This is a genomic window from Frigidibacter sp. (genome assembly GCF_030695035.1).
Classification (GTDB): domain Bacteria; phylum Pseudomonadota; class Alphaproteobacteria; order Rhodobacterales; family Rhodobacteraceae; genus Frigidibacter.
Genome location: NZ_JAUYTT010000008.1, coordinates 110,622 through 163,409, shown reverse-complemented (window position 1 = coordinate 163,409; position 52,788 = coordinate 110,622). Strand labels below are relative to the sequence as shown.

Genomic DNA, 52,788 nt, shown 5'->3' with positions numbered 1-52,788 from the left:
GCCCAGCACCGCCGTGCAGCCAGCCAGAAAGATCCGCCCCTGCGTGTGGTTCAAGGGCTCGCTCAGCCCCCGCAGCTCGGTGGTAAAGGCCCCGCCCGCCCGGGTCAGCTCGCCCAGGCTTCCACGGAACTGCAACAGCCGCGCCTCCGGCTCCGCCCAGTTCACCAGCCAGGCCCGCACATCGGCCCCATCAAAGCGCCCGGCCAGAATATCCGCCTCGGCAATCGCATCGCTGCGCAGCGCGCCGTAAGCCTCGCTGTTATCCACCGACAGCCCCGTGGTCTGCGCCAGCGCCCGCGCGGTGATGCCGCTATCGGCGCGGAACACGATCCCCTCGAAGCTCAGGTCGCGGTCATGGTCGGTGAAGCCCAGCACCGTCCCATCCTTCCGCACGACGGCCCAGCACCGGCACACCGTGCTCGCCCCACTTGCCAGATGCGCAAAAAGCCCTTCAGCACTCATATCCGCACCTCGACCACCGGCACCTGCGGCACGTCGCCGGCCTGAAAACTCGCCACCGACACCTGAATGCGGTCGGTATCGAACCGCACCGGCACATCGAACTCGAACCCGGCCGAAATGCGCTCGCCCGGCGCCGGCGGCACCACGAAGGTCACAACGCCCGTCACCGTATCCACCGCGTAATGCAGCCCCTCGACCAGCGCCTCGCCCTGCAGCCCCATCCGCACGGAACCCGCCACCGGCTTGGCAATGCCGCGCAGATAGGTGCTGCCACCGGACTCGTAGCTCTTCACCAGCCCGAACGCCGCCGTCTCGCCGTTCCCCAGCGCGATGAACTGGTCATCGAAGGCCACCTCGCGCGAGGCGGGGCAGGATTTGTAATCCGCCCAGTCCTTCCAGCGGAACCCGTGCAGTTGCCCGGCCCGCGCCTCAAAGAACGCGATCAGCCGTTCGACATCGTCGAGGCTCCGCAGCCCCAGCCCCGCATCATAGCGCCGGCGCGATTGCGACCAGGGCGTGTTGCGCTCCTCGAACCCGTTGGCCAGCGTCACGATCTCCGTGCGCCGTTCGGGCCCCCCAACCGAGCCAAAGCTCAGGTTCGCGGGAAACCTCACCTCATGAAATGCCATGGTCTTGCTCCCTCTGCCGCCTCAGCGGTTGCGCTCGCCGCGCGACAGCGCCCGGCCCAGCTGTGCCGCGATCTGGCTCTGGCTGCGCGCGAACCCCGCCGCATCCGGCGTCGTCACGTTCATCACCACATTGACCGCCCGGCCCCCGCCCTGCGCCTGCACGCCAAGCCGCCCATCAGCGCCGCGTGTCAGCGGCAGGATCGCCTCGGGCCCCGCCTCGCCCATCAGCCCGCGGCCATTCCGCATCGGGAAGGTCACGGGCGAAGACACCACCCCGCCCTTGGCAAACGGCATCACTCGCCCTTGGGAAAAGCTGCCGCCCTTCTCGAAGGGAAACAGCCCGCTCATCAGGCTGTTCATGCCATTGGCAATGGCGCCCGCCGTCGCCGTCTGCACCGGTTTCATCGCAATCGCATAGACGCTGTCCGCCATCGACTGCGCCACGGTCCGCAGCGCATCCGACAGCTTCAGCCCGTCAAAAATCAGCCCGTCAAAGGCACTGCGCAGCCCGCGCCCGATGCCGGTGGTCAGCAGCGACACCTCGCGGCTGGTGAAGGTCATGCTCTCCTGCATCCGCAGAAGCTCTTCGCCAAAGGCCGCGGTCATCGCCTCGGCCCCGATCAGCGCCCGCTCCAGATCCGCCGCCTGCCGCGCCAGATCGTCCATGCCGTCCACATCATCCATCGCCGCCCCCATCCTTGCTCTCTGCCGCCTTCAGCAGGTCCGGCCCCCCTGCCCGCGCCGCGGGCAAATCCGGCCACCTTCGTGCCAGGTCTTCCAACCGAGCCCGCGTCAGCGGCCCCGCCCCGGCCTCGGCGCCCAGCATGATCGCCAGCTCTGCCGGGGTCAGCCGCCAGAACTGCTCCGGCATCAGCCCCAGCCCCCGCAGCCCCGCCCGCATCAATCCCGGCCAATCCATGTCTTCACCCAGGCGGCAGCGCGAAGGCCCGCGCCAGCAGCTCTGCCGCCACCCGCGCCGCCTCGACCGGCCCGCCGCCGATCTCCACCGTGCGCAGATCCCCCGCGCTCCCCTCCCAGCCGCCGCCGCGCAGCCCCGCCACCAGCAGCGCCAGCACGTCGCGGCTGGAAAACCGCCCCCCCTCGAACCGCTCCACCAGCGCGATCAGGCTGTCCTCGGCCAGCGCCGCCTCCAGCTCGGCCAGCGCGCCCAGCGTCAGCTTGGCCAGATGCCGCTGCCCATCCAGCCAGACCGCGACCTCGCCCGCCCAAGGATTGGCCATCACAGCGCCACGAAGCTGAGAACGCCCGCCGAGGCCAGCGACAGCTCATAGCTCGCCTCGCCATTATGGCTGCCGGCATATTCGATCGCGGTGATCTGGAACGGCCCCTGCACGATGCCGAAATCGGGGATGATCACCTGGAACTGCGGCACCTCGCCGTCAAAGAAGATCTGCCGCGCCCGCTCATCCGTCGCCTGGTCCTTGAAGATGCCAGAGCCGGAGATCGAGGCCGACTTCACCCCCGCCCCCGCCAGCAGCTCGCGCCAACCGCCGGTGCTCTCGAGGCTGGTCACATCGACCGTCTCGGCGTTGAAGCTGATGCGCGTGGCGCGCAGGCCCGCGATGGTCTCGAATTGCAAGCCCCCGGTGAGGTCGAGCTTGATGAGCAGGTCTTTGCCGTTCTGCGCAGCCATTTGGGTCACTCCGGATATGTGGCCGGCGGCCGGGGGCGCTGCCCCCGGACCCCCGGGATATTTTCGCCAAAACGAAGATGAAAAGGTCAGTCCTCGATGCGGGCGCGAAAGCTGAGGTCGATGCGGCGCATCTCGCCGGTCTGCACCCGCCTTGCGCGGGCCTTGAGGAACCAGAGCCCGACCAGATGGCCGCGGACCAAGGTCAGCGGCGCGTCGGTGAGGGCGTCCGACACCGCGGTCGCCACCGCCTTGGCCTGCTGAAAGCCAGAGGCATCGGTCACGATGCTGATGGTGAACTCATGCAGCGCGCCGCCGCCCGTGACGTCGGAGGCATCGCGCACATCTTCCGGGCCGAGGCTGACATAGGTGCCCGTCACCGTGCCGGGCGGCACCGCGTCAAAAATGGCCGGGCCGATCAGCGCCGCCAGCGCGGCATCCGCGCTCAGCCTCTGGAACACCGCCGCCTGCAGGGCGGCGCCGCTTGCATAGCTCATGACGGCACCTCCTCGCGGGCAAAACAGGTCAGGTAGGCGGCGCGGGCATCCGCCTCGGTCACCGCCAGAATGCGGAACAGCCGGGCACCGTCGCGCAGACGCTGGTCGGGGCGGGGGCGCGAGGCCGCGCCCATCGGCGCGCCGCGCACCGTGATGCGGTAGGGCACGGTGGAGAGGGTCACGAACTCCCCCGCCCGCTCTGCCCCGGTCCCCGCCACCACGCTGGCCCAGAGCGTGCCAAGCACGCTCCAAGCTGTGGTGAAGCCCCCCGCACCATCCGGCACACGCTGCATCTCTTCCAGCACCAGCCGCCGGTTCAGGACCGGAACCGTCATGGCCGCGCCCCCGACGGGCGGCCGCCCAACACCCGCACCGTGCGCCAGCGCTCGATCAGCGCCATCACCCCAAACGGCATCGCGCTGGCAACCCCCGCCTCATGCCGCCGCTCATGATACTGCGCCGCCAGCAGCAGCACTGCCTGCCGCAGATCGACCGGCACATCGGCCCAGGCGGGCCCGAAGCCGGCGGTGAAGGCGATCTCGGCCGTCCCGCCCAGCGGGATCCCCGCCAGCATCGCCCCCGTCGCCACGATCCGCGGCCGGTGCGCATCCCGCACCAGCCGCCAGCGGCCCGGGTCGATGACGCTCGCCGCGCCCTCCCGGTCCCGCATGGTGACCGAGGCCACGGCAATCACTGGCGCCACCGGCAGTGCTTGCTCATCCAGCTCGCGCCAGCCCTCCAGCTGCCACAGGAACTCCCGCGCCAGCAGGATCTTCGCCGTCCGCCCCTCGATCGCGGCCAGCGCCGCCCGTAGGTGGCTTTCCAGGATCGCATCCTGCGCGGCATCATCGGCAAAGCCGGTGCCAAGGCGCAGATGCTCACGCATCTCGGCCAGCGGCAGGGCCTGCACCGGCACCACGGTCTGCTCGGTCAACATCATCGGCTCTGTCCTCACAAAAACTGCCGCCCCCAAGGAGCGGACGCGAACCCTTCACCCCCCCGCTCGGACGGAGGGAGCAGCTAGACGGAAGGGTGGGCTCCGGCCCGCGCCCGCTACGGCCCGGGAGTTTCCCGGGCCGATCTGGTCACCCGCTTACGACAGCGCGAACTTCAGCAGCTTGATCGCCGCGAAATCCGACACGTCGCCGCCGACGCGCTTGGAGGCGTAGAACAGCACATGCGGCTTGGCCGAGAACGGGTCGCGCAGGATGCGCAGGTCCGGGCGCTCGGCAATGGTGTAGCCGTTCTTGAAATCGCCGAAGGCGATGGCATAGGCATTGGCGGCGATATCGGGCATGTCCTCGGCGATCAGCACCGGATAGCCCATCAGCCGCGCCGGCTCGCCCGCCTGCAGCCCGTCCGACCACAGGAAGCGGCCATCGGCATCCTTCATCTTGCGCACCGCGCCGGCGGTCTTCGAATTCATCACGAAGGTTGCATTGGCGCGGTATTCCGCCTCCAGCGCATAGACCAGATCGACGATGGCATCGCTGGCGTTCAGCGAGGCGAAATCACCCGCGGCGCCCGTCGCCACATAGCCAAGGCTGCCCCAGGCCCAGGAGGCATCGGCCACCTTGGTATGGGTCAGGAAGCCCTTGGGCTTGTCGGCGCCATCGCCCGAAACGAAAGCCGCAGCCTCGGCACGGGCGAACTTGTCGGCAATGCGGTTAGCCAGCCAGCTTTCGATGTCAAACGCGCTGTCATCCAGCAGACGCTGGCTGGCCTTCGGCATCGCCGACAGCTCGTGCAGCGGAATGCTGATGCGGTCGATCTGCGGCGTGGTGGTCTCGGTCAGCGTGGCGGTCTCGCTGGCCCAGCCAGAGCCCATGTCGGTGTGATCGACCAGCACATCGAAGCTCGTCGCTTCGACATTGACGACACTCGCCACCTGGCGCAGCGACGAGGTCGCCTTCAGCACGCCGCGGATGGTTTCGGACGTGACCGGATCGACCAGATAGCCGCCCTCGGCCGCAACCTGGCTGTTCAGCGCCTTGCCTTCCAGCTGCAGATTGCGCAGCCCGTCATCATCGCCGCAGCGCAGGTAGGCGGCGAATGCCTTGGCGTGCGGCACCTCGTCCTGTACCGCGGCCGACAGCGCCGGGCGCGAGGGGGACAGGGGGGAGTAGTTCTTGCGATCCAGCATGGTCAGTCGCTCTTCCTGTTGTTGAAGCCTGCATTTCATCTCGGTCCGAAAGCCCCGAAGTTCGCTCAGGAACCCGGTCAGCGCCGCCGTCGCCTCAGTGACGGGCTCAGCGGGCATGGCTCCGCCGGCCCCAGACATCGTCTCGGTCTTGGTCATCGTTTCACCCTTGGATTTATCGGTCCCGCCGCCGGCAGTCCCCTCACTCGTCCGGTCCGCACCGCCCGCGCGGACCGTCCCGGCATCCCGCCCAGGCGCCGCCCGTCAGCGCTGCGCCAGTTCTGCCCGCGCCCGGTCCAGCGCATCGGTCAGCGCGCGCCACTCATCCCCGGTGCTCTTGGCTTCCGCCACCCGCGCCTCCGGCAGCATCGGGAAGGTCACCAGCGACACCTCCCACAGCTCCAGCACCTTCAGCCGCCGCCGCCCGCCCGCATCCTTGGCGGCGGTGACAGTGCGATAGCCGATCGACAGCCCGTCAATCGCTCCCGCCGCGATCAGTGCCGCCGCCTCGCGCCCCTGCGCCACGTCGGTCAGCAGCCGCCCGCTGACCCACAGCCCGCGCCCATCCTCGCGCACCTCGTCCCACACGCCGATGGGCGCGGCCGGATCATGCTGCCACAGCATCTTCACCCGCCCGCCAGAGGCCGCGAGCCGCGCCAGACTCGCGCCATAAGCCCCCGGCTCCACCACATCGCCGCCCTGATCCACCGCCCCGAAGACCGAGGCATAGCCGGCGATGACAGTCCCGTCCGTCACGCTCACATCCCCGCCCAGCCGGCACAGCTTGGTTTCCAGCCCGAATTGCGTTCGCATCCTTGGTTTCCTCACTTCGGGCTGTAATCCAGCACCGATTGCACCGCCTGGGTCAGGATCACCCCGACCACGCCATAGACCGTCATCCACAGCCGCCGCTCGAGCCCTTCGATCATCGCCTCGATCCGCTCCAGCCGCTTCTCGACGCCGGCAAACTGCAGCGCCATGATCCGCTCGGTCGCCTCGAACCGCTGCTCATGCACCTCGAACGGCGCCTTCAGATAGCGCGAGCCCTCGCCGTCCATCACGCGCCATCCAGCGCCAGCGGCGGCAGCCCCAGCAGGCTGCGCTTTTCCGCATCGCTCAGGAACAGCGCCTCGCCGACCCGCTGCCACAGCTGGTCGCGCTCGGCCGCCAGCGCCGGGATCTGGTCGGGGTCCGGCCGCAGTTCCACCGCTGCCCCGGCAAAGCCTGACAGCCAATGGCTGATCGCCGCCGTCACCCGCGTCGCCAGCGGCAGCACCGTCAGCCGATAGAACGCCCGGTGCGCCTCCTGGTAATTCGCGTAGGTCGCATCCCCCGGTATCCCCAGCAGCATCGGCGGCACCCCGAAGGCCAGCGCGATCTCGCGCGCCGCCGCCTCCTTGGTCTTCTGGAACTCCATGTCGGACGGCGAGAACCCCATCGGCTTCCAGTCCAGCCCCCCTTCCAGCAGCATCGGCCGCCCGGCATTGCGCGCGCCCTGATGGTGCATCTCCATCTCGCTCACCAGCCGGTCATACTGGTCCGCCGACAGCTGCCCCTGCCCATCCGCGCCCTTGTAGACGATGGCGCCCGAGGGGCGCGCCGCATTGTCCAGCAGCGCCTTCGACCAGGCGCTGGCGCTGTTATGCACATCCACCGCCACCGCCGCCGCCTGCATGGGGCTCAGCCCGTAATGGTCATCCTGCGGATGGAAGCTGCGGATATGGCAGATCGGGTCCGGCTCGCCGGTCATGTCGAACCGGTGCTTGCGCGCCCCGACGGTGTAATCATAGGCCACCGGCCAGCCATCCGCCCCCGGCACGATGCTCATCCGGTCCGACCGCAGCACATGCAGCTCGCCCGGCAACAGCGCCTCGCCGCCGCCCACCGCCTCCAGATACCCGTTCCCCGACAGCAGCATCTGGCCATAAAGCGCCTCGAGCAATTCCGCCCGGCCCTGCAGCGGGTTCGGGCGCCGGATCAGCTCCAGCATCGGATGCGCCTCATAGCGGCAATCGGCATCCTGGCACAGCAGCGGCACCGCCGCCGCCGCCTCGGCCACCAGCTTCACGCAGCGAAAGCCCACCGGGTTGCCGGTAAACCCGATCCGCGTCAGCGTCGCGGTATCCCGCGCGCTCCAGGCCACGCGGCCCGATCCCGCCACACCCCAGGCCACCACCCGCCCGGTGGCCGAGGCCTTCGCCTCTGGCACCGCAGGCAAAGCTCCGCCAGTCCCGGAACGCCGGAAAAAGTCAAACACCATGTCGATCTCCTGAAACTGGTTGCCGCCCGGCCTACAAAGGCTAAAGCCCCCGCACCTGCGGCCGCCGGTATTGCGCCGCCGGCGCGATCATCAGCTCGTGCAGCGCCCAGACCAGCGCATCCACCCGGTCGGGGCTGCCGCGCCCCTCATAGCCGCGCAGGCTCATGCGGCACATCTGGTCCTCCAGCGTACCCAGCCCGCGCAGGTGATGCACCCGCCCCTGCTCGTACAGCGCGGCGATGGGCTCGGCCCGCGCCGCCTTGCCGCGGCTCGCGCGCACCATCTTCAGGGGCACCAGCGGGTCGATCTGCCGGATCACCTCGGCCACCAGATCACCGCCCTGATTGACCTCGGCTACCAGCCGGTCGGCCCCGTGCCGCGCCATCGCCGCCAGCGCCACCTCGGCCCATTGCCCAGGGGCGGCGGCGCGCAGGCTGCAATCCTCCAGCACCCAGGCGCGCCAGTCCTTCGGCGCCCCCGCCTGCTCGATCCCCACCACCACGATGCCGCATTCGTCCGACCCGGCATGCCCCGTCACCGGCGGGTCCACCGCCACCACCACCCGGTCCAGCTTCGGCGCCCCGTCCCGCCGCGCCGCCTCGATGCCAGCGGTCGTCCACAGCGCGCCCTCCACATCCTCCAGCAGCACCCCGTCCAGCTCCTGCCGCCCGGTCCGCGTCCCGGCATAGCGGCTGCGCACCTCTTCAAGGAACGACGCGGCCAGATAGGCCCGGTTCGCCTCGGTCGGCGCATGGGTCATCACCGTCGAGGGGTTCTTCAGGATCGCCTTCAGCACCGACACGTTCTTCGGCGTCGTCGTCACCACCTGCTGCGGATGCGAGCCAAGGCGCAGCGCAAACTGCAGCATGTCCCAGACCTCGCCGCCCTTCTTCCACTTCGCCAGCTCATCAACCCAGGCCGCATCGAATTGCGGCCCGCGCAGGCTGTCCGGCTCCTGCGCCGAATAGACCGTCGCCACCGCGCCATTCGGCCAGACCAGCCGCCGCCGCGTCGCCTCCCATTCGGGGCGCCGGTCGGGGGGCGAGCACGCCAGAATCCCGCTATCCCCGAACACCATCACGTCGCGCACCTGATCGAAGGTCTCGCCCACCAGCGCCACCCGCTTGGCGCGCCCGGCATCCAGCGGCCGCGGCCCCTCCACCTGCATCCGCACCCATTCGGCCCCGGCCCGGGTCTTGCCCGCGCCGCGCCCGCCCATGATCACCCAGGTCTTCCAGGCCCCCTCGGGCGGCAACTGATGCGGCAGCGCCCAGAACTCGAACAGCCAGGGCAGCGCCATCAAGGCCCCGTCCCCCAGCCCGTTCAGAAATTCGTCAATCTGTTCCGGCCTCGCGCAGGCGAGCCAGGCGGCGCCCGATTTCAGCGCGTGCAGCGTCGAAGTCGAGCGCATAGTCGTGAACGATCCCTGCGGTCTGGCGTCCAAGCTTTTCAACGCGCGTCCTTTCTTCCATCGCCATCTGGAAGGCCGATCTCAGGTCACGGACCGAAACCGCCGCCTCCTTGGCCTTCTGGTAATTGCCAATCTTGATCTCGCGGATCACCCAGCCCAGGCTGCGCGCCGCATCGTCAAAATGCTCCAAGGTCTCCTCAAGCAGATGCTTCGGAGCCGTATCCCCTGCGGGAAAGATCAGTGTCATGTGGTCGGTGCGCCCCTCTCATGCCGTCCGCACGAGAGAAATGAAAAAGCGGCGCCGGGTTGCCCCCTCGCCGCTCGCCCACTTCTTCTAGCATGTCACAAGTGATGCCACAGACCGGGCGCCGAGTCAAGTTTTCTCGTTTGCGATCAAGGGCTTGGCCGAACGGTCCGTTAACGGATCTTCATGTGATACATTAAAAACCCCGCGCAGACCGTTGATCTGGCGGGGTTTTCCGTTTTCGCAATAGTTAACGCCAATACGTTCGTCAGTCTGCGGGCGGAGCCTCCGCCGGCTGCACCGTCTGCGGCACCGCCTGCTCGCCCTGCTGCCGCTCGATCTCGCGCCAGCGCGCCACGTTCTGGTTATGCTCGTCCAGCGTGCGCCCGAACGCATGGCCCCCAGTGCCATCGGCCACGAAATAGAGGTAATCCGACTCCTCCGGGTCCAGCGCCGCCGCAATCGACTCGCGCCCCGGATTGGCAATCGGCGAAGGCGGCAGCGCATCGATCACATAGGTGTTGAACGGCGTCTCGCGGCGCAGCTCGCTCTGCCGCAGCCCGCGGCCCAAGGCCCCTTGGCCATTGGTAATTCCATAGATCACCGCCGGGTCCGTCTGCAGCCGCATCCCCTGCCGCAGCCGGTTTACGAACACGCTCGCCACCCGCCGCCGCTCCGACGCAACCCCGGTTTCCTTCTCGATCAAGGATGCCATGATCAACGCCTCTTCCGGCGTCTCATAAGGCAGCCCCTCAACCCGGCTCGCCCACAACTCCTCCAGCGCCGCCGCCTGCCGCCGCGCCATCTCATCGAGCACGGTCTGCCGCGCGGTGCCCCGCGTCACCTCATAGCTGTCCGGCGCCAGCGAGCCCTCGGGCGGCACATCGCCCAGCTCGCCTTGCAGGAACTCCGCCCGCTTCAGCGCCTCGACCACCTGCCAGCTCGTCGCGCCCTCCGCCAGCGTCACGCGGAACCGCACATCGGTACTTTCCGCAATGTTCACATAGGCTTCCGGGGCCGCCGTCACCGCCGGATCGAACTTCGCCACTTCCACATAACGGTTGGTCTCGGGGTCCAGCTCGCGCACCAGCACCTCGGCCACCAGCACCCCGATCCGGTAGTTGATCTCGGTCCCGCAGGTCGATTGCCCGCCCTTGGTGATCGCATCCACGATCTCGGTCATCGAGGCATTCGGGGTGATGAGGTAGGAGCCGAACTTCAGCTGGTCCGCCCGCTCGGTGTAATCCGCGCCGACGCGAAACACATAGCCCGAGGTGATCGCGCCCTGCGCTTCAAGGTTGTCCGAAACCCTGCGCAGGCTCGACCCTTGCTCCACCCGCAGACACACCGCTTGGCTCAGCGGCCCCGGCTGCGTGAACTGCCGCTGCCCCCAGGCGACAACGCCGCCCGCCGCGATCAGCAGCACAATGGCCAGCGTCAGGAAATTCGATGCAATGGAACGCCACATCAGCCTGCCACCTTGCCCAGCACCAGGCTGGCATTGGTGCCGCCAAAGCCGAAGCTGTTGGACAGCGCCACATCGATCTTGCGCGGCACCGCCTTGTTGGGTGCCAGATCCAGCTTGGGCTCCACCGCCGGATTATCAAGGTTGATCGTCGGCGGCGCGATCTGATCGCGCAGCGCCAGCACGCAGAAGATCGCCTCCACCGCGCCCGCAGCGCCCAGCAGGTGCCCGATGCTCGACTTGGTCGAAGACATCGTGGTCGCCGCCGCCGTGTTGCCCATCAGCCGTTCCACCGCCGCCAGCTCGATCGTGTCGGCCATGGTCGAGGTGCCATGCGCGTTGATGTAATCCACATCCGCCGGTGTCAGCCCCGCCCGCTTCAGCGCCGCCGACATGCTGCGGAACGCGCCATCGCCATTCTCGGCCGGCGCGGTGATGTGATAGGCATCGCCCGACATGCCATAGCCCAGAACCTCGGCATAGATCTTGGCGCCGCGGGCCTTGGCGTGCTCGTATTCCTCCAGCACCACCACGCCCGCGCCCTCGCCGATCACGAACCCGTCGCGGTCGGCATCATAGGGGCGGCTGGCCTTGGTCGGCTCGTCCGCGCGCTTGGTCGACAGCGCCTTGCAGGCGTTGAAGCCGGCCACGCCGATCTCGGAGATCGGGCTTTCGGTGCCGCCCGCGATCATCACATCGGCGTCGCCCCACTGGATCAGCCGGCTGGCATCACCAATGGCATGGGCGCCGGTCGAACAGGCCGTCACCACCGCATGGTTCGGCCCCTTGAAGCCATAGCGGATGGAGACCTGCCCCGAGACGAGGTTGATCAGCGCGCCCGGGATGAAGAAGGGCGACACCCGCCGCGGACCCTTGTCGCGGATCAGAAGCGCGGTTTCGGCGATGGAGTTCAGCCCGCCGATGCCCGATCCGATCATCACGCCGGTGCGCTCGCGCCCCTCGTCATCTTGCGGAAGCCAGCCGCTATCCTCGACCGCCATCTGCGCGGCGGCCATCCCGTAGAGGATGAAGTCATCCACCTTGCGGCGGTCCTTCGGCTCCATCCAGTCATCGGGGTTGAAGGTGCCGTCGCTGCCATCGCCATACGGCACTTCGCAGGCATATTTCGTCAGCACATTGGTTGCATCGAACCGGGTGATCGGGCCCGCGCCCGACTGCCCGTCCAGAAGCCGCGACCAGGTCGCCTCCACTCCGCAAGCCAGCGGCGTGACCATACCCAGCCCAGTGATAACCACCCGACGCATCGGCTTCTCCCGTATCCAGTTCCTGCCTTCGTGGCACCTGATACTAGGCTTGGCCCTGACGCGCAACAATCCCAAGGACCGCCGCCAGCAGCTGCGCGGCAACCAGCGCCCCCTGCCCGTCGATATCCCGCTCGGGCATGAACTCCACCATGTCGAAGGCGACGATGCGCCCCTTCGCCGCCGCCCCGGCAATGAGTTCGACGGTGTCCCAATAGCTTAGCCCGCCCGCCGTGCGCCCGATGACGCCCGGCATGATGGCGGGGTCCAGCGCGTCGCAATCGAGGCAGATGATGATCTCGGCCCCCTCCGGGATCGCGGCCAGCGCGCGGGCGAGCCCCTCCCGCGCCACCTCGCGCGCCGGAACGAAGGTCACGCCCCAGTCGGTGGCATCCGCCACGTCGCTGACCCGGGCAGAGCCGATGCCGCGCTGGCCGACCTGCACGATGCGCTCCACATGGCTCATCTCGGACGCGCGGCGCATGGTGGAGGACAGGCCAAGCGGCTCGCCCTCCACCTCCTGCCGCCAGTCCACATGTGCGTCGATCTGCAAGATGGTGACCTGCCGCCCGGCAAAGGCCTCGATCATCGGGATCGGCACGGAATCATCGCCCCCCAGCAGCAGCGGGACGCCGCCCCTGGCGAGCACCTGCGCCACCGCCTCGCGGATGCGGTCGCGGTTCCCCGGCCCATCGCCATCCACCTGCGGCAGATCGCCGAGGTCGACCGCAACCGCACCCTCCGGCAGCACCGGGCCGCCAAGGTCGAAGTTCATGTGGCTGAGATTCGCCGCATATTGCGCCCCGCCCGCCCGGATCGCCGCCGGCCCGCCCGCGCAATAGGCGCCGACACTGGGATAGGAGGTGCAGGCCCCGGCCCCGAGGATCGCGGCGCCGCCGGTGAAGCTGGCGAGGTCACCCTTGGGCAGGCCCATGAAGGTGTCGGTCTCGCCTGCGCCGAACATCTTGCCGAGTGTTGCCATCTGCCGTGTCTCCCCTTGGTTTGGAGGGAGCCTTGCCGAGGGGGCGCGGGATGTCCAGAGGGGCCGCCCGTGGCTGGCGCCGGGGGGCCGTCTGCCCCCCGGACCCCCCGAGGATATTTGGACCAAAACGAAGGGGAAAAGGGCGCAGAACGGAAAAGCGGCGCCCGTTTTGGGGCGCCGCTTTGAATGCAATTCCTTGGCTGTGTCCGGCGGGCCGGACGGGCCGATCAGGAGGCTTCGGTGATGAACTTGACCGCGTCGCCGAAGGTCTGGATGGTCTCGGCCGCGTCATCCGGGATCTCGATCCCAAACTCTTCCTCGAAGGCCATCACCAGCTCGACCGTGTCGAGGCTGTCCGCGCCCAGATCGTCGATGAACGAGGCGTTCTCGGTCACCTTGTCCTCTTCGACGCCGAGATGCTCGACGACGATCTTCTTCACGCGATCAGCGATGTCGCTCATGTCTTGTCCTCACTATGCGGGCATTCCGCCCTGTCCGTCCGTTGCTCGCCTCCGAGCGGTTTCCACCCCGTCGCAGGGGCGCCCCGCAGCGTGCCAAAAGGCACCCTCCGGTCCGTCTGCGCCGCCTATAGCACAGTGTCGTATGAAGGCAACCGCTTTCGCAAGTGCGAAAAGTGGTGCCTTCCGGCAGGTCAGATCATCGCCATTCCGCCATTCACATGCAAGGTCGCGCCAGTGACATATCCGGCCTCGGAGCTGGCCAGATAGAGCACGGCGGCGGCAATCTCGTCCGGGCTGCCCATGCGGCCCGCGGGGATCTGGGTCAGGATCTTGCCCTTCTGGTCGTCATTCAGCTTGTCGGTCATCGCCGTGGCGATGAAGCCCGGGGCCACGCAGTTCACAGTAATGCCCCGGCTGGCAACCTCATAGGCGAGGCTTTTGGACATGCCGACGAGCCCGGCCTTGGCGGCGGCGTAATTGCCCTGCCCGGGGTTGCCGGTGGTGCCGACGATCGAGGTGATGTTGACGATACGGCCCCAGCGGGCCTTCATCATGCCGCGCAAGACGCCGCGGCAGAGGCGGAAGCTGGAGGTGAGGTTCACGTCCAGCACCGATTGCCATTCGTCATCCGACATCCGCATGAAGAGGTTGTCGCGTGTGATCCCGGCATTGTTGACGAGGATGTCGACCGCGCCCATGGCCGCAATGGCCTGCTTGGGCAGCGCCTCGACGGCCCCGGGGTCGGAGAGGTTGGCGGCCAGTACATGGGCGCGCTCGCCAAGTTCCGCGGCCAACTCTTCCAGCGGCGCGGTGCGGGTGCCCGACAGCGCGACCGCGGCGCCGGCCTTGTGCAGGGCACGCGCGATATCGGCGCCGATGCCGCCCGAAGCGCCAGTGACCAGCGCCGATTTTCCCGTCAGATCGAACATGCGTTCCTCCATGTCTGTTGGTTTGGCCATAACAGCGCGCGGGGCGGCGCGCTACCCACCCGCGCGCGGAGGCACTAAGCGCTGAAGCGTCAGCGCTTCGCGGCCAGCACATCCTCGGGCGTGCCGACGGCGCGGGTGGTGGTGCCGGGCGCGATGCGGCGGATCATGCCGGAGAGGGCCTTGCCCGCCCCGATCTCCCAGAACTCGGTCACGCCCTGCGCCGCCATCCAGGCCACGCTCTCGCGCCAGCGGACCGAGCCGGTGACCTGCGCGACCAGCAGCGCGCGGATGTCACCCGGGTCCGTGACCGCCTCGGCGCGGACATTGGCCACCAGCGGCACTTGCGGCACGCGGATGGTGACGCCCGCCAGCGCCGCCGCCATCGCCTCGGCGGCGGGCTGCATCAGCGCGCAGTGGAAGGGGGCGGAGACGGGCAGCAAGATTGCGCGCTTGGCGCCCTTGGCCTTGGCGATGTCCAGCGCGCGTTCCACCGCGGCCTTGTGGCCCGAGATCACCACCTGCGCCGGGTCATTGTCATTGGCGGCCTGGCAGACCTCGCCGCCCGGGCCTGCCGCGACCGCCTCGCGCGCCACGGCATCGGCGGCGGCGAAGTCGAGCCCCAGCAGGGCGGCCATCGCACCGACGCCGACCGGCACGGCCTGCTGCATGGCGCGGCCGCGCAGTTGCAGAAGGCGGGCAGTGTCGGTCAGCGTCAGGCTGCCGGCGGCGCAGAGGGCGGAGTATTCGCCAAGGCTGTGGCCGGCGACATAGGCGGCGGAGGTGACCTCAATGCCTTCGGCCTCCAGCGCGCGCAGGGCGGCGAGGGAGGTGGCCATCAGCGCCGGCTGCGCATTCTCGGTCAGGGTCAGCGCCTCGATATCGCCCTCCCAGATCAGTGCGGACAGGTTCTGGCCAAGCGCCGCATCCACCTCGTCGAAGACCGCGCGGGCGGCAGGATAGGCCATCGAAAGCGCCCGGCCCATGCCGATGGTCTGGGCGCCCTGCCCGGGGAATACGAATGCGCGGGTCATCGGGGTCTCCTCCAAAGTGGCCGTTCGGGCCTTTGGGCGCGGTTTACAGCGGCGCGGGGCAGCGCACAACAGGGGGAGAGTTGTGGGTTGGGCCATCATCTCTGGCCCCCCCCCGTTCTGCGGCTCTGTTTCCGGCGCGACCGCGCCGGTTGCCCGGAGGCGCAAGCCGCAGGGCAAGGGGTCATCAACTCGCGCAAGCGGTGCCAAATTCTGCAAGGCAACTGTTGCGACGGAATGCATGTGTCATCTCTGAGGAGAGACACCCCCGAATGCCGCAGCGCCGCACAGTCGTGGTGCGCCGGTCGGGATGGGCGCGCGGCACCTTAAGGAGTATCTCTCCCCAAGCCACGCTTCAGCCCCCCGGAGACCCCATGATCGCCAATACCCCCACCAGCTATGGCAGCCTTGCCCGCGCCCTGCATTGGCTGACCGCCCTCCTGATCCTCACCGCGATTGGCCTCGGCCTCTACGCCGGCACCCTGCCCGACGGATCGCAAGCCGAGGTCTCGCGGCTGATCACCGTCTATTCGCTGCACAAGACCATCGGCGTCGCCGCCTTCTTCACCGCCATGGTGCGGATCCTTTGGGCGCTGGTCCAGCCGCGCCCTGCCCCGTTGCATCCGGACCGGCGGTCCGAGACGCTGGCGGCCGAGGTGGTGCATTGGGCGCTTTATGGCGCGATGCTGGTGATGCCGCTGTCGGGCTGGGTCTATCATTCGGCGGTGGTTGGCTTCGCGCCGATCCTCTGGCCCTTCGGGCAGGCGCTGCCGCTGGTGCCGCTGTCCGAGGCGGTGGCGGGCGCGGCCAAGGCGGTGCACCACAGCTCGGCGCTGGTGCTCTATGCCGCCATCGGGCTGCATGTGCTGGGGGCGCTGAAGCACGCGCTGATCGACCGCGATGCGACTCTGGCGCGGATGACGCGGGGCGTTTCGGGCGGGGTTTCGGCGGAGCACGGGACCTTTGCGGCACCCGTGCTGGCGCTGCTGGTCTGGGCGGCGGTGATCGGGTTTGGCGTGGTCACTCCGGCCGGGAAGGCGCCCGAGGCGGCACCGGCGCCGGTCGCCAGCGCCTCCGAATCCGGCTGGACGGTGACCGAGGGCACGCTGGGGATCGCGCTGAAACAGATGGGCGCCTCGGTCAGCGGCGGCTTCACCGGCTGGACCGCCGCGATCGACTATGACGAGGCCACCCGGACCGGCGATGTGACAGTGACGATCCCGGTCACGGGGCTGACGCTGGGATCGGTCACGCCGCAGGCGCTCGGGCCGGACTTCTTCGATGCCGAGGCCCATCCGACCGCGGTGTTCTCGGCGCAGATTGCGGACGAGGCTGGCAGCCTTGTTGCCACCGGCACGCTCGACCTGCGCGGGATGACGGTGCCGGTCACCCTGCCCTTCACGCTTGAGATTGCGGGCGACACTGCCACCATGACCGGCAGCACCACGCTAGACCGCCGCGATTTCGGCATGGGCGCGAGCTATCCGGACGAGAAGACCGTGGGCTTCACCGTGCAGGTGGATGTGGCGCTGACGGCGGTGCGCGCGCCGTAACGGCGGACGGCGGGTGGCTTCCGCCGCGCCGCGGCGCTAGGGTGCGCCGAGCCAAGCAGGAGCCCCCGCCATGCCTGAATTTTCCGACGTCCTCGCCTATGCCGCGCTGTCGCTGGGGCGGCTGCTCCTAGGCGGCTATTTCGTCGCCAGCGGGCTGCGCCATCTGGCGATGCGGGACCGGATCGCCGCCGATCTCGTGGCGCGCGGAATGCCGCAACCGATGACATTGGCGATGGCTGCGGCAGGGTTCCAGATCGTTCTGGGCGCGCTGCTGGGGCTGGGGCTGATGGTGACGCTGCCGGCCCTGCTGCTGGCGCTGTTCACCGGCGCCGTCAGCGCCGGGATGCTGAACTTCTGGACAATGGCAGAGCCCGAGCGCGACGCGGCGCAGGCGGCCTTCCTCGGTAACGTCGCGGTGGTGGGCGGGCTGATCCTTGCGGCGGCAACGCCCTGGGTGCGGTTCGGGTGAACGCAAAAGGGGCCGCCCTTTCAGGCGGCCCCTTTGCTGTCACGCGGGTGGCTTATTCGGCCTTCATCGCCTCGACCGAGATCATCACTTCGACCTCATCCGAGACGTAGGGGGCGAAGAGGCCGAGGTTGTAGTCCGAGCGCAGCAAGGTCACGGTCGCGTCGAACCCGGCCCATTCCTTGTTCTCCATCGGGTGCATGCCGGCCTGGTTCAGCTTGGCATCCAGCACGACTTCCTTGGTCACGCCGTTCAGCAGCAGATCGCCGGTGATCAGGGCGGTGTTGTCGCCGGTGACTTCGATGCCGGTCGAGGTGAAGGAGACGGTCTTGTCCTCGGTGGCGCCGAAGAAGTCGGGCGACATAAAGTGCTCGAAGCGGCCTTCCCAGCCGGTCAGCATCGTGGTCACCGGGAAGGAAACGGTCACGGACGACGCGGCCGGGTCTTCCTGGTCGAACAGGATCTCACCCTCGAAGCCCGAGAACATGCCGGTGCCGGTCGAGAAGCCGAGGTGGTTGTAGGTGAACACGATCTGGCTGTGGCTCGCATCGAGCTTGTAGGCCTCGGGGGCGGCAAAGGCCGGGGCGGCGAGGGTGGCCAGAGCGAGGGCGGCGGGGGCGAGGAACTTCATGGGCGCAATCTCCTGCGAAGGGGGGTAACTGATGGCGGGAAGGTGCCCGTTTCGCAGGTGCAGCACAATTCGGCAGGGGCCAACATGGCTTGTGCGATGGCGCACCGATCTGCGCGGAACATCGCGGATGTTTGGGCCAAGCTGCACATATCCGCCGCAGGGCTAAGCCCGCCCGCCAAGCCTCACCGCGCTTGTGCCCCGGGCGGCTTCGTGTATAAGGCCCCATCCTTCCGCACATTGGCAACCAGCGCAGCCTCTCGTGGCGGGACGCGGAAGGATGGCCCGCCGTTGAAGTGCGCTATAGAAACAGGAGCATACATGCCGCTTTACGAGCATGTTCTCATCGCGCGTCAGGATCTGTCCAACGCGCAGGCCGAAGGCCTCGTCGAACACTTCTCGACCGTTCTCGCCGACAATGGCGGATCGGTTGTCGGCTCCGAATACTGGGGCGTGAAGACGATGGCCTACAAGATCAACAAGAACCGCAAGGGCCACTATGCCTTCCTGCGCACCGACGCCCCGGCGGCGGCTGTGCAAGAGATGGAACGCCTGGCCCGTCTGCATGATGACGTGATGCGCGTCCTGACCATCAAGGTTGATGGCCATGACGAAGGTCCGTCGGTGCAGATGCAGCGCCGCGACGACCGGGGCGACCGCCCTGATCGCGGCGACCGGGGTGACCGTCCGGACCGCGGCGATCGTGGCGACCGGGGTGACCGGGGCGGCGACCGCGGCGATCGTGGTGGCGACCGCGGTGGTGACCGCGGCGGCTTCCGTCGTTGATCTGGGCTTGAGGAAAGAACCATAACCATGGCCAACAAACCGTTTTTCCGCCGTCGCAAGGTCTGCCCGTTCTCGGGCGACAACGCGCCGAAGATCGACTACAAGGACGTCCGTCTGCTGCAGCGCTATGTTTCCGAGCGCGGCAAGATCGTCCCTGCCCGTATCACCGCCGTTTCGGCCAAGAAGCAGCGTGAGCTGGCCCGTGCGATCAAACGCGCCCGCTTCCTCGCCCTGCTTCCCTACGCCGTGAAGTAAGGAGAGAGGCACATGCAAGTCATCCTTCTGCAACGCGTGGCCAAGCTTGGCCAGATGGGCGAAGTCGTCAACGTCAAGGACGGCTACGCGCGCAACTTCCTGCTGCCGCAAGGCAAGGCACTGCGTGCGAACGACGCCAACATCAAGTCGTTCGAGACCCGCAAGGTCCAGCTCGAGACCAACAACCTCGAGAGCAAAAAAGAAGCCGAGGCGCTGGCTGAAAAGCTGGACGGCCAGACCTTCGTGGTGATTCGCTCGGCATCGGATGCCGGCGCTCTCTACGGTTCGGTCACGCCGCGCGACGCCTCCGACGCCGCAACCGCGGCCGGCTTCACCGTGGACCGCAAGCAGGTCGTGCTGATCCGTCCGATCAAGGACCTCGGTCTGCATGACGTGTCGGTGGTGCTGCACCCCGAAGTGACCGTGACCATCGTCATGAACGTCGCCCGCTCGGCTGAAGAAGCCGAATTGCAGGCCTCGGGCAAGTCGATCAAGGAACTGGCCGCCGAAGCCGAAGCGGCTGCCGATTTCGAGGTCTCGGAACTGTTTGACGAAATGGGCGCCGAGAACGACTTCGACCCCCGCGACGAACGCTGAGCCGCAAGGCACGCGCAAGATTGGCCGCGTCCGGGGAACCCCGGGCGCGGCTTTTTTGTGGGGGGTGGGGGGGCAAGCTCCTGTGCTGGCGAAGGATGTGCCGAGCTACACGGGCAACAGGGCCGAGGCCTCAACAACCCGGGCAAAGTCGGCTTCGAGATGCGCCATCGTCACGTCAAAGATCGTGCGCGCCGACAGCCCTGCGCTGGGCAGGTCGAAGCCGATCACGGCATCGCTGACAACCGTCATGGTGAAGCCGAGATCAGAACCGGCCCGCACCGTCGAGTTGACGCAGAAGCCCGCGACGGCTCCCACTACCGCAAGATCCGTAATTCCGTGGTCCCGCAGCCAGGCGGCCAGATCGGTTGACGCGAAGCCTGACGAGGTGGTCTTGAGGAAAACCGGCTCCCCAGCCGTAGCTTCGGCACAGGCCATGGGCGGATAGCCGGCCGCATCGGCATGGAGCGGGGAGGCAGGATCGGAATCCCGGTGACGGATGTGAAGGACGGGCTGCCGGCGCTCACGGAATGCCGCCGCAAGGGCCGCGATCTTGGCCGGAGCCGAAGCGTTCACGCAATCGCGCCCGCCCTCGATCCGGTGCTGCATTTCCATCTGCATGTCGATGATGAGCAGAGCCTGCATGATGATGCCTCCTGGGGGGGTCCGTGGCTCCCCCTAGCACCTCGGCGAAGAACCGCAAAGGCGCAGACGCCACCCCAAGCGTTGTGCCGGTCCAGAGGGCAGCGCCCGGCCGCCGGGTGGGCGAGCAGCGCTCGTTCTCGGCGCTTTATGGTGCGGCTTACCTCCACCGGCGTTCTGCGCGGAACGGTTGAGTAGCGCCCGCCCGAGGGGGCGGACGGGCGCTGCCCGGCGGCGCCAAGGCGCCTTGATTCCGGGCAAGAGGGCGGTTGGCCCTGCCGAAGATCCAAAAAAAGGCCGCCCCTCGCAGGGCGGCCTCTTGCAGTCCAAAAGCCCTTGGCCCCGAACGATCAGATCTCGTCCAGCGCCTCGATGGCCTTTTGCAGGTCGTCCTTGCCGATCTCCTTGTCGGTGACCGTGGCGCCCGCAACGATGAAGTCCACGACCTTGTCTTCGAAGATCGGGGCGCGCAGCTGCTGTTGCACCTGGGCGTTCTTCTGCACAAATTCGAAGAACGCGCGCTCCTGCCCCGGATACTGGCGCGCCTGCGCCAGAACAGCCTGGGTCATCTCGGCATCGGTCACTTCGATCTTCTGCTTGCGGCCGATCTCGGCCAGCAGCAGGCCAAGGCGCACGCGGCGCACGGCGAGCGACTTGTGCTCGTCCGTCACCTCGACATGGCCGTGGTTGTGGTCGTGCACTTCGGGGTTTTCTTCGTGCCACAGCTGGTGGGCGATCTGGCCGGCTTCGGCCTCGACCAGTGCGGCCGGAAGATCGAAGGTCACCAGACCGTCAAGCTGGTCCAGCAGCGCGCGCTTGAGCACGGCGCGGGCGGCGCCCTTGTATTCGGACTCGAGCCGTTCCGAGATCTGGGCCTTCAGCGCGTCCAGATCGTCGGCGCCGAATTTCTTGGCCAGCTCGTCATTGATCTCGGCGGCTTTTGGCGACTTGACCTCCTTGATCTTGCATTCGAACACGGCGTCCTTGCCGGCCAGATGCGCCGCGCCATATTCGGCGGGGAAGGTCACTGTCACGTTCTTCTCTTCGCCGGTCTTCACGCCGATCAGCTGCTCTTCAAAGCCCGGGATGAACGAGCCAGAGCCCAGAACCAGCGGATAGTCTTCCGCGGCGCCGCCCTCGAAGGGCTCGCCATCGACCTTGCCGAGGAAGTCGATCACCACCTGATCGCCATCTTTCGCGGCCGAGGTCTTCTTGCGCGGCTCGTAATCTTGGGATGATTTGGCAAGGTTTTCCAGGGCTTCGGTCACCGAAGCCTCATCGGCCTTCACCACCAGACGCTCCAGCGTCACGGTCGAGGTGTCCAGATCCGGGATCTCGGGCAGCGCGTCATAGCTCATCGCCACGACGACATCCTCGCCCTCTTTCCAGGTCTCCCCATCTTGCATCTCGACCTTGGGCTGCATCGCCGGGCGGTCGCCGGTGGCCTCGAAATGGTCCTTCATGGCGCCGTCAATGGCGTCCTGCATGGCCTCGCCCATCAGACGCTGCCCATACTGCTTGCGCAGCAGTGCCATCGGCACCTTGCCTTTGCGGAAGCCCTTCATCTCGATCTCGGGCTGTGCCTCGACGAGTTTCTCGTTGACTTTCGTTTCCAGCTCGGCGGCGGTGAGCGTGATGGTGTAGCCGCGCTTGAGGCCGTCTTTCAGGGTCTCGGTGACCTGCATTCTTGTCCGTCCTTTTTCAACCTGGTGCGGGTGGAGGGACTTGAACCCCCACGCCTTGCGGCGCCAGAACCTAAATCTGGTGCGTCTACCAGTTTCGCCACACCCGCAATACCGAAGGAGCGGCCCTCCCGTAAGACCGCTTCCAAATCCGCGCCCTTCTAGCAACTCCGCCTAGCGGATGCGAGCGGAAAAAGCGGCCCGGCGGCGGCGATGAAAATGCTCGCCAGAAACGGGATCTTCACCTAATCTGGCAAAAAAATGCCCTAAGGCAGAGCAGTGACAGGAACAGGCCCATGACCGACAAGGATCAATGGCGCGCACCCGGCCGGCAAGCCGGTGCGGACGCATGCAGTATCGACAGGGATTTCAGCACAGGACTGGCGCGCGGCACGCGGGTGCTGACGCTCGAGGGCGCGCTGCCGGTGGACTATCTCTCGCCCGGTGACCGGGTGATCACGCGCGAGGGGGCGCGGGTGCTGCGTGGGCTGCGCGCCGGGCGCATCAGCGGCCAGATGGTGCGGCTGCGGGCCGGCGTTCTGGGGCTGGACCGGCCCGAGGGAGAGCTGCTGCTGGCGCCGGGCACCGGGGTGCTGATCCGCGACTGGCGGGCGCTGGCGCTTTATGGCGCCAAGCAGGCGGTGGTGCCGGTGCGGCGGCTGATCGACGGCGATTTCATCGCCCCGGTCAGCGTACAGGACCTGCCGGTCTATGCGCTGGAGTTTGACCGCCCGCAGGTGATCTATGCCGAGGGCATCGAGATCGAGGCGCTGCCGGCGCTGGTTACCGCGCGCTAGGTCAGGGACTTCAGCACGGCAGGCAGCCGTTCGGGCAGGTCCTCGGCAATCAGGCCGGGGCCGAAGTTGCGCGCCGCCTCGACATGCAGCCAAGCCGCTGTACTGGCGGCGCTGAACGGCTCCAGCCCGCGGGCGAGGAGGCCCGTGAGGATCCCCGCCAGCACATCCCCCGCCCCGGCCGTGGCGAGCCAAGGCGCGGACCGCTCGTAGACTGCGGCGTTGAGGACGGCGCGGCCGGAGGGGGCAGCGATCACGGTATCGGGGCCCTTGAGCAGGACGGTGCAGCCTGCACGGGCGGCGGCCTCGCGGGTGGCATCTACCTTTGAATAGGCCGGGCCGGTGGTGGCGGGCGCAGCCACCTTCGCCGCGATGTCCGGGAACAGCCGCGCGAACTCGCCGTCATGGGGGGTGAGAACGCAACCTGCGTGCAGCAGCGCGAACAGGTCTTCAGGCGCATCCGCGAAGGCGGTCAGCGCATCGGCATCCAGCACGGTCGCGCGCCTGGCGCGCAGCGCCACCGGCACCAGCTCCCGAGCCCGCTCCACCCCCAGCCCCGGGCCGAGGCAGAGCGCGTTGATGCGGATATCCTCCAGCAACGCGGCCAAAGCTCCCGCTTCGGTCTCCCCCCGCAGCGGGCGCAGCATGATCGCATCGAGCCGCGCCGCGTTCTCGATCAGCGCCGAGGCTGGGCAGGCGACGGTGACCAGCCCCGCCCCGATGCGCAGCGCGCCGCGGGCGGCGAGGCGGGCCGCGCCCCCGCGCCCGACGCCGCCGGAGAGGATGAGGGCGTGGCCGTGGTGGTATTTGTGGCTGTCCGCACCTTTTCCAAGCCCGCTTAGATAGTCTGGGCCAGTCAGGCGGGCGATGCTTGCCTGCTCCTCACGCCGCCACTGATGATCCGCAAGTCCGATCGACTTTACGACCAGCTTTCCACAGGCCCACGGCCCGTCTCCGAGGTAGTGCCCTAGCTTCGCGCGATGAAACGTCACCGTGAGGTGCGCGGTTGCGGCGAACCTGTAGTGCTCGTCTTCGTGGGGGAAGTCGCGACCACTATCGGCGCAGATCCCACTGGGGATATCGATGGCGACGATGGCTGGCCGCCCGATCTTGTGATGCGGCTCGACGGGGAAGCACTCGACCATATCCTCCATGTTCCAGAACAGATTTCCGAACTGCCGGAGCGGGCCCCTCAGCCCGATCCCGAACAGCGCATCGACAAGCAGGTCGCATTCCCAGCCGCCCGGCCGGTCATAATCCGAACCCACCTCCCCCATCCCGCACCATCGCTCATAATTCACCCGCGCATTCGGCGGCAGCTTGCCCGGATCGCCGTAGAGGAACACCTCCACCTCCCAGCCCCAGCCCTTCAACAGCCGCGCCACCACGAACCCGTCGCCGCCGTTGTTGCCCGGCCCGCAGAGCACCACCGCGCGGTGCGGGGCGACCGCCAATGCCGGCCATTCGGCGAAGACCGCTTCGACCACGCCCTGCCCTGCCCGCTCCATAAGCTCCAACCCGGTGACGTGGCCCGAGGCGATGGCGGCGGCCTCGATGGCGCGCATTTGGGCAGATGTCAGGATCTCGGTCATGGTTCCGCCCGTGTTTTTCGCAAACCGCCCACGCCACAGACAGGTTGCACATTTTTTAATCGCACCCCACGGATTCCCGCCAAGGGACCGCAGGTGTCCAGCCTACCCAATTGTGGCGCTGCTGTGAAAGTGGTCTGACACGGTTCCGACAGGTCTGTTACCCAAGGGAGTCGGCGGATGAAGAAGATCGAAGCGATCATCAAGCCCTTCAAGCTCGACGAAGTGAAGGAGGCCCTGCAAGAGGCAGGTGTCCAGGGGCTTTCGGTGATCGAAGTCAAGGGCTTCGGCCGCCAGAAGGGCCATACCGAACTCTACCGCGGTGCCGAATATGTGGTGGATTTCCTGCCCAAGGTGAAGATCGAGGTGGTGCTGGCCGACGACATGGTCGACGCTGCCATCGAGGCCATCGTTTCGGCCGCGCGCACCGACAAGATCGGCGACGGGAAGATCTTTGTATCGACCGTCGAACAGGCGATCCGCATCCGCACCGGCGAGACCGGCGACGACGCGGTCTGACGACTTCGCGGGCCGCACCGGCAAGTGGCGGCCCCCAGTGCTCAATCGTAAAGGGAAGAAGGTCACATGAGCATCAAAGACGCCCTCCAGCTGATGAAGGATGAAGAGGTCGAATATGTCGACATCCGCTTCACCGATCCGCGTGGAAAACTTCAGCACGTGACCCTGGTCGCGGATCTGGTCGACGAGGAGTTCTTCGACGAAGGCTTCATGTTCGACGGCTCCTCGATTGCCGGCTGGAAATCCATCGATCAGTCCGACATGAAGCTGATCCTGGATCCGGAATCGGTCTATATCGACCCGTTCTATGCCGAGAAGACCATGTGCGTGCATTGCACCGTGGCCGAGCCCGACACCAACGAGCCCTACAGCCGTGACCCGCGCGGCACGGCGATCAAGGCCGAGGCCTACCTCAAGTCCTCGGGCATCGGCGACGCGTTCTATTGCGGGCCGGAAGCCGAGTTCTTCATTTTCGACGACGTGCGCTACAGCGTGAAGATGAACAAGGTCTCGTTCGAGGTCGACGCCGTCGACGGCGCCTGGAACACCGACACCCAGTATGAAATGGGCAACATGGGCCACCGCCCCGGCGTCAAGGGCGGCTACTTCCCGGTGAACCCGGTCGACCCGGCGCAGGACCTGCGCGGCGAGATGCTGAGCACCATGAAGCGCATGGGCATGAAGGTCGACAAGCACCACCACGAGGTTGCCTCGAACCAGCATGAACTCGGGCTGATCTTCGGGCCGCTGACCAAGCAGGCGGATGAGCTGCAGAAGTACAAATACGTCATCCACAACGTCGCCCATGCCTATGGCAAGTCGGTCACGTTCATGCCCAAGCCCATGAAGGGCGACAACGGCACCGGGATGCACGTCAACATGTCGATCTGGAAGGACGGCAAGCCGCTCTTCGCGGGCGACAAGTATGCCGACCTCTCGCAAGAGGCGCTGTGGTTCATTGGCGGCATCCTGATCCATGCCAAGGCGCTGAACGCGATCACCAACCCGTCCACCAACAGCTACAAGCGCCTGATCCCGGGCTTCGAAGCCCCGGTGCTGCGCGCGTACTCGGCCCGCAACCGCTCTGGCTGCGTCCGTATTCCGTGGACGGAATCGCCCAAGGCCAAGCGCGTGGAAGCCCGCTTCCCCGATCCGTCGGCGAACCCGTACCTCTGCTTCGCCGCCCTGCTGATGGCCGGCCTTGACGGGATCAAGAACAAGATCGATCCGGGCCCGGCATCGGACAAGGACCTCTACGACCTGCCGCCGGAAGAACTGGCGGAAATCCCGACCGTCTGCGGCTCGCTGCGCGAGGCCCTGGACGAGTTGGAGAAGGATCACGAGTTCCTGCTGGCTGGCGACGTGTTCACCAAGGACCAGCTCGACGGCTACATGGCGCTGAAGTGGGAAGAGGTTTACGCCTACGAGCACACGCCGCACCCGATCGAGTACATGATGTACTATTCCTGCTGATATCGGGAACAATGACAGCAAAGGGCGCCTTCGGGCGCCCTTTTCGTTTGCGCAACAATGCCCGGGACACTGCGGAAACCGTCGCGGATGGATCGAAGGAATGTTCTCGAATTCGCCTCAATCCTATCCCATTCGGAGCATATTCGATTCGTAATGTGAGAATGCACGAATAAGGAGAGTTCCGGCGATGCACCTGGCTTCAGCAACGATCGTCGCTACCCTGCTGTATAAAAAAACAATGTTGAGTGAGTTCGAAGACCTCATCGAGCAGTTCGACGAGGCTTTCCGCAGCAGGCCACGCGCAAGCTATCACCACGGTCGTCCCTATGACGACTTTGCCACCTTCCAGATCGACGGCGCCCGCGTCGTGCTGGCCTATTGCGATCAGCCGACCGAGGGGTTCGCCTCTGGCCATCAGGCCGGTCTGGTGCTGGCGGTCAGCTTCGGGGTGAACGAAGGGCAGCCGCTGGTGCTGGCCGAGCGGCGCGAGGCGCTGTGCCGGTCGATCGCGGACAAGGTCGCCGCGCGCTATCCGGCCGATCTGACGCTGTGGAGCGAGACCGGCGGCGAGTTCGGGCCCGACGAGTTCGACGGGATCGTGCGCGACATCTGCCGGGTGCAGATGGAGGTGCCAGAGACCGAAGCCGGCGCCGACATCGCGCCAGACGCTGTGCCCGAGGCTGCGCCGGAATCTGTGCCAGAATCTGTGCCAGAATCTGTGGTCGAGCCTGTGGCCGAGGTCACGCCGATCCCGGCGCGGCAGCCCGCCGCAGCCAAGCTTGCCGCCGCGCGGATCAAGGCCAAGCTGCGCCCTGCCCCATCCGAAGCCTTCGCCAATTCGCAGCCCGACCTGCCGCATCCGATGGTGTCCGAGGCGGCGCGGATCCGCGATGCCCTTTATACCGGCGAGACGCCAGAGCGCCGGGCCAAGGCACCGCTGCCGCAGCGGCTGACGCTTTACTCGATGAACATCACGCTGATCATCGTGGCGGCGCCGGTCGGTGCGGCCCTGCTGACCTACAACGCCCTTGGGCGCGAGGATATGCGGCTGACCGCGCGGGCGATGGCCCTGACCGGCTTTGCAGTGGCGCTGTCTCAATCCTCGCTGGGGGCGGCGCTGATTCAGATGATCTGAAAACCAGAGATCAGGCGGCGTGGCGGATCGGGAACTCCCGCAGCAATGCCGCCTGCTCCGCGCTCAGCGCCTCGGGGCGCAGCACATAGGTGTGGACCGAGAAGACCACTGCCCGCGTCTGCGGCAGCCGCAGCAGACATTGCCGTTCGACCCGTAAGAAGGGCAGATCGCCGGTGATCGCCCGGCCCATCGCCTCGGTCCTGGGGTTGAACAGCGGCGCGTTGGAATGGTGGGCGGTGCCGCGCACCAGCGGCCGCCCCGGCTGCACCCCGTCCAGCAGGCGCTGCACGCGTTTGGCAACATCCTCCGTATAGATCGCCACCGGCACATGGATGCGGCCCATGGGCTGGCCGAACTTCTCGGCCAGCGTCCAGCCTGCCGGAAAGCACAGGACCGCCCCGGCCAGCACATGCTCGGTTTCGCCGGGCAGCATCAGCATCAGATCCTCTTGCACCAGCCGCCCCAGCGTCAGCAGCGGCTGCCCTGGGTCCAGCGGCACCGTCATCCCGTCGGGGCGCAGGGCGGTGTCCGTGCCGATGGAAAAGCCGAGCCCCGGCAGCAGCGGCAGCAGCATCTCGTAAAGCTCCTCCGCCGCGGGGCGCGCGGCGTCGGTCAGCGCATGGACCGCCTCCGGCCGCTCCGCGATCAAAGCGTCCCGCAGCGCCATCTGACCGCCATAGGCATCGTCGATGTCGAGCCACTCGGCCATGTCGAGCGGCAGGATCCCCGGCAGCCGCCGCGTGCGCGGATCGGCCCAGGGGGCGAAGGGAAGACGGGATTGCAGGACGGTGCTCATGCATGCCAGCGTAGCGCTGCGTTGCGGCGGGGGAAAGCCGGGCAGCGACGTGCCTGGCCTGTTTGCGGCGCGCGCGTGGCTGGCAGGCGGGGGCTTCGCGCCCCCGCACCCCGCGGGATATTTGTCCCAGCAAGAAGGGGGAGGCGCGACCTTGCGGCAAGGGGGGGTTTGGGGGTAACAGACCCGCGACCCCAGTTGCCAAAGGACACCCCGATGATCCCGCGCTATTCCCGCCCCGAAATGGTCGCCATCTGGTCGCCCGAGACCAAGTTCCGCATCTGGTACGAGATCGAGGCCCATGCCTGCGACGCGCAGGCCGCGCTCGGCGTGATCCCCAAGGCCAATGCCGAGGCGGTGTGGAAAGCCCGCGACGTGACCTTTGACGTGGCGCGGATCGACGAGATCGAGGCCGTCACCAAGCATGACGTGATCGCCTTCCTGACGCATCTGGCCGAGCATATCGGCGCCGATGACGCGCGCTTCGTGCATCAGGGCATGACCTCGTCCGACGTGCTGGATACCACGCTGAACCTGCAGCTGGTGCGCGCGGCCGATCTGCTGCTGGCGGATATGGACCGGGTGCTGGCGGCGCTGAAGGCCCGCGCGATGGAGCACAAGGACACCGTCCGCATCGGGCGCAGCCATGGCATCCATGCCGAGCCGACGACCATGGGCCTGACCTTCGCGCGCTTCTACGCCGAAATGGCGCGCGGCAAGGCGCGGCTGGTGGCGGCCCGGGCCGAGGTGGCGACCGGCGCGATTTCGGGCGCGGTCGGCACCTTTGCCAATATCGACCCGGCGGTGGAAGAGCATGTCTGCAAGATGCTGGGCCTGACGCCCGAGCCGATCAGCACGCAGGTGATCCCGCGTGACCGGCATGCGATGTTCTTTGCGACGCTGGGGGTGATTGCGTCGAGCATCGAGAATATCGCCATCGAGATCCGCCACATGCAGCGCACCGAGGTGCTGGAGGCCGAGGAATTCTTCAGCCCCGGCCAGAAGGGCTCTTCTGCCATGCCGCACAAGCGCAACCCGGTGCTGAGCGAGAACCTGACGGGGCTTGCGCGGCTGGTGCGGATGTCGGTGGCGCCGGCGATGGAGAATGTGGCGTTGTGGCATGAGCGCGATATCTCGCATTCGAGCGTGGAACGCGCCATCGGGCCGGACACCACCATCACCCTCGACTTCGCGCTGAACCGGCTGGCTGGGCTGATCGAGAAGCTGGTGATCTATCCCGAGACGATGCTGGCCAATATGAACAAGTTCAAGGGGTTGGTCATGAGCCAGCGGGTGCTGCTGGCGCTGACGCAGGCGGGCGTGTCGCGCGAGGACAGCTACCGGCTGGTGCAAAGGAATGCGATGAAGGTCTGGGAGAAGGGCGCGGATTTCAAGACCGAGCTTCTGGCCGATGCCGAGGTGACCGCGGCGCTGAGCCCGGCCGAGATCGAGGAAAAGTTCGACCTTGGCTATCACACCAAGCATGTCGACACGATCTTTGCGCGGGTCTTCGGGGCCGAGTGACGCCCCCGGGGCTGCCCGCACGGGGCGGCCCCGCACCCTCTGTCACGGCGCTGTGATTTTGCGAGAATCGGCAGCGCATGGTCCCCTCGAAGATGGACCGAACAGAGGAGGTTCCCAGATGACCACCCGTGCTTTGACCACCACCCTTGCCGCGCTGTGCCTGTCCTTGCTGCCGATGGCGGCCTCTGCCGCTGGTTGCGGCCATGACGAGGCCCGCATGAGCTGCGCCACCGGCACCGCCTGGGACGAGGCAACGAAGGCCTGCATCGCCACCACCAGCTGATTCACGACCAGTTGAATGAGGTAACGCGGCCTTAAGGGCGTGGCGTCCAGACTGCCCCCGATAAGCGGGTTGCAGGAGGATCTGGATGGCGGGCTTCACCCCCCTCGCATCCTTGGGAAACGGGGCAGGATTTGGCGGTGGCGGGTTTGCGGGCAAGGGGTTTGACCTGCCCAGCCTTGGCGCTGGCTCTGGCGGGGGCATTGTCGCCGATCTGACCGGGCCGCAAAAGGTGGCCATCATCGTGCGACTGCTGTTGGCCGAGGGCGCCGAGCTGCCGCTGACCCGGCTGCCCGACCATCTGCAGGCCGCGATCACCCAGGAAATCGGCCGGATGCGCAGCGTGAACCGCGCCACGCTTGACGCTGTGATCCAGGAGTTTTCCGAAGGTATCGAAAGCATCGGGCTGTCCTTTCCCGGAGGCCTGGACGGTGCGTTGAGCCTGCTGGACGGGCATCTGTCGCCCGCCACCTCCAGCCGGCTGCGGCGCATGGCGGGCGCGACCGGCATGTCCGACCCGTGGGAGCGGATCGCGGGGCTGGAGCCGGACCGGCTGCTGCCGGTGCTGGAGGAGGAGAGTACCGAGATCGGCGCGGTGCTGCTGTCGAAACTTGCCGTATCGAAAGCCGCCGATCTGCTGGGTCGCCTGCCTGGTGACAAGGCCCGCCGCATCACCTATGCCGTGTCGCTGACCGGGAATGTCGATCCCGATACGGTGCGCCGCATCGGCCTGTCGCTGGCCTCGCAGCTGGATGCGCAGCCGGCACGCGCCTTCGATACCGGGCCGGTGGAGCGGGTGGGGGCGATCCTGAACTACTCGGCCGCCTCGACCCGCGATGATGTGCTGAAGGGGCTGGAGGAGGAGGATGCCGGCTTTGCCGAACAGGTGCGCCGCGCGATCTTTACCTTCACCAATATCCCGGTGCGGATCGACGCGCGCGATATCCCGAAGGTGATCCGCAATGTCGATCAGGCGGTGCTGGTGACGGCACTGGCCGGTGCGCGCGGCGCGGATCTTGCCGCGGCAGAGTTCATCCTGGCAAACATGTCGCAGCGGATGGCGACCAGCCTGCGCGACGAGATGGCGAACCTTGGCAAGGTCAAGGACAAGGATGCCGAAGCGGCGATGGCCACAGTGGTGACCGCGATCCGCGAGATGGAAGCGGCAGGCGAGCTGTTCCTGGTGGCGGGGGATGAGGAATAGCGTTTATCACAGTCATGCGTCGCCGCAGCGCAGCATCGGCAAAATCGGCGGAAACTTGCCCGCGTTGTGCCCCTTCTGGGCCGCCCGCGCGGAAAATACCACGCCCGGCGCGTCGTTAGCGCCACCACGATTGCGCGATGCCGCAGGCGCACATAGACCTGCGTCAAGTCCATTCCAGTCGAGGAGACGACAATGCGCGCGACGAGAACCGTTCAGAAGATCCTGTCGAATTACGAGGGCGACAATGCCGGCGTGAAGGGCAACCTCTGCCGGATGCTGATGGAAGGCAAGCTCGGCGGCACCGGCAAGATGATCATCCTGCCGGTCGACCAAGGCTTTGAACACGGCCCGGCCCGCACCTTTGCGCCGAACCCGGCCGGCTATGACCCCCATTACCACTACCAGCTGGCGATCGACGCGGGCCTCAACGCCTACGCCGCCCCGCTGGGGATGCTGGAAGCCGGGTCCGACACCTTCGCCGGCCAGATCCCGACGATCCTGAAATGCAACAGCGCCAACAGCCTGATGTCCGACACCTGCGGCAAGAACCAGGCCGTCACCGCCAGCGTCGATGACGCGCTGCGCCTTGGCTGCGCTGCCATCGGCTTCACCATCTATCCGGGCTCGGACTCGCAGATCGAGATGTACGAAGAAATCGTGCAGATGCGCAAAGAGGCCGCCGCCAAGGGCATCGCCACGGTGATCTGGTCCTATCCGCGCGGCGAGGCGATCAGCAAGGATGGCGAAACCGCCATCGACGTGGCCGCCTATGCCGCGCAGATCGCGGCGCTGATCGGCGCGCATATCATCAAGATCAAGCTCTCGACCGACCATCTGATGCTGGGCGAGGCCAAGAAGGTCTATGAAGCGCAGGGCATCGACATCGCCACGCAAGCCGCCCGCGTTCGGCACTGCATGGAGGCCAGCTTCAACGGCCGCCGCATCGTGGTGTTCTCGGGCGGCGCCAAGAAGGGCGAGGACTCGGTCTATGACGACGCCCGCGCGATCCGCGACGGCGGCGGCAACGGCTCGATCATCGGCCGCAACAGCTTCCAGCGGAGCCGCGAAGATGCGCTGGCGATGCTGGCCAAGCTGGTCGACATCTACAAGGGCCGCGCCTGATCCGAGGCGCCCTGCCCCGGTAACGCTTCCCCCGCGCAAGCCATGTTTGCGCGGGGTTTTCTTTGCGAATCGCCTGTGGCATGATTCGAACGGCAAAGGCCCGCAACAGATGGGCCAAAGAGGTAAATGATGAGCGGATCCAAAAATCGGCCGGCGCTTGGCGCCCTCTTCTTCTTCGCCCTCGCGCTCGTGCTGGGGGGCTACTTCACCTTCGCCGCCGTGCAGGGTGACTACGGCGTGTTCCGCCGGGTGCAGCTCAGCGCCGAGGCCGAACAGCTGACCGATGAGCGTGACCGGCTGCGGCTGGAAGTGGCGCGGATGGAGAATCTGACGCTGCGCCTGTCCGACGATTACCTTGACCTCGATCTGCTGGATGAACGCGCCCGGGCGACCTTGGGGCTGGTGCGCGGCGACGAGATCGTCATCCGCTAAGGCGCGGATTGGCGCAGACGGCTTCCCCTGCGGCAAACGGGACTGGCTCTTGGCTCTGGGATCGGATATGGATGGTTTAACGTTGAACTATCTGCCGCCACCCAGCCGACACGGAGGTTCCCCGCAATGGCCGCGCGCAAAGTCCCTGATTTGCCGAACGTCTCGAAAGACGACCTGCTCAAGTATTACCGCGAGATGCTGCTGATCCGCCGATTCGAGGAAAAGGCCGGCCAGCTCTATGGCATGGGTCTGATCGGCGGCTTCTGCCACCTCTATATCGGCCAAGAAGCGGTGGTTGTCGGCCTCGAGGCTGCGGCCGAGGAAGGCGACAAGCGCATCACCTCCTACCGCGACCACGGCCATATGCTGGCCTGCGGCATGGACCCGAAGGGCGTGATGGCAGAGCTGACCGGCCGCGAGGGGGGCTACTCCCGCGGCAAGGGCGGCTCGATGCACATGTTCTCCAAGGAAAAGCACTTCTACGGCGGCCACGGCATCGTCGGCGCCCAGGTGCCACTGGGGGCCGGCCTCGCCTTTGCCGACAAGTACAAGGGCAATGGCCGCGTCACCTTCACCTATTTCGGGGACGGCGCAGCCAACCAGGGCCAAGTCTACGAGACCTACAACATGGCCGAGCTGTGGGACCTGCCGGTGGTCTTCGTGATCGAGAACAACCAGTATGCGATGGGCACCAGCGTCAAACGCTCGACCAAGTCGCCCTCGCTATGGCAGCGCGGTGCTGCCTACGGGATCGAGGGCGAGGCGGTGGACGGCATGGACGTGCTGGCAGTCAAGGAAGCCGGCGAGCGCGCCGTGGCCTACTGCCGCGCCGGCAAGGGCCCCTATATCCTCGAGGTGATGACCTACCGCTACCGCGGACACTCGATGTCGGACCCGGCCAAGTATCGCTCGCGCGAGGAAGTCCAGAAGATGCGCGAAGAGCGTGACGCCATCGAACATGTGCGCGATCTGCTGATGCAGGGCGGCCACGCCACCGATGAGGACCTGAAGGCGATCGACAAGGAGATCAAGGCGATCGTCAACGAGGCCGCCGAATTCGCCAAGGACAGCCCCGAGCCGGACCCGGCCGAGCTGTGGACCGACATCTACGCCGACGCGGCGCCGCAGACCGCCTGAGGGAGAGACACATGGCAACCGAAATCCTGATGCCCGCGCTGTCGCCCACGATGGAAGAAGGCACGCTGGCGAAATGGCTGGTCAAGGAGGGCGACACCGTCACCTCTGGCATGATCCTGGCCGAGATCGAAACCGACAAGGCCACGATGGAATTCGAGGCCGTCGATGAAGGCACCATCGGCAAGCTGCTGGTGGCCGAGGGTACAAGCGGCGTGAAGGTGAACACCGCCATTGCCCTGCTGCTGGCCGAGGGCGAGGATGCCTCGGCCGAAGCGCCCAAGGCCGCGGAAGCCGCCGCGCCAAAGGCCGATGCACCGAAGCCCGAGGCCAAGGTGACCTCGGCCGTCGAAACCCCGCCCCACCCCGCACGCGCCGCCGACACCACGCCCGACTGGCCCGAAGGCACCAAGATGAAGACCATGACCGTGCGGGAAGCCCTGCGCGAGGCGATGGCCGAAGAGATGGAGCGCGACGAGACCGTGTTCCTGATGGGCGAAGAGGTCGGCGAGTATCAGGGCGCCTACAAGATCAGCCAGGGCCTGCTCGACCAGTTCGGCGCCAAGCGGGTGATCGACACCCCGATCACCGAACATGGCTTTGCCGGCATCGCGGTCGGCGCTGCCTTTGGCGGCCTGCGCCCCATCGTCGAGTTCATGACCTTCAACTTCGCCATGCAGGCGATTGACCACATCATCAACTCGGCAGCGAAAACGCTCTATATGTCGGGCGGCCAGATGGGCGCACCGATGGTGTTCCGCGGCCCGAACGGCGCCGCCGCCCGCGTCGGCGCACAGCACAGCCAGGACTATGCCGCCTGGTATGCGATGGTGCCGGGCCTCAAGGTGGTGATGCCCTATTCCGCCGCCGATGCCAAAGGCCTGATGAAGACCGCGATCCGCGATCCGAACCCGGTGATCTTCCTGGAAAACGAGATCCTCTATGGCCGCAGCTTCGACGTGCCGGTGCTCGAGGATTTCACCATCCCCTTCGGGAAGGCCAAGATCTGGCGCGAGGGCACGGATGTGACCATCGTCAGCTTCGGCATCGGCGTGGCGCATTCGCTCGAGGCCGCCGACAAGCTGGCCAAGGAAGGAATCAGCGCCGAGGTCATCGACCTGCGCACGCTGCGCCCGCTCGACTATGACACCGTCCTCACCTCGGTCATGAAGACCAACCGCTGCGTGACGGTGGAAGAGGGCTGGCCCGTCGGGTCCATCGGCAACCACCTGTCGGCCACGATCATGGAACGCGCCTTCGACTATCTGGACGCGCCGGTGATCAACTGCACCGGCAAGGACGTGCCGATGCCCTATGCCGCGAACCTGGAAAAACTGGCGATCCTCACCTCGGACGAGGTGGTGGCCGCTGTGAAAAAAGTGACCTACCGCTGAGGAGGGGACAATGGCGACCGAAATCCTGATGCCCGCGCTGTCCCCGACGATGGAGGAAGGGACACTGGCGAAATGGCTGGTCAAGGAGGGCGACACCGTCACCTCCGGCCAGATCCTTGCCGAGATCGAAACCGACAAGGCCACGATGGAATTCGAGGCCGTGGACGAGGGGATCGTCGGCAAGCTGCTGGTGGCCGAAGGCACCAGCGGCGTGAAGGTCAACGCGGCGATTGCCGTGCTGCTGGACGAGGGCGAGGCGATGCCCGAGGCCGGTGCGGCAAAGGCCGAAGCGCCCAAGACTGACGCCAAGGCCGATACTGCGGAAACGGTGGAAGCCAAGGCGACCACGCCCGCCGCGGCGCGGGGCTCTGCCCCCGCGCCGAAATCCGGTGATGGCACCCGCGTCTTCGCCTCGCCGCTGGCGCGGCGCATCGCGGCGGACAAGGGGCTGGACCTTGCTACGCTCACCGGATCGGGCCCGCGCGGCCGGATCGTGAAGGCCGATGTCGAGGCGCAGGGCTCTGCCGCCGCAGCGCCCAAAGCCGCCGCGGCCCCTGCCCCGGCTGCCACCCCGGCCCCGGCCAAACCCGCCGCCGCCGGCATGCCGCAGGGCATGAGCGCCGACACCGTCCGCAAGATCTACGCGGACCGCGAGCACACCGAAGTCACCCTCGACGGGATGCGCAAGACCATCGCCGCCCGCCTGACCGAGGCCAAGCAGACCATCCCGCATTTCTACCTGCGGCGCGAGGTCCGGCTCGATGCGCTGATGGCCTTCCGCGAAACCCTGAACGGCCAGATCGCCGCGCGCGGGATCAAGCTGTCGGTCAATGACTTCATCATCAAGGCCTGTGCGCTCGCGCTGCAAGCCGTGCCCGATGCCAACGCGGTCTGGGCCGGCGACCGGATCCTGAAGCTGAAACCCTCGGACGTGGCGGTTGCCGTGGCCATCGAGGGCGGGCTGTTCACCCCGGTGCTCAAGGACGCGCACCAGAAATCGCTCTCGGCCCTCTCGGCCGAGATGAAGGACCTCGCGGGGCGCGCCCGCAACAAGAAGCTCGCCCCGCATGAATATCAGGGCGGCAGCTTCGCCATCTCCAACCTCGGCATGTTCGGGATCGAGAATTTCGATGCCGTCATCAACCCGCCCCATGGCGCGATCCTCGCCGTCGGTGCCGGGCTGAAAAAGCCGGTCGTTGGCAAGGATGGCCAGATCGAGGTGGCGACGATGATGTCGATGACGCTCTCGGTCGATCACCGCGTCATCGACGGCGCCCTTGGCGCCGAGCTGATGAAGGCGATTGTCGAGAACCTCGAAAACCCGATGGCGATGCTGGCGTAAGGCCGCGCCACCCGAACGCAAAAAGGGCCGCCCTTACCGGGGCGGCCCTTTTCCATGTCAGGGTTACAGCAGCATCCCGCCCGAAACCTCGATCCGCTGGCCGGTCATCCAGCCCATCTCGCCCATCAGCAGGCTGGAAATCGCACCGCCGATGTCATCGGGCAGGCCGGCGCGGCCCATTGCCGTCTGGCTGGCGATATACTGGTTAAGCTCGGCCACATCCCGCACTGCGCCGCCGCCAAAATCGGTCTCGATGGCGCCCGGCGCGACCACATTCACGGAAATCCCGCGTGGGCCAAGCTCGCGCGCCAGATAGCGGGTCATCACCTCGACCCCGCCCTTCATCGCCGCATAGGCCGCGTATCCGGGCAGCGAAAACCGCGCAAGGCCCGAGGAGATGTTCACGATCCGCCCGCCATCGCGGATCAACGGCAGCATCGCCTGCGTCAGGAAGAACACGCCCTTGAGGTGAACCGCCATCATGTCATCGAACTGCGCCTCGGTGGTGTCCGCAAAGGGCACGTTGATGCCGGTGCCGGCATTGTTCACCAGAAAGTCCAGCTGCGCATCGCCGCGCAGATCGGTCAGCGCCGCGCGCAGCCCGGTGCCGAACTCGGCAAACCCGCCGGTCTTGGCGGTGTCCAGCTGCAGCGCCAACGCCTTGCGGCCCATCGCCTCGATCTCGGCCACGGCGCTTGCCGCGTCCTCCTTGCGGCTGTGGAAAGTCAGCACGACATCGCAGCCCTTGCGGGCAAGATGCAGCGCAGTGTTGCGGCCAAGGCCACGGCTGCCGCCGGTGATCAGGGCAACGGGGGGGTGAAGATCGGTCATCGGAACTCTCCTTGTCTGGGGTGCCCCTCATCTAGCAGCGCCGGGCCGGGCCTGCGTGCCACATGCTCCGGCAGATCTGCCCGATCCTCCAAAGCTGCGGGTGCGGGCTGTGCGGCGCCCGCGCGCCGTGGCAGGATGGCGGGCAGGAGGCGATGCCCATGCCGGATCTGCTGATCGACCGTATCGTGACCCTTGCCGACGCCTCTGGCGCCGGCGACGTGCCCTTTGCCACGCTGGTGCCCGGCCTGTCGGTGGTGCGAACCCGTGCCCCGACCGAGCTTGTGCATATGGTCTATGCTCCGGTCTTCTGCCTGGTCCTCCAGGGCGAAAAGCAGATCGTCACCGGCCCCCGCAGCGTGGCCTTCGGGCGGATGGACTCGCTGATCGTCAGCCTCGACCTCCCGGCCCTGTCGCGCATCACGCTTGCCAGCGCCGCCGCCCCCTATGTGGCGCTGGCGCTGGAGCTGGACCCGGCGCTGCTGCGCGACCTTGCCGCGGAAATCCCGGCGCGCCCCCCGCGCGAGGCGCTGGCCTTTGCCACCGCGCCGGCAGATGCGGAAATCGCCGAGGCGATGGCCCGGCTGTTCTCCCTGTCGGACAAGCCCGAGGCGATCCCGATCCTCGCGCCGCTGATCCGGCAAGAGATCCACTATTGGCTGCTGAGCTCGGCCCACGGCGCGATGCTGCGCGATCTGGCCCATGCCGACAGCCGCGCCGCCGGCATCGCCCGCGCCATTGCCGCGATCCGGCAGGATTTCACCCAAACCCAGCCGGTCGCCAGCCTCGCACGCCTCGCGGGGATGAGCGTCTCGGCCTTCCATGACCATTTCCGCAACATCACCGGCACCTCGCCCCTGCAGTTCCAGAAGCAACTCAAGCTGGCCGCTGCGCGCCGGCTGATCCTGATGGGAGAGCTCTCGGTCGCCAGCACTGCCTTCGCCGTCGGCTATGAAAGCCCGACCCAGTTCAGCCGCGACTATTCCCGGCTGTTCGGTGCCTCGCCGCTGAAGGATCGCCAACTGGCGGCGTAAAGCGGGGTCACCCGCGGATCACCTCGATGACGCCGCCCTTGCCAGCCTCCTTGCGCAAGCGCAGGCCGAACTCGGCGTAGATCGCCGCGGCCTCGGCCGGATCCGTCACCTCGTTCTGCGCAAGATAGAGCAGTTTGTCATGGCCCCGGCGGCTCTGCATATTCTCGCCGTGGTTCACCAGATACATCATCGCCGGGAACGGGATCAGGCTCAGCGGGCGGCCAAGCCGGGCGCTGCGGCCGATGTAGTTCTTGTGGCCCTTGCCGATCAGCCGAAGATGGAAGGCGGGAAACTTCTGCCGCCCGAAATCGACGGCGAAATAGCCCGAAGATCCGCAATGCGTCCAGAAAGCCATCTCTCCCGTCCCCGTCCCCATGCGCGCAAGCCGGCCACTGCTGGCATCGAGCATATAGCCCTTCTCGACAAGATAGCCCGAGCCATTGTTGTCGGCCGCAATCCAGCCCGGCAGATCCGGGTGGATCAGGTCATCGGCATCCAGATGCGAGACATAGGTGAAGCCCTTGCAGGTCCGCGCCGCATGTTCCGCCAGCAGCCGGGCCTTGATGTTCTGGTCTGAGATGCCCTTTGACATGTCCTGCGGCGGCGCCTGCACGAATTGGTGGCGCGGACCATCGACAAAGCCCTCGGGTCGGTCCTGCGAGCACAGCAGCACCTTCCAGTTGGCATAGCGCACAGCTTCGATCGAGGCGAGCGTTTCGGCCAGCACGGCGCAGGCCCGCTCCCAGTCACCGGCATTGGCGCGGCCTACCATCGGGATCAGCCACAGGATCAGCGGATCGGTCTGGGGCGCCGGCGGGCCCAGAAACAGGGTCCGGTAGGCTCCGGCAAGCAGCAGTTTAGGGTGCATGAGGTCAGCCTGTGCGTGATGTGCGGGGTCCGGGCGGACCCGCCCCCTGTCTAGCCGCCCACCACCAGATGGTCCATCTGGATCGCCGGTTGCGGGCAGCCCGCCTCGCCCACCACCCGCGCCGGAACCCCGGCCATCGTGGTGCAGGGCGGCACATCGGTCAGCACCACCGAGCCTGCGGCGATCCGCGAGCAGCGCCCCACCGTGATATTCCCCAGCACCTTGGCCCCCGCGCCGATCAGCACCCCGTCGCCGATCTTCGGGTGGCGATCGCCATCTTCCTTGCCGGTGCCCCCCAGCGTCACCGAATGCAGCATAGAGACATTGTCGCCCACCACCGCGGTTTCGCCGATCACGATGGAATGGGCATGGTCGATCATGATCCCCTGCCCGATCCGCGCGCCGGGGTGGATATCGACGCCGAACACTTCCGACACCCGCATCTGCACGAAATAGGCCAGATCGCGGCGGCCCTGCTGCCACAGCCAATGGCCGATCCGGTAGGCCTGGATCGCCTGATAGCCCTTGAAGAACAGCACCGGCTGCAAGAAGCGGTGGCAGGCCGGGTCGCGGTCATGCACCGCCACAATATCGGCGCGGGCGGCGCGGCCGATTTCGGGCGCATCGACCAGCGCCGCATCGGCGATCTCGCGCAGGATCTGCTCGCTCATCTCGCCCGAGGCCAGCTTCAGCGAGAACCGGAAGGCCAGCGCCCGCTCCAGCGTGGCATGGTGCAGCAACCCCGAATGGATCAGCCCGCCCAGAAGCGGCTCATTCTTCACGGCGGCCTCGGCCTCTTCGCAGATGCGGCTCCAGACCGGGTCGATCTGGGCCAGTTTCGCTCTGGTTTCAGCCATCGCGCGTCCTCCGGGTTTTTCCTGATTATAGCAGATAGGACGAAGGGCGCACTTGTGAAAGAGCGGGCCCGCGGCAGGCTTTGCACAAAGCAGCGCCGTTGCAGCCCGCGTCTGTGGCGGAAAGGTCGCTTAACGCGCCAGTTTCTGCACTGCAGCATTTTGACGCCAAAGGGAGATAGCGAATATCCCCGAGCCGCGTTAGGCAGGTCTCAGGGCCGTCCCCGGCCCGTCATGAGGTCGATCCATGTTTTTCCTGCCCTTCATTCTACAAAGCGCGCTTCTGGCCTTCGAATCGCAGGTGGTGATCGAACAGCGCCTGACGATGATGGCGCGGGGCGATGCCGGCTCGCAGGATGAGGCGGTGCGGATGGTGGGCGAAAAGGTCGCGCTGGCCGCCCATGCCTGGCAGCATGGGGCGATGTCGCTGGCAACGGGCACCAGCCCCGATTCTGTGATGATGGCGACGGTCGCGCTTTACCGCGACGCCGTGGATGAAAACCGGCGGCGCCTGACCGCGTGATCCATCTGCGCGCGGTTACGCCGCGGCGACGGGCCCTTGCACGCCGCCACCTCTGCGCGAGGCCACGGCCTGCCGCAGCGCCGCTTCCAGATCATCGGGGCTGAACGGCTTTTCCAGCACGCTCGCCCGCGGATCGGCCTTCAGGTCCATCGCCATGTGGCCGGTCGCCAAAACCACCGGCACCCCCGCCTCCAGCAGCTTGCGCGCCAGATCGAGCGAGGACAGGCCCGAGCGCCCGATGCTCACATCCAGCAGCGCCAGGTCCGGCATTCCCTCGGCCATCGCCTTCTCGGCACCGGCCAGCGACGCGGCTGCGGCGATCTGCTCAAAGCCAAGGTCGCGCAGCACCTGCGATGTCTCCATCGCGATGATCGCCTCGTCTTCGAGGTAGAGGATGCGCAGGTCAGGAGGGGTCCAGGCCAAGGGCGGTGTCCATTCTAGATCTAGATACGGGGGGTCACGGGCAGGCGGTTAAGTTAACGGGTCGGAAGCGGGCAGTCGGGTCGGGAAGGCGTTGCCTTTCACGCAGTTCAGGCGGCCAGATCGGCCGGGTCGCAGTCAGCATCGATTTCTGAATGACGCATGTCGCAGGACAATGGTTCCCGCCTTCAGACTATGGCGCAACAAAATGTCCGCGGAAATCCCCCACGCCGCAGCGCCGCGCCAGATGCCGGAAACGTGCAGCGCCGATCCGCCGAGAACGCAGGGTTTCGGCTGAAACCGGCCGCTTCGGGCCAGGGGGGACCGCGCAGCGCCGCAAGCTAACCTCGGTAAGTGACAGCCGCGCAGGCCGCGAATACCCGTCTCGGCGCCGCCCACATCGTTCACGATCTGCGGAACCGGCGGGGGGCAGCAGCGTTTATATGCCAGAGGCGCGACCGGGTTGGCCGTGCCGGAGCAGTCTCTAACGACCTCTCAGAAGGAGTTGCACTATGCTTGGCTGGGCTCTCACATTCCTCGTCGTCGCGCTGATCGCTGGTGCGCTTGGCTTTGGCGGCATTGCCGGCGCCTCGGTCGGGATCGCCAAGATCCTGTTCTTCGTCTTCATCGTGCTGTTCGTGGTGGCGATGATCGCCCGCGCCCTGCGCGGCCAGCCGCCGGTCTGACGGCCGTTCTTCCGCGCTGGCCAAGGTCCGCGCGGTAAAGCCTTGCCGGATCACTCGGCCCTTGTACCCCCACATCGGCCGGGCCCGGCAAGAACGGGTCGCAGATTGCTCTGCGGCCCGATCTGCATTTATCGCTTGTCCAGCCGCAGTAGTGCATCCATCGACAGCGCCCCCGGCCCCTTTGCGATCAGCGCCAGCAGGCAGGCAGCCCAAAGGCCATGCGTTGCCCAGGCCCCGGGATAGACGAAAACCTGAATGATCCCCGTCACCGCCAGCAGCCCCAGCGCCGCGCCGCGGGTCATCAGCCCCAGCACCAGCAGCACCGGCAGCAGATGCTCGGCCAGCACCGCCCCCACCGCCGCCAGATGCGGCGGGATCAGCGGCAGGGCGTATTCGTGCTCAAAGAGGAAATAGGTCGAAGGCTTGATCATCAGCCCCTCCACCTTGGTCCGGCCCGAGGCAAAGAACACCGCCGCCGGAAACACCCGCAGCGCCAGCGCCGGCAGGGCCCAGCCGATCCGGCCCCCAAGCGCATTCAGCCGCGCGATGCGCGAAACCACCCCTGTCATGCCGCCTCCTCCACCCCGATGATGGCGCCCGCCCCCATCAGATATCCCAGCACCGCCGCAGGATCATGCCCCGGCTCGGCAACCTGCGCCCGCGCCGCGGCAAGGCCAAGCGTCTGCCCCTCCAGCAGCGCCGCCACCAGCGCCGCATCGCCGGGCGGCAGCGCCCGCACCGGCACCTCCAGCGCCCTATCGCGCAGGATCAGCGCCACCTCGGGCCCCTGCGCCCGCATCGAGCCCAAGTCCGCGCCGGGCTGGTTCGCCGCCCAGATGCTCACCACCGGCCAAGCCGCGGCAATCAGCGACACCGAGGGATGCAGCACCAGCCGCAACACCTCGGGACTGCGGGCCCCCGCCACCGCCGCCGGCCTCACCGGCAGCGCATCCACCGCGTGATAGGCCAGCCCCCGCGCCCGCTCGATCTGCGCCACATCGGGCAGATAGGGTAGCCCTGCAACCGGCGGAAAGCCCTCCAGAAATCCCGGAAACGCCGCGCCCCAGTCCAGCAGCACCGGCGAGGCGGGCGGGTGCTGCGCAAGGAACACCCGCGCCATCGCCCGGAAGAACTCCTCCCCTACCAGCCGCGCCACCACCGGGAAGCGCCGGGCCAAAGCCTCGGTCAGGCTATGCGCCACATTGTTGCGATAGACGGCAAAGCGCTGCTCCGCCTCCCCGACCGCCGTCACGCCATCGGGCAGCGCGCCGCCCGCCAGCGCCGCCCGGAACGCTGCGACGAACCCGTCATGCCCCTCACCCGGCGCGAGCATGGCGTACCTCCGCTCCGTCCAGCAAAGCGCCCGCCTGCGCGGCTTCCTCCATCAGCACCGGAAGCTCCGGCACATCATTGTCCCACTCGATCAGCGTTGGCAGCGGCCCGGTCCGCGCCAGCACCTCGGCATACAGCGTCCAGACCGGGTCCGCGACGGGCGCGCCATGGGCGTCGATCAGCAGCGGGCCCGAGGGCAGCGCCTCTTCGGCATGGCCGCCCAGATGCAGCTCGCCCACCGCCGCCAGCGGAAACGCGGCCAGATAGGCGCGCGGATCGGCGCGATGGTTGGTGGCGCTGACGAAGACATTGTTCACATCCAGCAGCAACCCGCAGCCGGTGCGGCGCGCCACCTCGGCCAGGAAGTCGGTTTCCGACAGCGTCGATTGCGCAAAAAGCACATAGGTCGAGGGGTTCTCCAGCAGCATCCGCCGCCCCAGCACCGCCTGCACCTCGTCGATATGGTCACAGACGATCCCCAGCGTCTCGGGCGTATAGGGCAGCGGCAGCAGGTCGTTCAGATAGTCGCCGCCATGGCTCGACCAGGCCAGATGCTCGGAAAAGCTCTCGGGCTCGTAGATCGCGCAGAGCCGCTTCAGCCGGGCCAGATGCTCGGCATCCAGCCGCCCCGCCCCGCCGATGGACAGCCCGACCCCGTGCAGGGACAGCGCATACTCCTCCCGCAGCGCGCGCAGCTGCGCATGGGGCACGCCGCCCGCGCCCATGTAATTCTCGGCATGAACCTCGAAGAAGCCAAGGTCGGGCCTCGTGCTTCGGATCGCCGCGAAATGCTCGGGCTTGAACCCCAGCCCCGGCGCGGCGGGCAGATGCCTGACACTCATCTTTCTCTCCCTTCGGAAAATTGGGGCCATCGGAAAGTCGGGGGCGGGGATATCCCGCCCCCCGCGCCTCACATCGCCATCGGCTCCAGCGAGCCCATGCCCTTCGGGGTTTCCATCGTCACGCAGGTGCCGGCCGGGACCAGCTTCCAGGCGTTGCCCTGATAGTCCATCGTCGAGGTGCCGGCGCAGGTGGTGCCGGGGCCCGCGGCGCAGTCGTTCTGGCCGGCCAGCGCCACGCCGTAGCATTTCTCCATCTCGGCCGCCTGCGCGGTGCCGGCGGCAAGGGTCAGCGCCGTCGCCAGCGAGGCGGCCAGGGTCAGCGTGTTGGACATATGGGTCATTCTCGGTGTCTCCTCAGGAATGTTGCGTTGCTCAGGCCCCGTCAGCCGGTTCCCGCAACACCAGTCGGGCCGGGCGAAAGCTTTGTTACGCCGCTCACGCATCCGTGTTGGCAATCCCACAATTCCCGCAATACCGTGGCCACGGCTGTAACAAAGCGCCCCCGCGCCCCGAACTGGCAGGCAGGATGCAGATGACAGAGGCTGAGTGGGCGGCTTTGCTGCGGGCCGCCAATGCGGGCGACGCCCGCGCCTATGGCCGTTTCCTGCACGCCATCACCCCCATGTTGCGCGGACTGGTGCGGGCGCGGGGCGGCAGCCTGGGGCCGGAGGGCTGCGAGGATATCGTGCAAGAGGTGCTGCTGGCGATCCATCTGAAGCGCCATACATGGCGCAGCGACGCGCCGCTGCGCCCCTGGCTCTATGCCATCGCGCGGCACAAGGTGATCGACGCCTTCCGCGCCCGTGGCCGGCGGGTGGACCTGCCCATCGGCGACTTTGCCGAACTGCTGCCGGCCGATCCGGGGCCGGACCCGACCGAAGCTGGCGACGCGCTGCGGATGATATCCCGGCTCGATCCACGCTCCGCCGAGATCGTGAAGGCGATCGGGATCGACGGCGAGGAGATCGCCGAGACCAGCCGCCGGCTGGAGATGACCGAAGGCGCGGTGCGGGTGGTGCTGCACCGCGCCTTCAAGCGGCTCGCCGCACTCAGGGAAAGGCACCTCGAATGAAGACCAACCAGCTGATCGCCGCCCTTGCCGCCGACACGCCCGCCGAACCGGGCATGGGTGCGGGTCTGGCGCGCTGGCTGCTGCCCGCGCTGGCGCTGGCCGGCCTTGCCTTGCTGACCGTCTGGGGCCTGCGCCCGGGCCTCGCCGCCGCGCTGATGCAGCCCGCCGTGGCCGCCAAGCTGGCGCTGCCGCTGGTGATGGCCGCCACCGCCCTCACCCTCGCCCTGCGCTCGGCCCGGCCCGAGGCGCGGCCGTCCGTCGCGCCGCTGGCCCTGCTGGGGGCCGCCGCACTGGCGCTTCTCGCCACCGGCCTCGCCACCACCCCGCCCGCCGCGTGGGAGCAAGCCTGGCTCGGCAACACCGCCCTCGCCTGCCTGATCTCGATCCCGGCGCTGGCGGTCCTGCCCCTCGCCGCCAGCCTGCTCGCCCTGCGCCGCGGCGCCAGCACCTACCCGGCCCGCACCGGCCTGCTGGCCGGCCTCCTCGCCGGAGCCGCCGCCACCGCGCTCTACGCGCTGCACTGCCCCGAGGACAGCCCGCTGTTCTATGTCTGCTGGTATGGCCTTGGCATCGTCATCGCAGGCACCGCCGGCCGGCTTCTGGGGCCGCGCCTGCTGCGCTGGTAGCCGGCCCCCAGGCTGACCGAGATCAACGACAACCCGCGCGCCCGGTGCGACTCTGCGGGGGCAAAGGGAGGGGCAAAGAGGATCCGCAGATGAACAGACGCCACCTTCTCACCGGCGCCGCCGCCACCCTCGCCCTTGGCGCGGCAGGCGCGGCCGGATGGCGCGCCGCCACCGGCTCGCAGGGCAGCTACGCCCGCTACATCGCCCGCCTGCGCGCGCCGCTGGCAGACAACCCGCCGATGGCCGACCTCCTGCGCACCGCCAGCCTCGCCGCCAGCGGCCACAACACTCAGCCCTGGCGGTTCGAGGCCGCGCCGGGCGCGATCACCCTGCATCCCGACCTGACCCGCGCGACGCCGGTGGTCGATCCCGATGACCATCACCTCTGGGTCAGCCTCGGCTGCACAATGGAGACGCTGGCCATCGCCGCCACCGCCACCGGCCGGCCGGGTGAGGCAGAGGCGCTTGGCGCCCTCACCTATCGCTACACGGACGGCCCCACGCGGCCCGACCCGCTGCTGGCCGCGATCCCCGCCCGCCAGTCCACCCGCGCCGAGTATGACGGGCGCCCGGTCCCCGCCGCCGATCTGGCGCAACTGCAGCAGGCCGGCGCGATGCCGGGCGTGCGGTTGATCCTCATCACCGACCGGCCCCAGATGGACCAGATCGGCGAGTTGATCATCGCCGGCAACACCGCCCAGATGGCCGACCCCGCCTTCATCGCCGAGCTGAAGCACTGGCTGCGTTTCTCCCCCCGCAGCGCGATGGAGACCGGCGACGGGCTCTATGCCGCCGCCAGCGGCAATCCGGTGCTGCCCGACGCGCTTGGCCGCTTCGCATTCGACCAGGTCTTCACCACCGCCGCCGAGAATGACAAATACGCCCGCCACACCGCCACCTCCGCCGGCTTCGCGGTGTTCGTGGCCGACCGCGAGGACACCGCCCATTGGGTCGCCGTGGGCCGCGCCTGCCAGCGCTTCGCCCTGACCGCCACCGCGCTTGGCCTCAAACACGCCTTCCTCAACCAGCCGGTCGAGGTGCCCGCCCTGCGCCCCGACCTGGCCGCGCTGATCGGCGAGCCCGGGATGCGGCCGGATCTGGTAATGCGGTTCGGGTATGGCCGGGCACTGCCGTGGTCACCGCGGCGGGGGGTGGTGGGTTGAGGCGGGGGCGAACGGCTGTGCCATGCCACACGGCACAGGCCAACGGTTCGAGGAACCTCGGCACCACATCGACAGGATCATGAGAATATTGGTGCACCCGACTGGATTCGAACCAGTGACCTCTGCCTTCGGAGGGCAGCGCTCTATCCAGCTGAGCTACGGGTGCCTGCGGCGTCTATAGCCGTGCCGGCGCCGCTTCGCAAGCGGGGTTTGGGGCTATGGGATCGGTGCAATCCGTGCAACTCTGGCTGCCCCCGCTGTGGCGGGGCCTGACCGTTGGAACCCGCCGTTGGAACCCGGCAAAAGCCGAGGGGTTGTGGACGGGGACAGGGACTGACAGGGGACGGGACGGCATGATGACAGCGATTTCGATGATCGGTCTGGGGCTGGCGGGGGCGCTGGCCGCGCTTTTGCTGCTGATGACCCTCCTGCCCTTCTTGCGCGTCGCGCATGGGGCGGTGCGGTCCTGCGACTTTCCGCGGCTGCAGATCTGCGGGCTGGCCCTCGCGCTCGCCCCCGTGCTCTATGCCTTCCTGCCGCCGCCCTGGGGCGCGATCCTCGGCGCCGTGATGCTGCTTGCCGCCGCGATCCAGGCCGCGCATGTCATCCGCTTCACCCCGCTCTGGCGCCGCCAGTCGCTGCGGCCGGAGCATGAGGACCCGCAGGCGCAGGTGTCCTTGCTGGCCGCCAATGTGAAGCTGTCGAACCGCGCCTATGACCGGCTGATCACCCTTGTGCAGGAGGAGGCGCCCGACATCGTCATGGCCATCGAGGGGGATGCGGACTGGGCCGAGGCGCTGGCGGCACTACACCCCGATTACCCGCACCGGATCATCCACCCGCTCGACAACGGCTATGGCATGGCCCTGTTGTCGCGCCTGCCGATTGCCGAGCATGAACTGCGCGAGCTGCTGGTGGACAAGGTGCCCTCGATCCGCGCGACCATCCGCCTGCGCAATGACTCTCTCTTCCGCCTCTATGTCGTACATCCCGAACCCCCGGTGCCGAGCCAGGACACCGAAGGCCGCGATGCCGAGATCGGGATGATCGGGATCGAGACCTCGGAGGACCCCCTGCCCTCCGTCGTCGCCGGCGATCTCAACGATGTCGCCTGGTCGCTGACCACCCGGCGCTTCCAGAGGCTCTCGGGCCTGCTGGACCCCCGCGTCGGGCGCGGCTTCTACAACAGCTTCGATGCCCGCTCCCCCATCCTGCGCTGGCCGCTGGACCACCTGTTCCACGACCCGCGCTTCCGGCTGGTCGAGATGCGGCGCCTGCCGGATATCGGCTCGGACCATTTCCCGATGCTGTTCCGTCTGCAGCTTGCGCCCGTGGAGGCGGGCGAGACGCCGGAGGACGCCCGCGCAGAGGACCTCGCCGAGGTTCGCAAGATGGCGGCGAAGGAAGCCGCGAGTGATCGCGAGGCGGTGGGGAGTGACTGGGAGGATGAGAAGTCCTGAGGGCGCGCTTGTGGCCAGCGGCGGGGGGCCTTCTGCCCCCCGCGCCCCCCGAGGATATTTGAGCCAAAACGAAGGGGAAGAGGCGCCTCAGCCGAAGAGGTCGTGGCAAAGCTCCAGGGCACCCACCAGCGCATCCACTTCGGCGCGCGTGTTGTAGAGGCCAAAGCTGGCGCGGCAGGTGGCGCCCACGCCCAGATGCGTCATCAGCGGCATGGCGCAATGGGTGCCAGCCCGCACCGCGATACCGCGTTTGTCGAGCACAGTGGAGATGTCATGGGCATGGGCGGCGCCTTCCAGCGTGAAGGAGAAGATCGCGCCCTTGCCCGGGGCGTGGCCCTGCACGTTGAGCCAGTTCAGCCCGGCAAAGCGCGCTTGCGCATAGCCTCGCAGGTCCGCCTCATGCGCGGCGATGTTGTCCATGCCAAGCGCCATCAGATAGTCCAGCGCCACGCCCATGCCGATCTGCGGCACGATGCCTGGGGTTCCGGCCTCGAAGCGCATCGGCGGGTCGGCATAGGTCACCGTCTCGCGCGCAACCTCGCGGATCATGTCGCCGCCACCGAGGAAGGGGCGCATCTCGGCCATGCGCTCGGGCCGGATGAAGATCGCGCCGGAGCCAGAGGGGCCGTAGAGCTTGTGGCCGGTGATGGCGTAGAAATCGCAACCGATGGCCTGCACATCGACCGGCATATGCACCGCCGCCTGGGAGCCATCGACCAGCACCGGCACGCCCTTCGCCCGCGCGCCCGCGCAGATGGCGGCGACATCGACCTTGGTCCCCAGAACGTTGGACATGTGCGTCACCGCCAGCAGCCGCGTGCGCGGGCCGATGGCTGCCAGCATCTTCACCGGATCGAGGCTGCCATCCGCCTCTGGCTCCACCCATTTCAGCACCACGCCCTGCCGCTCGCGCAAGAAATGCCAGGGCACGATATTGGCGTGATGCTCCATCACCGACAGCACGATCTCATCGCCCTGGGCCAGCCGCGGCGCGGCCCAGGCATAGGAGACAAGGTTGATCGCCTCGGTGGTGCCGGAGGTGAAGACGATGTGGTCTTCCGACGGCGCATTCAGGAATCGCGCCACCTTGCCGCGCACCGCCTCGTAATTCTCGGTGGAGACGGTCGAGAGGTAATGCAGCCCGCGATGGACATTGGCATAATCGTGCGCATAGCCGTTGGTGACGGCGTCGATCACCACCTGCGGCTTTTGCGCCGAGGCGCCATTGTCGAGATAGACCAGCGGCTTGCCGTTCACCTCGCGGGCAAGGATCGGGAAATCGGCACGGATCTTCTCGACATCATACATCGCTCAGGCTCCAAGCTCGGCCGGGGACACCCCCAGGATTGACAGCACCACCACCAGCGCAAAGGCCGCGGCGAAGAAGCCCGCCAGCAGCCCGAAGAACACCTTCACCGGATTGGTGAAGCCATGCAGCTCGGCGGTGAACTGCGTCAGCTGCCAGAAGAACAGCGCCACCCCGGCAAAGCCGATCAGCACCGAGGAGAAGGGGAAGATCAGCGCCGCGACCATCTGGATCACCTGCAACAGCACCAGCACGAACTCGGCCCAGGTCACCAGCAGCAGCGCATCGGGGAAATTGCCCTTGCCGCCCAGCATCCGCCCGACATGGCCGATGCCAAGCGACAGCGCCAGCATGATCCCCAGCTGCGTCGCCGCGGCGCTCGCCGGCGATCCCATCATCCCGCCAAGCTGGCCGCCGCTCGGCACCTGCATCACCAGCAGCGCCAGCTGCGTCAGCAGCACAGACAGCGCCACCGTCACCGCCATGCCCAGCCAGCGCGCCTCCATCGGCAGGTTCATCGCCATCAGGCTACGCGCCACGCCGCGCGGATCGGCAACGGACTCGCGCGCCAGCATCACCAGAGATTTCAGTTCAAGCTGCATCAGGTCCCCCGAAACTCTGCCACCCAAAGTCCCGACAGCCATATCCACAGAAAGCCGGCAAAGACCAGCAGGTCCAGCAGTTGCAGCTGGATCCCGATGCCGATCAGCCCTGCGACAAGGCCGCGCAGCAACATCAGCGGCGAGACGGCGAGCAGCGCCCAGAAAAGGGCGATCCGCGCGCCCTGCCATGTGCCCTGCCCGCCCGCCGCGCGGCTGGCAAGGTGGCTCAGCGCCGCCAGCGGATAGGCCAACGGCACCAGCAGCAGCACGCCGAAGAAGGCGGCCAGCAGCCGCTGCGCCAGCGGCGCCTCGGGCATCAGCACGGCGGCGCGCGAGAGGGCCGGCCAGAGCGAGACATAGATCACCAGCACCGCGACCAGCAGGAACACCAGCGCCCGGTCTTCCCGCGGCCCGGCATCCAGGATCCGCGCCATCACCCGGCGCGGGTTGCGCCAAGTCGACAGGATATCATCGGTCAGCGCCATTGCTCAGCGCCCCCTCAACGCCGGCGCGCCAGCCAGGCTTCCAGCCGCGCGGTGATCGCCTCGGCGATATCCGCGTCCTCGATCTCGGCAATCGCATCGCCGAGGAAGGACAGCACCAGCAGCGCCTGCGCCTCGGCCAGCGGCACCCCGCGCGAGCGCAGGTAGAACAGCGCCGTGTCGTCGATGGCGCCCGAGGTGGAGCCATGCGAGCATTTCACGTCATCGGCGTAGATTTCCAGCTCGGGCTTGGCCAGGAACTGGCTGTCGCCGTCGAGCAGCAGGGCCTGGCTGATCTGGTAGCCATCGGTCTTCTGCGCGCCGGGCTTCACCAGGATCTTGCCCTGGAACACGCCGGTGGCGCCGTTCTTCAGCACCTTCTTGAACACCTGCCGGCTTTCGCAATGGGTGCCGGCATGGGTCACGAAAACGGTGTCATCCTGATGGAACGGCACGGTTTTCGCATCCCCCACGGTGGCGCCCGCGATGTGGGCGGTGGCATGGTCGCCGACAATGTCCAGCACCGCCTCGTTCCGCGTCAGCGCGCCGTTCATCGTCAGCGTGAATGACTTGAACGTCGCCTCGGACGCGATGCGCGCGAACACATGCGTCACGGCACGGCGATGGTGGTCGCGCCCCTGAACGCGGATATGGTGGAAGCTGGCATGGGCGCCAAGGTCGACTTCCATCACGGTGTTGAACCGCGAAGCGCCGGGGCCGGATTCCAGAACAGTTACATCAGCTTGCGGCTCTATCTTCACAAAGTGGTGGAGGATCGCGTCGGAAGCCTCTGACATATGGCGATAAATCAGCTCCACGGGTTTGCTCACCCGCCCCGTCACCCGGATCAGCACCCCATCGGTTGCCGCCGCGGAATTCAGCACTGCGAGCGGGCGCGCGACCGGGATCTGGCCCTTCGCCTCCAGCGTGCCGTAGAGGCCCTGCGCCCAGTGGATGTCGCCAGCCTCGGCCAGACGCGAGATCTCGAGGCCTTCCAGCGACAGATCGTCGGAGGCAGCAGCATCGAAGACGCCGTCCACGAACACGATCTTCAGCCGGTCGATAGCTTCGAAGACCGGCGCTTCCGCGTCCACCAGCACCGCGGCGGGCGACGCGTCGGCAGCGGTTAGCGCGGTCGGGTCGGTGTATTTCCAGTACTCGTCGCGCCGGGTCGGCAGGCCCATCGCCTGAAGCCGCGCCAGCGCATCGGCGCGCGCGGGCGCCGTGAAGCCGCCCTGCGGCAGGTCCAGCGCTGCCAGCCGCGCCGCGGTAAGCTCTGCCCGCAGGTCGCTGCGGGGCTTTGGCGCTGCCATCACTGCACCTCCGCCAAGATATCGGCATAGCCGTTCTCTTCGACTTCCCGCGCCAGTTCCGGCCCGCCGGTCTTGATGATGCGGCCATCGGCCATGATGTGCACGACATCGGGTTTGATATGGTCCAGCAGCCGCTGATAGTGGGTGATCACAAGGAACCCGCGCTTGCCGTCGCGCAGGGCGTTCACACCGTCCGCCACCAGCCGCATCGCATCGACATCGAGGCCGCTGTCGGTTTCATCGAGGATGCACATCCGCGGCTCCAGCATCGCCATCTGCAGGATTTCGTTGCGCTTTTTCTCGCCGCCCGAGAAGCCGACATTCACCGGACGCTTGAGCATCTCGGCGTCGATGTTCAGCAGTTTCGCCTGCGCCCGCACCAGCTTCAGGAACTCTGCCGCGCTGACCTCGGGCTCGCCGCGGGCCTTGCGCTGCGCATTCACCGCGGTGCGCAGGAAGGTCATGTTGCCGACGCCCGGGATCTCCACCGGATACTGGAAGGCCAGGAACAGGCCGGCCGCGGCGCGCTCTTCAGGCTCCATATCCAACAGTTCGGCGCCGTCCAGCGTCGCCGAGCCCCCGGTCACCTCATAGCCGCCGCGGCCCGAGAGCACA

At 67.4% G+C, this 52,788-nt stretch carries 63 protein-coding genes and 2 tRNA genes (2 of these 65 running past the window's edge); 24 read left to right on the top strand and 41 right to left on the bottom strand.

Annotated elements, in window-relative coordinates; all coding sequences use genetic code 11:
• The 21 genes from Q8S30_RS04975 to fabD all read right to left on the bottom strand — a co-directional run.
• Positions 1 to 462: the 5' portion of a DUF2163 domain-containing protein gene (locus tag Q8S30_RS04975; protein WP_305664931.1), read on the bottom strand. 402 nt of this gene lie to the left of the window's left edge; the window shows 462 of its 864 coding nt (coding positions 1–462); the start codon lies at positions 460 to 462; its stop codon lies off the left edge, out of view.
• Positions 459 to 1,091 (bottom strand): DUF2460 domain-containing protein, encoded by a 633-nt coding sequence (locus Q8S30_RS04970; RefSeq protein ID WP_305664930.1) that lies wholly within the window; start codon positions 1,089 to 1,091, stop codon positions 459 to 461. Before Q8S30_RS04970 ends, Q8S30_RS04975 begins: the two co-directional genes overlap by 4 nt.
• 21 nt (positions 1,092 to 1,112) lie before the next feature.
• Entirely contained in the window at positions 1,113 to 1,775 is a 663-nt protein-coding gene (locus tag Q8S30_RS04965) for a phage tail tape measure protein (RefSeq protein ID WP_305664929.1), read from the bottom strand.
• The gene (locus tag Q8S30_RS04960) at positions 1,768 to 2,010 is read right to left on the bottom strand and encodes a rcc01693 family protein (RefSeq protein ID WP_305664928.1); all 243 of its coding nucleotides are present in this window, start codon (positions 2,008 to 2,010) and stop codon (positions 1,768 to 1,770) included. The genes Q8S30_RS04965 and Q8S30_RS04960 overlap by 8 nt, the downstream gene beginning before the upstream one ends.
• 4 nt (positions 2,011 to 2,014) lie before the next feature.
• Positions 2,015 to 2,332: a gene transfer agent family protein gene (locus Q8S30_RS04955; protein WP_305664927.1), complete on the bottom strand. Its 318-nt coding sequence runs from the start codon at positions 2,330 to 2,332 to the stop codon at positions 2,015 to 2,017.
• Positions 2,332 to 2,745 carry a phage major tail protein, TP901-1 family gene (locus Q8S30_RS04950; RefSeq protein ID WP_305664926.1) on the bottom strand — a complete coding sequence of 138 codons (414 nt, stop codon included), beginning with the start codon at positions 2,743 to 2,745 and terminating at the stop codon, positions 2,332 to 2,334. The genes Q8S30_RS04955 and Q8S30_RS04950 overlap by 1 nt, the downstream gene beginning before the upstream one ends.
• A gap of 86 nt (positions 2,746 to 2,831) precedes the next feature.
• On the bottom strand, positions 2,832 to 3,239 hold the full coding sequence (locus Q8S30_RS04945) for a DUF3168 domain-containing protein (RefSeq protein ID WP_305664925.1): 408 nt from the start codon (positions 3,237 to 3,239) through the stop codon (positions 2,832 to 2,834).
• Entirely contained in the window at positions 3,236 to 3,574 is a 339-nt protein-coding gene (locus Q8S30_RS04940; RefSeq protein WP_305664924.1) for a head-tail adaptor protein, read from the bottom strand. The genes Q8S30_RS04945 and Q8S30_RS04940 overlap by 4 nt, the downstream gene beginning before the upstream one ends.
• Positions 3,571 to 4,179 (bottom strand): hypothetical protein, encoded by a 609-nt coding sequence (locus Q8S30_RS04935; protein WP_305664923.1) that lies wholly within the window; start codon positions 4,177 to 4,179, stop codon positions 3,571 to 3,573. Before Q8S30_RS04935 ends, Q8S30_RS04940 begins: the two co-directional genes overlap by 4 nt.
• A gap of 153 nt (positions 4,180 to 4,332) precedes the next feature.
• Complete coding sequence (locus tag Q8S30_RS04930; RefSeq protein ID WP_305664922.1) at positions 4,333 to 5,538, bottom strand: phage major capsid protein; 1,206 nt, start codon at positions 5,536 to 5,538, stop codon at positions 4,333 to 4,335.
• Positions 5,539 to 5,643: 105 nt separating this feature from the next.
• Positions 5,644 to 6,192, bottom strand: a complete 549-nt coding sequence (locus Q8S30_RS04925) for an HK97 family phage prohead protease (RefSeq protein WP_305664921.1) — start codon at positions 6,190 to 6,192, stop codon at positions 5,644 to 5,646.
• Positions 6,193 to 6,203: 11 nt separating this feature from the next.
• Entirely contained in the window at positions 6,204 to 6,437 is a 234-nt protein-coding gene (locus Q8S30_RS04920) for a hypothetical protein (RefSeq protein WP_305664920.1), read from the bottom strand.
• The gene (locus Q8S30_RS04915; RefSeq protein WP_305664919.1) at positions 6,437 to 7,639 is read right to left on the bottom strand and encodes a phage portal protein; all 1,203 of its coding nucleotides are present in this window, start codon (positions 7,637 to 7,639) and stop codon (positions 6,437 to 6,439) included. The genes Q8S30_RS04920 and Q8S30_RS04915 overlap by 1 nt, the downstream gene beginning before the upstream one ends.
• A gap of 40 nt (positions 7,640 to 7,679) precedes the next feature.
• The gene (locus Q8S30_RS04910) at positions 7,680 to 9,050 is read right to left on the bottom strand and encodes a DNA-packaging protein (RefSeq protein ID WP_305664918.1); all 1,371 of its coding nucleotides are present in this window, start codon (positions 9,048 to 9,050) and stop codon (positions 7,680 to 7,682) included.
• The gene (locus Q8S30_RS04905; RefSeq protein ID WP_305664917.1) at positions 8,974 to 9,297 is read right to left on the bottom strand and encodes a hypothetical protein; all 324 of its coding nucleotides are present in this window, start codon (positions 9,295 to 9,297) and stop codon (positions 8,974 to 8,976) included. The genes Q8S30_RS04910 and Q8S30_RS04905 overlap by 77 nt, the downstream gene beginning before the upstream one ends.
• 265 nt (positions 9,298 to 9,562) lie before the next feature.
• Positions 9,563 to 10,762 carry an endolytic transglycosylase MltG gene (gene mltG, locus Q8S30_RS04900; RefSeq protein WP_305664916.1) on the bottom strand — a complete coding sequence of 400 codons (1,200 nt, stop codon included), beginning with the start codon at positions 10,760 to 10,762 and terminating at the stop codon, positions 9,563 to 9,565.
• On the bottom strand, positions 10,762 to 12,024 hold the full coding sequence (gene fabF, locus Q8S30_RS04895; protein WP_305664915.1) for a beta-ketoacyl-ACP synthase II: 1,263 nt from the start codon (positions 12,022 to 12,024) through the stop codon (positions 10,762 to 10,764). The genes mltG and fabF overlap by 1 nt, the downstream gene beginning before the upstream one ends.
• 43 nt (positions 12,025 to 12,067) lie before the next feature.
• Positions 12,068 to 13,003 (bottom strand): arginase family protein, encoded by a 936-nt coding sequence (locus Q8S30_RS04890; protein ID WP_305664914.1) that lies wholly within the window; start codon positions 13,001 to 13,003, stop codon positions 12,068 to 12,070.
• A gap of 227 nt (positions 13,004 to 13,230) precedes the next feature.
• Positions 13,231 to 13,464: an acyl carrier protein gene (locus Q8S30_RS04885; RefSeq protein WP_066009325.1), complete on the bottom strand. Its 234-nt coding sequence runs from the start codon at positions 13,462 to 13,464 to the stop codon at positions 13,231 to 13,233.
• 191 nt (positions 13,465 to 13,655) lie between these two features.
• Positions 13,656 to 14,393, bottom strand: coding sequence for a 3-oxoacyl-ACP reductase FabG (fabG, locus tag Q8S30_RS04880; protein ID WP_305664913.1), 738 nt, complete (start codon positions 14,391 to 14,393; stop codon positions 13,656 to 13,658).
• Between the two features lie 89 nt (positions 14,394 to 14,482).
• The gene (gene fabD, locus Q8S30_RS04875) at positions 14,483 to 15,424 is read right to left on the bottom strand and encodes an ACP S-malonyltransferase (RefSeq protein ID WP_305664912.1); all 942 of its coding nucleotides are present in this window, start codon (positions 15,422 to 15,424) and stop codon (positions 14,483 to 14,485) included.
• Between the two features lie 371 nt (positions 15,425 to 15,795).
• Between fabD and Q8S30_RS04870 the strand changes: the two genes are divergently transcribed.
• Positions 15,796 to 16,974 (top strand): cytochrome b/b6 domain-containing protein, encoded by a 1,179-nt coding sequence (locus Q8S30_RS04870; RefSeq protein WP_305664911.1) that lies wholly within the window; start codon positions 15,796 to 15,798, stop codon positions 16,972 to 16,974.
• Between the two features lie 70 nt (positions 16,975 to 17,044).
• Positions 17,045 to 17,443, top strand: a complete 399-nt coding sequence (locus Q8S30_RS04865) for a DoxX family membrane protein (protein ID WP_305664910.1) — start codon at positions 17,045 to 17,047, stop codon at positions 17,441 to 17,443.
• A 52-nt stretch (positions 17,444 to 17,495) separates the two neighbouring features.
• On the opposite strand, the gene Q8S30_RS04860 is transcribed toward Q8S30_RS04865, so the two are convergent.
• Positions 17,496 to 18,071, bottom strand: coding sequence for a YceI family protein (locus Q8S30_RS04860; protein WP_305664909.1), 576 nt, complete (start codon positions 18,069 to 18,071; stop codon positions 17,496 to 17,498).
• 318 nt (positions 18,072 to 18,389) lie between these two features.
• On the opposite strand from Q8S30_RS04860, the gene rpsF reads away from it, so the two are divergent.
• Genes rpsF through rplI form a run of 3 tightly spaced genes read left to right on the top strand, consistent with a single transcriptional unit; the run spans position 18,390 to position 19,706 of the window.
• Positions 18,390 to 18,854: a 30S ribosomal protein S6 gene (gene rpsF, locus Q8S30_RS04855; protein WP_305664908.1), complete on the top strand. Its 465-nt coding sequence runs from the start codon at positions 18,390 to 18,392 to the stop codon at positions 18,852 to 18,854.
• A gap of 27 nt (positions 18,855 to 18,881) precedes the next feature.
• Positions 18,882 to 19,109 carry a 30S ribosomal protein S18 gene (gene rpsR, locus Q8S30_RS04850; RefSeq protein WP_066813893.1) on the top strand — a complete coding sequence of 76 codons (228 nt, stop codon included), beginning with the start codon at positions 18,882 to 18,884 and terminating at the stop codon, positions 19,107 to 19,109.
• 12 nt (positions 19,110 to 19,121) lie between these two features.
• Positions 19,122 to 19,706 carry a 50S ribosomal protein L9 gene (rplI, locus tag Q8S30_RS04845; protein WP_305664907.1) on the top strand — a complete coding sequence of 195 codons (585 nt, stop codon included), beginning with the start codon at positions 19,122 to 19,124 and terminating at the stop codon, positions 19,704 to 19,706.
• Positions 19,707 to 19,811: 105 nt separating this feature from the next.
• On the opposite strand, the gene Q8S30_RS04840 is transcribed toward rplI, so the two are convergent.
• The 3 genes from Q8S30_RS04840 to Q8S30_RS04830 all read right to left on the bottom strand — a co-directional run bounded on the left by Q8S30_RS04840 (position 19,812) and on the right by Q8S30_RS04830 (position 22,137).
• A complete protein-coding gene (locus Q8S30_RS04840; RefSeq protein WP_305664906.1) occupies positions 19,812 to 20,348 on the bottom strand; it encodes an isochorismatase family protein in 537 nt (178 codons plus the stop codon).
• Positions 20,349 to 20,695: 347 nt separating this feature from the next.
• Complete coding sequence (gene tig, locus Q8S30_RS04835; protein WP_305664905.1) at positions 20,696 to 22,030, bottom strand: trigger factor; 1,335 nt, start codon at positions 22,028 to 22,030, stop codon at positions 20,696 to 20,698.
• A gap of 22 nt (positions 22,031 to 22,052) precedes the next feature.
• Positions 22,053 to 22,137 (bottom strand) — tRNA-Leu (locus tag Q8S30_RS04830).
• A gap of 186 nt (positions 22,138 to 22,323) precedes the next feature.
• Here Q8S30_RS04830 and Q8S30_RS04825 point away from each other — a divergent pair.
• Entirely contained in the window at positions 22,324 to 22,824 is a 501-nt protein-coding gene (locus Q8S30_RS04825) for a Hint domain-containing protein (RefSeq protein ID WP_305664904.1), read from the top strand.
• Here the strand turns inward: Q8S30_RS04825 and Q8S30_RS04820 are convergent.
• Positions 22,821 to 24,413, bottom strand: a complete 1,593-nt coding sequence (locus Q8S30_RS04820) for an NAD(P)H-hydrate dehydratase (protein WP_305664903.1) — start codon at positions 24,411 to 24,413, stop codon at positions 22,821 to 22,823. The genes Q8S30_RS04825 and Q8S30_RS04820 overlap by 4 nt on opposite strands.
• A 177-nt stretch (positions 24,414 to 24,590) precedes the next feature.
• Between Q8S30_RS04820 and Q8S30_RS04815 the strand changes: the two genes are divergently transcribed.
• The 3 genes from Q8S30_RS04815 to Q8S30_RS04805 all read left to right on the top strand — a co-directional run bounded on the left by Q8S30_RS04815 (position 24,591) and on the right by Q8S30_RS04805 (position 27,537).
• Complete coding sequence (locus Q8S30_RS04815) at positions 24,591 to 24,929, top strand: P-II family nitrogen regulator (protein ID WP_161343796.1); 339 nt, start codon at positions 24,591 to 24,593, stop codon at positions 24,927 to 24,929.
• A 66-nt stretch (positions 24,930 to 24,995) separates the two neighbouring features.
• Positions 24,996 to 26,402: a type I glutamate--ammonia ligase gene (glnA, locus tag Q8S30_RS04810; RefSeq protein WP_305664902.1), complete on the top strand. Its 1,407-nt coding sequence runs from the start codon at positions 24,996 to 24,998 to the stop codon at positions 26,400 to 26,402.
• A 241-nt stretch (positions 26,403 to 26,643) separates the two neighbouring features.
• A complete protein-coding gene (locus Q8S30_RS04805; protein ID WP_305664901.1) occupies positions 26,644 to 27,537 on the top strand; it encodes a hypothetical protein in 894 nt (297 codons plus the stop codon).
• 10 nt (positions 27,538 to 27,547) lie between these two features.
• Here the strand turns inward: Q8S30_RS04805 and Q8S30_RS04800 are convergent, their stop codons facing one another.
• Entirely contained in the window at positions 27,548 to 28,333 is a 786-nt protein-coding gene (locus Q8S30_RS04800; protein WP_305664900.1) for a DUF3445 domain-containing protein, read from the bottom strand.
• 213 nt (positions 28,334 to 28,546) lie between these two features.
• Between Q8S30_RS04800 and purB the strand changes: the two genes are divergently transcribed.
• The 8 genes from purB (at position 28,547) to Q8S30_RS04760 (ending at position 36,762) form a co-directional block, all read left to right on the top strand.
• Positions 28,547 to 29,854 (top strand): adenylosuccinate lyase, encoded by a 1,308-nt coding sequence (gene purB, locus Q8S30_RS04795; RefSeq protein ID WP_305664899.1) that lies wholly within the window; start codon positions 28,547 to 28,549, stop codon positions 29,852 to 29,854.
• Positions 29,855 to 29,972: 118 nt separating this feature from the next.
• A complete protein-coding gene (locus tag Q8S30_RS04790) occupies positions 29,973 to 30,137 on the top strand; it encodes an adenylosuccinate lyase (protein ID WP_305664898.1) in 165 nt (54 codons plus the stop codon).
• Positions 30,138 to 30,222: 85 nt separating this feature from the next.
• Positions 30,223 to 31,338 (top strand): flagellar motor switch protein FliG, encoded by a 1,116-nt coding sequence (locus tag Q8S30_RS04785; RefSeq protein ID WP_305664897.1) that lies wholly within the window; start codon positions 30,223 to 30,225, stop codon positions 31,336 to 31,338.
• Positions 31,339 to 31,530: 192 nt separating this feature from the next.
• Positions 31,531 to 32,460: a class I fructose-bisphosphate aldolase gene (locus Q8S30_RS04780; RefSeq protein ID WP_305664896.1), complete on the top strand. Its 930-nt coding sequence runs from the start codon at positions 31,531 to 31,533 to the stop codon at positions 32,458 to 32,460.
• A 129-nt stretch (positions 32,461 to 32,589) separates the two neighbouring features.
• Positions 32,590 to 32,892, top strand: coding sequence for a septum formation initiator family protein (locus tag Q8S30_RS04775; protein WP_305664895.1), 303 nt, complete (start codon positions 32,590 to 32,592; stop codon positions 32,890 to 32,892).
• A 126-nt stretch (positions 32,893 to 33,018) separates the two neighbouring features.
• Complete coding sequence (gene pdhA, locus Q8S30_RS04770) at positions 33,019 to 34,029, top strand: pyruvate dehydrogenase (acetyl-transferring) E1 component subunit alpha (RefSeq protein ID WP_305664894.1); 1,011 nt, start codon at positions 33,019 to 33,021, stop codon at positions 34,027 to 34,029.
• Between the two features lie 11 nt (positions 34,030 to 34,040).
• On the top strand, positions 34,041 to 35,420 hold the full coding sequence (locus tag Q8S30_RS04765; RefSeq protein ID WP_305664893.1) for a pyruvate dehydrogenase complex E1 component subunit beta: 1,380 nt from the start codon (positions 34,041 to 34,043) through the stop codon (positions 35,418 to 35,420).
• Positions 35,421 to 35,430: 10 nt separating this feature from the next.
• Positions 35,431 to 36,762, top strand: a complete 1,332-nt coding sequence (locus Q8S30_RS04760; protein WP_305664892.1) for a pyruvate dehydrogenase complex dihydrolipoamide acetyltransferase — start codon at positions 35,431 to 35,433, stop codon at positions 36,760 to 36,762.
• A 63-nt stretch (positions 36,763 to 36,825) separates the two neighbouring features.
• On the opposite strand, the gene Q8S30_RS04755 is transcribed toward Q8S30_RS04760, so the two are convergent.
• Positions 36,826 to 37,593 carry an SDR family NAD(P)-dependent oxidoreductase gene (locus Q8S30_RS04755; protein ID WP_305664891.1) on the bottom strand — a complete coding sequence of 256 codons (768 nt, stop codon included), beginning with the start codon at positions 37,591 to 37,593 and terminating at the stop codon, positions 36,826 to 36,828.
• 62 nt (positions 37,594 to 37,655) lie between these two features.
• On the opposite strand from Q8S30_RS04755, the gene Q8S30_RS04750 reads away from it, so the two are divergent.
• Complete coding sequence (locus Q8S30_RS04750) at positions 37,656 to 38,624, top strand: AraC family transcriptional regulator N-terminal domain-containing protein (protein ID WP_305664890.1); 969 nt, start codon at positions 37,656 to 37,658, stop codon at positions 38,622 to 38,624.
• Between the two features lie 7 nt (positions 38,625 to 38,631).
• Here the strand turns inward: Q8S30_RS04750 and Q8S30_RS04745 are convergent, their stop codons facing one another.
• Both Q8S30_RS04745 and cysE read right to left on the bottom strand, forming a co-directional pair.
• The gene (locus Q8S30_RS04745) at positions 38,632 to 39,492 is read right to left on the bottom strand and encodes a glycosyltransferase family A protein (protein ID WP_305664889.1); all 861 of its coding nucleotides are present in this window, start codon (positions 39,490 to 39,492) and stop codon (positions 38,632 to 38,634) included.
• A 50-nt stretch (positions 39,493 to 39,542) separates the two neighbouring features.
• Entirely contained in the window at positions 39,543 to 40,349 is an 807-nt protein-coding gene (gene cysE, locus Q8S30_RS04740) for a serine O-acetyltransferase (protein WP_305664888.1), read from the bottom strand.
• Positions 40,350 to 40,593: 244 nt separating this feature from the next.
• On the opposite strand from cysE, the gene Q8S30_RS04735 reads away from it, so the two are divergent.
• A complete protein-coding gene (locus Q8S30_RS04735) occupies positions 40,594 to 40,869 on the top strand; it encodes a hypothetical protein (protein ID WP_305664887.1) in 276 nt (91 codons plus the stop codon).
• 15 nt (positions 40,870 to 40,884) lie between these two features.
• Here the strand turns inward: Q8S30_RS04735 and Q8S30_RS04730 are convergent, their stop codons facing one another.
• Positions 40,885 to 41,292 carry a response regulator gene (locus tag Q8S30_RS04730; RefSeq protein WP_305664886.1) on the bottom strand — a complete coding sequence of 136 codons (408 nt, stop codon included), beginning with the start codon at positions 41,290 to 41,292 and terminating at the stop codon, positions 40,885 to 40,887.
• 509 nt (positions 41,293 to 41,801) lie between these two features.
• Here Q8S30_RS04730 and Q8S30_RS04725 point away from each other — a divergent pair.
• The gene (locus Q8S30_RS04725; RefSeq protein ID WP_305664885.1) at positions 41,802 to 41,975 is read left to right on the top strand and encodes a DUF1328 domain-containing protein; all 174 of its coding nucleotides are present in this window, start codon (positions 41,802 to 41,804) and stop codon (positions 41,973 to 41,975) included.
• Between the two features lie 128 nt (positions 41,976 to 42,103).
• Here Q8S30_RS04725 and Q8S30_RS04720 read toward each other — a convergent pair whose 3' ends face one another.
• From Q8S30_RS04720 to Q8S30_RS04705, 4 genes are all read right to left on the bottom strand, one after another.
• Positions 42,104 to 42,544 carry a DoxX family protein gene (locus Q8S30_RS04720; protein WP_305664884.1) on the bottom strand — a complete coding sequence of 147 codons (441 nt, stop codon included), beginning with the start codon at positions 42,542 to 42,544 and terminating at the stop codon, positions 42,104 to 42,106.
• Entirely contained in the window at positions 42,541 to 43,308 is a 768-nt protein-coding gene (locus tag Q8S30_RS04715; RefSeq protein WP_305664883.1) for a DUF2063 domain-containing protein, read from the bottom strand. Before Q8S30_RS04715 ends, Q8S30_RS04720 begins: the two co-directional genes overlap by 4 nt.
• Entirely contained in the window at positions 43,292 to 44,149 is an 858-nt protein-coding gene (locus Q8S30_RS04710) for a DUF692 domain-containing protein (RefSeq protein WP_305664882.1), read from the bottom strand. The genes Q8S30_RS04715 and Q8S30_RS04710 overlap by 17 nt, the downstream gene beginning before the upstream one ends.
• A 68-nt stretch (positions 44,150 to 44,217) precedes the next feature.
• Entirely contained in the window at positions 44,218 to 44,490 is a 273-nt protein-coding gene (locus Q8S30_RS04705; protein WP_305664881.1) for a DUF2282 domain-containing protein, read from the bottom strand.
• Between the two features lie 191 nt (positions 44,491 to 44,681).
• Here Q8S30_RS04705 and Q8S30_RS04700 point away from each other — a divergent pair, with 191 nt between their 5' ends.
• From Q8S30_RS04700 to Q8S30_RS04690, 3 genes are all read left to right on the top strand, one after another.
• Positions 44,682 to 45,221, top strand: coding sequence for a sigma-70 family RNA polymerase sigma factor (locus Q8S30_RS04700; RefSeq protein WP_305664880.1), 540 nt, complete (start codon positions 44,682 to 44,684; stop codon positions 45,219 to 45,221).
• Positions 45,218 to 45,847 (top strand): DUF1109 domain-containing protein, encoded by a 630-nt coding sequence (locus tag Q8S30_RS04695; protein ID WP_305664879.1) that lies wholly within the window; start codon positions 45,218 to 45,220, stop codon positions 45,845 to 45,847. Before Q8S30_RS04700 ends, Q8S30_RS04695 begins: the two co-directional genes overlap by 4 nt.
• 89 nt (positions 45,848 to 45,936) lie before the next feature.
• Complete coding sequence (locus Q8S30_RS04690) at positions 45,937 to 47,010, top strand: nitroreductase family protein (RefSeq protein WP_305664878.1); 1,074 nt, start codon at positions 45,937 to 45,939, stop codon at positions 47,008 to 47,010.
• A gap of 89 nt (positions 47,011 to 47,099) precedes the next feature.
• Here Q8S30_RS04690 and Q8S30_RS04685 read toward each other — a convergent pair.
• A tRNA-Arg gene (locus Q8S30_RS04685) sits at positions 47,100 to 47,176 on the bottom strand.
• A gap of 190 nt (positions 47,177 to 47,366) precedes the next feature.
• Here Q8S30_RS04685 and Q8S30_RS04680 point away from each other — a divergent pair.
• Complete coding sequence (locus Q8S30_RS04680) at positions 47,367 to 48,470, top strand: endonuclease/exonuclease/phosphatase family protein (RefSeq protein ID WP_305664877.1); 1,104 nt, start codon at positions 47,367 to 47,369, stop codon at positions 48,468 to 48,470.
• An 87-nt stretch (positions 48,471 to 48,557) separates the two neighbouring features.
• Here Q8S30_RS04680 and Q8S30_RS04675 read toward each other — a convergent pair whose 3' ends face one another.
• The 5 genes in view from Q8S30_RS04675 to sufC are tightly spaced (at most 14 nt apart) and all read right to left on the bottom strand, a layout consistent with a single transcriptional unit that may run on beyond the window.
• Entirely contained in the window at positions 48,558 to 49,778 is a 1,221-nt protein-coding gene (locus Q8S30_RS04675; protein ID WP_305664876.1) for a cysteine desulfurase, read from the bottom strand.
• Between the two features lie 3 nt (positions 49,779 to 49,781).
• The gene (locus Q8S30_RS04670) at positions 49,782 to 50,378 is read right to left on the bottom strand and encodes a YIP1 family protein (protein ID WP_305664875.1); all 597 of its coding nucleotides are present in this window, start codon (positions 50,376 to 50,378) and stop codon (positions 49,782 to 49,784) included.
• Positions 50,378 to 50,863 carry a YIP1 family protein gene (locus tag Q8S30_RS04665; protein WP_305664874.1) on the bottom strand — a complete coding sequence of 162 codons (486 nt, stop codon included), beginning with the start codon at positions 50,861 to 50,863 and terminating at the stop codon, positions 50,378 to 50,380. Before Q8S30_RS04665 ends, Q8S30_RS04670 begins: the two co-directional genes overlap by 1 nt.
• A 14-nt stretch (positions 50,864 to 50,877) precedes the next feature.
• Positions 50,878 to 52,173: a Fe-S cluster assembly protein SufD gene (sufD, locus tag Q8S30_RS04660; protein ID WP_305664873.1), complete on the bottom strand. Its 1,296-nt coding sequence runs from the start codon at positions 52,171 to 52,173 to the stop codon at positions 50,878 to 50,880.
• Positions 52,173 to 52,788, bottom strand: partial view of a Fe-S cluster assembly ATPase SufC gene (gene sufC, locus Q8S30_RS04655; protein WP_305664872.1) — the 3' portion only. It continues 140 nt past the right edge of the window; only the last 616 of its 756 coding nucleotides appear in the window; its start codon lies off the right edge, out of view; the stop codon is at positions 52,173 to 52,175. The genes sufD and sufC overlap by 1 nt, the downstream gene beginning before the upstream one ends.

Coding starts and splice junctions, on each gene's coding strand:
- Q8S30_RS04970 (WP_305664930.1), bottom strand. CDS start 1,091: ATGGCATTTCATGAGGTGAGGTTTCCCGCGAACCTGAGCTTTGGCTCG.
- Q8S30_RS04965 (WP_305664929.1), bottom strand. CDS start 1,775: ATGGATGATGTGGACGGCATGGACGATCTGGCGCGGCAGGCGGCGGAT.
- Q8S30_RS04960 (WP_305664928.1), bottom strand. CDS start 2,010: ATGGATTGGCCGGGATTGATGCGGGCGGGGCTGCGGGGGCTGGGGCTG.
- Q8S30_RS04955 (WP_305664927.1), bottom strand. CDS start 2,332: ATGGCCAATCCTTGGGCGGGCGAGGTCGCGGTCTGGCTGGATGGGCAG.
- Q8S30_RS04950 (WP_305664926.1), bottom strand. CDS start 2,745: ATGGCTGCGCAGAACGGCAAAGACCTGCTCATCAAGCTCGACCTCACC.
- Q8S30_RS04945 (WP_305664925.1), bottom strand. CDS start 3,239: ATGAGCTATGCAAGCGGCGCCGCCCTGCAGGCGGCGGTGTTCCAGAGG.
- Q8S30_RS04940 (WP_305664924.1), bottom strand. CDS start 3,574: ATGACGGTTCCGGTCCTGAACCGGCGGCTGGTGCTGGAAGAGATGCAG.
- Q8S30_RS04935 (WP_305664923.1), bottom strand. CDS start 4,179: ATGATGTTGACCGAGCAGACCGTGGTGCCGGTGCAGGCCCTGCCGCTG.
- Q8S30_RS04930 (WP_305664922.1), bottom strand. CDS start 5,538: ATGACCAAGACCGAGACGATGTCTGGGGCCGGCGGAGCCATGCCCGCT.
- Q8S30_RS04925 (WP_305664921.1), bottom strand. CDS start 6,192: ATGCGAACGCAATTCGGGCTGGAAACCAAGCTGTGCCGGCTGGGCGGG.
- Q8S30_RS04920 (WP_305664920.1), bottom strand. CDS start 6,437: ATGGACGGCGAGGGCTCGCGCTATCTGAAGGCGCCGTTCGAGGTGCAT.
- Q8S30_RS04915 (WP_305664919.1), bottom strand. CDS start 7,639: ATGGTGTTTGACTTTTTCCGGCGTTCCGGGACTGGCGGAGCTTTGCCT.
- Q8S30_RS04910 (WP_305664918.1), bottom strand. CDS start 9,050: ATGCGCTCGACTTCGACGCTGCACGCGCTGAAATCGGGCGCCGCCTGG.
- Q8S30_RS04905 (WP_305664917.1), bottom strand. CDS start 9,297: ATGACACTGATCTTTCCCGCAGGGGATACGGCTCCGAAGCATCTGCTT.
- mltG (WP_305664916.1), bottom strand. CDS start 10,762: ATGTGGCGTTCCATTGCATCGAATTTCCTGACGCTGGCCATTGTGCTG.
- fabF (WP_305664915.1), bottom strand. CDS start 12,024: ATGCGTCGGGTGGTTATCACTGGGCTGGGTATGGTCACGCCGCTGGCT.
- Q8S30_RS04890 (WP_305664914.1), bottom strand. CDS start 13,003: ATGGCAACACTCGGCAAGATGTTCGGCGCAGGCGAGACCGACACCTTC.
- Q8S30_RS04885 (WP_066009325.1), bottom strand. CDS start 13,464: ATGAGCGACATCGCTGATCGCGTGAAGAAGATCGTCGTCGAGCATCTC.
- fabG (WP_305664913.1), bottom strand. CDS start 14,393: ATGTTCGATCTGACGGGAAAATCGGCGCTGGTCACTGGCGCTTCGGGC.
- fabD (WP_305664912.1), bottom strand. CDS start 15,424: ATGACCCGCGCATTCGTATTCCCCGGGCAGGGCGCCCAGACCATCGGC.
- Q8S30_RS04870 (WP_305664911.1), top strand. CDS start 15,796: ATGATCGCCAATACCCCCACCAGCTATGGCAGCCTTGCCCGCGCCCTG.
- Q8S30_RS04865 (WP_305664910.1), top strand. CDS start 17,045: ATGCCTGAATTTTCCGACGTCCTCGCCTATGCCGCGCTGTCGCTGGGG.
- Q8S30_RS04860 (WP_305664909.1), bottom strand. CDS start 18,071: ATGAAGTTCCTCGCCCCCGCCGCCCTCGCTCTGGCCACCCTCGCCGCC.
- rpsF (WP_305664908.1), top strand. CDS start 18,390: ATGCCGCTTTACGAGCATGTTCTCATCGCGCGTCAGGATCTGTCCAAC.
- rpsR (WP_066813893.1), top strand. CDS start 18,882: ATGGCCAACAAACCGTTTTTCCGCCGTCGCAAGGTCTGCCCGTTCTCG.
- rplI (WP_305664907.1), top strand. CDS start 19,122: ATGCAAGTCATCCTTCTGCAACGCGTGGCCAAGCTTGGCCAGATGGGC.
- Q8S30_RS04840 (WP_305664906.1), bottom strand. CDS start 20,348: ATGCAGGCTCTGCTCATCATCGACATGCAGATGGAAATGCAGCACCGG.
- tig (WP_305664905.1), bottom strand. CDS start 22,030: ATGCAGGTCACCGAGACCCTGAAAGACGGCCTCAAGCGCGGCTACACC.
- Q8S30_RS04825 (WP_305664904.1), top strand. CDS start 22,324: ATGACCGACAAGGATCAATGGCGCGCACCCGGCCGGCAAGCCGGTGCG.
- Q8S30_RS04820 (WP_305664903.1), bottom strand. CDS start 24,413: ATGACCGAGATCCTGACATCTGCCCAAATGCGCGCCATCGAGGCCGCC.
- Q8S30_RS04815 (WP_161343796.1), top strand. CDS start 24,591: ATGAAGAAGATCGAAGCGATCATCAAGCCCTTCAAGCTCGACGAAGTG.
- glnA (WP_305664902.1), top strand. CDS start 24,996: ATGAGCATCAAAGACGCCCTCCAGCTGATGAAGGATGAAGAGGTCGAA.
- Q8S30_RS04800 (WP_305664900.1), bottom strand. CDS start 28,333: ATGAGCACCGTCCTGCAATCCCGTCTTCCCTTCGCCCCCTGGGCCGAT.
- purB (WP_305664899.1), top strand. CDS start 28,547: ATGATCCCGCGCTATTCCCGCCCCGAAATGGTCGCCATCTGGTCGCCC.
- Q8S30_RS04790 (WP_305664898.1), top strand. CDS start 29,973: ATGACCACCCGTGCTTTGACCACCACCCTTGCCGCGCTGTGCCTGTCC.
- Q8S30_RS04785 (WP_305664897.1), top strand. CDS start 30,223: ATGGCGGGCTTCACCCCCCTCGCATCCTTGGGAAACGGGGCAGGATTT.
- Q8S30_RS04780 (WP_305664896.1), top strand. CDS start 31,531: ATGCGCGCGACGAGAACCGTTCAGAAGATCCTGTCGAATTACGAGGGC.
- Q8S30_RS04775 (WP_305664895.1), top strand. CDS start 32,590: ATGAGCGGATCCAAAAATCGGCCGGCGCTTGGCGCCCTCTTCTTCTTC.
- pdhA (WP_305664894.1), top strand. CDS start 33,019: ATGGCCGCGCGCAAAGTCCCTGATTTGCCGAACGTCTCGAAAGACGAC.
- Q8S30_RS04765 (WP_305664893.1), top strand. CDS start 34,041: ATGGCAACCGAAATCCTGATGCCCGCGCTGTCGCCCACGATGGAAGAA.
- Q8S30_RS04760 (WP_305664892.1), top strand. CDS start 35,431: ATGGCGACCGAAATCCTGATGCCCGCGCTGTCCCCGACGATGGAGGAA.
- Q8S30_RS04755 (WP_305664891.1), bottom strand. CDS start 37,593: ATGACCGATCTTCACCCCCCCGTTGCCCTGATCACCGGCGGCAGCCGT.
- Q8S30_RS04750 (WP_305664890.1), top strand. CDS start 37,656: ATGCTCCGGCAGATCTGCCCGATCCTCCAAAGCTGCGGGTGCGGGCTG.
- Q8S30_RS04745 (WP_305664889.1), bottom strand. CDS start 39,492: ATGCACCCTAAACTGCTGCTTGCCGGAGCCTACCGGACCCTGTTTCTG.
- cysE (WP_305664888.1), bottom strand. CDS start 40,349: ATGGCTGAAACCAGAGCGAAACTGGCCCAGATCGACCCGGTCTGGAGC.
- Q8S30_RS04735 (WP_305664887.1), top strand. CDS start 40,594: ATGTTTTTCCTGCCCTTCATTCTACAAAGCGCGCTTCTGGCCTTCGAA.
- Q8S30_RS04725 (WP_305664885.1), top strand. CDS start 41,802: ATGCTTGGCTGGGCTCTCACATTCCTCGTCGTCGCGCTGATCGCTGGT.
- Q8S30_RS04720 (WP_305664884.1), bottom strand. CDS start 42,544: ATGACAGGGGTGGTTTCGCGCATCGCGCGGCTGAATGCGCTTGGGGGC.
- Q8S30_RS04715 (WP_305664883.1), bottom strand. CDS start 43,308: ATGCTCGCGCCGGGTGAGGGGCATGACGGGTTCGTCGCAGCGTTCCGG.
- Q8S30_RS04710 (WP_305664882.1), bottom strand. CDS start 44,149: ATGAGTGTCAGGCATCTGCCCGCCGCGCCGGGGCTGGGGTTCAAGCCC.
- Q8S30_RS04705 (WP_305664881.1), bottom strand. CDS start 44,490: ATGACCCATATGTCCAACACGCTGACCCTGGCCGCCTCGCTGGCGACG.
- Q8S30_RS04700 (WP_305664880.1), top strand. CDS start 44,682: ATGACAGAGGCTGAGTGGGCGGCTTTGCTGCGGGCCGCCAATGCGGGC.
- Q8S30_RS04695 (WP_305664879.1), top strand. CDS start 45,218: ATGAAGACCAACCAGCTGATCGCCGCCCTTGCCGCCGACACGCCCGCC.
- Q8S30_RS04690 (WP_305664878.1), top strand. CDS start 45,937: ATGAACAGACGCCACCTTCTCACCGGCGCCGCCGCCACCCTCGCCCTT.
- Q8S30_RS04680 (WP_305664877.1), top strand. CDS start 47,367: ATGACAGCGATTTCGATGATCGGTCTGGGGCTGGCGGGGGCGCTGGCC.
- Q8S30_RS04675 (WP_305664876.1), bottom strand. CDS start 49,778: ATGTATGATGTCGAGAAGATCCGTGCCGATTTCCCGATCCTTGCCCGC.
- Q8S30_RS04670 (WP_305664875.1), bottom strand. CDS start 50,378: ATGCAGCTTGAACTGAAATCTCTGGTGATGCTGGCGCGCGAGTCCGTT.
- Q8S30_RS04665 (WP_305664874.1), bottom strand. CDS start 50,863: ATGGCGCTGACCGATGATATCCTGTCGACTTGGCGCAACCCGCGCCGG.
- sufD (WP_305664873.1), bottom strand. CDS start 52,173: ATGGCAGCGCCAAAGCCCCGCAGCGACCTGCGGGCAGAGCTTACCGCG.